41 protein-coding genes are annotated in these 42646 nt (G+C 58.5%); 25 read left to right on the top strand and 16 right to left on the bottom strand.

Going from position 1 to position 42646, the window contains the following annotated elements; genetic code table 11:
* Positions 1 to 197: ATP-binding protein (locus tag T424_RS0117540; RefSeq protein WP_027487501.1), on the top strand; the 197-nt coding region annotated here is incomplete at its 5' end.
* Positions 198 to 403: 206 nt separating this feature from the next.
* Positions 404 to 745, top strand: coding sequence for an N-formylglutamate amidohydrolase (locus tag T424_RS0117535; RefSeq protein WP_154664975.1), 342 nt, complete (start codon positions 404 to 406; stop codon positions 743 to 745).
* Here T424_RS0117535 and T424_RS0117530 read toward each other — a convergent pair.
* From T424_RS0117530 to T424_RS0117510, 5 genes are all read right to left on the bottom strand, one after another.
* Positions 735 to 1520, bottom strand: coding sequence for an SDR family oxidoreductase (locus T424_RS0117530; RefSeq protein WP_027488888.1), 786 nt, complete (start codon positions 1518 to 1520; stop codon positions 735 to 737). The two genes, T424_RS0117535 and T424_RS0117530, sit on opposite strands and share 11 nt — an antisense overlap.
* A gap of 29 nt (positions 1521 to 1549) precedes the next feature.
* Positions 1550 to 2503 (bottom strand): sugar-binding transcriptional regulator, encoded by a 954-nt coding sequence (locus T424_RS0117525; protein ID WP_027488887.1) that lies wholly within the window; start codon positions 2501 to 2503, stop codon positions 1550 to 1552.
* Between the two features lie 58 nt (positions 2504 to 2561).
* On the bottom strand, positions 2562 to 4031 hold the full coding sequence (locus tag T424_RS0117520; protein WP_027488886.1) for an FGGY family carbohydrate kinase: 1470 nt from the start codon (positions 4029 to 4031) through the stop codon (positions 2562 to 2564).
* Between the two features lie 138 nt (positions 4032 to 4169).
* Positions 4170 to 5126, bottom strand: a complete 957-nt coding sequence (locus T424_RS0117515; protein WP_027488885.1) for a transketolase family protein — start codon at positions 5124 to 5126, stop codon at positions 4170 to 4172.
* A complete protein-coding gene (locus T424_RS0117510) occupies positions 5126 to 5935 on the bottom strand; it encodes a transketolase (protein ID WP_027488884.1) in 810 nt (269 codons plus the stop codon). Before T424_RS0117510 ends, T424_RS0117515 begins: the two co-directional genes overlap by 1 nt.
* A 231-nt stretch (positions 5936 to 6166) precedes the next feature.
* On the opposite strand from T424_RS0117510, the gene T424_RS0117505 reads away from it, so the two are divergent.
* The 4 genes from T424_RS0117505 to T424_RS0117490 all read left to right on the top strand — a co-directional run bounded on the left by T424_RS0117505 (position 6167) and on the right by T424_RS0117490 (position 10802).
* Positions 6167 to 7147 (top strand): ABC transporter permease, encoded by a 981-nt coding sequence (locus tag T424_RS0117505; RefSeq protein WP_027488883.1) that lies wholly within the window; start codon positions 6167 to 6169, stop codon positions 7145 to 7147.
* A gap of 125 nt (positions 7148 to 7272) precedes the next feature.
* Positions 7273 to 8199 carry a sugar ABC transporter substrate-binding protein gene (locus T424_RS0117500; RefSeq protein ID WP_027488882.1) on the top strand — a complete coding sequence of 309 codons (927 nt, stop codon included), beginning with the start codon at positions 7273 to 7275 and terminating at the stop codon, positions 8197 to 8199.
* Positions 8200 to 8520: 321 nt separating this feature from the next.
* Positions 8521 to 9999, top strand: coding sequence for a sugar ABC transporter ATP-binding protein (locus tag T424_RS0117495; RefSeq protein ID WP_027488881.1), 1479 nt, complete (start codon positions 8521 to 8523; stop codon positions 9997 to 9999).
* A gap of 14 nt (positions 10000 to 10013) precedes the next feature.
* Complete coding sequence (locus T424_RS0117490; protein WP_027488880.1) at positions 10014 to 10802, top strand: SDR family oxidoreductase; 789 nt, start codon at positions 10014 to 10016, stop codon at positions 10800 to 10802.
* 89 nt (positions 10803 to 10891) lie between these two features.
* On the opposite strand, the gene acnA is transcribed toward T424_RS0117490, so the two are convergent.
* The gene (gene acnA, locus T424_RS0117485; RefSeq protein WP_154664974.1) at positions 10892 to 13477 is read right to left on the bottom strand and encodes an aconitate hydratase AcnA; all 2586 of its coding nucleotides are present in this window, start codon (positions 13475 to 13477) and stop codon (positions 10892 to 10894) included.
* Between the two features lie 184 nt (positions 13478 to 13661).
* Between acnA and T424_RS0117480 the strand changes: the two genes are divergently transcribed.
* From T424_RS0117480 to T424_RS0117415, 14 genes are all read left to right on the top strand, one after another.
* Positions 13662 to 14588 carry a GntR family transcriptional regulator gene (locus tag T424_RS0117480; RefSeq protein ID WP_027488878.1) on the top strand — a complete coding sequence of 309 codons (927 nt, stop codon included), beginning with the start codon at positions 13662 to 13664 and terminating at the stop codon, positions 14586 to 14588.
* An 87-nt stretch (positions 14589 to 14675) separates the two neighbouring features.
* A complete protein-coding gene (locus tag T424_RS0117475; protein WP_027488877.1) occupies positions 14676 to 15770 on the top strand; it encodes an isocitrate/isopropylmalate dehydrogenase family protein in 1095 nt (364 codons plus the stop codon).
* A 118-nt stretch (positions 15771 to 15888) separates the two neighbouring features.
* Complete coding sequence (locus T424_RS0117470; protein ID WP_027488876.1) at positions 15889 to 16995, top strand: ABC transporter substrate-binding protein; 1107 nt, start codon at positions 15889 to 15891, stop codon at positions 16993 to 16995.
* A gap of 64 nt (positions 16996 to 17059) precedes the next feature.
* Positions 17060 to 18820 (top strand): ABC transporter permease, encoded by a 1761-nt coding sequence (locus T424_RS0117465; RefSeq protein WP_027488875.1) that lies wholly within the window; start codon positions 17060 to 17062, stop codon positions 18818 to 18820.
* Positions 18813 to 19889 carry an ABC transporter ATP-binding protein gene (locus T424_RS0117460; protein WP_027488874.1) on the top strand — a complete coding sequence of 359 codons (1077 nt, stop codon included), beginning with the start codon at positions 18813 to 18815 and terminating at the stop codon, positions 19887 to 19889. The genes T424_RS0117465 and T424_RS0117460 overlap by 8 nt, the downstream gene beginning before the upstream one ends.
* 168 nt (positions 19890 to 20057) lie before the next feature.
* On the top strand, positions 20058 to 20717 hold the full coding sequence (locus tag T424_RS0117455) for an arylsulfatase (protein ID WP_027488873.1): 660 nt from the start codon (positions 20058 to 20060) through the stop codon (positions 20715 to 20717).
* A 139-nt stretch (positions 20718 to 20856) separates the two neighbouring features.
* The gene (locus T424_RS0117450) at positions 20857 to 21804 is read left to right on the top strand and encodes an amidohydrolase family protein (protein ID WP_154664973.1); all 948 of its coding nucleotides are present in this window, start codon (positions 20857 to 20859) and stop codon (positions 21802 to 21804) included.
* A 31-nt stretch (positions 21805 to 21835) separates the two neighbouring features.
* Positions 21836 to 23107, top strand: a complete 1272-nt coding sequence (otnK, locus tag T424_RS0117445; RefSeq protein WP_027488871.1) for a 3-oxo-tetronate kinase — start codon at positions 21836 to 21838, stop codon at positions 23105 to 23107.
* The gene (gene otnC, locus T424_RS0117440; protein WP_027488870.1) at positions 23104 to 23742 is read left to right on the top strand and encodes a 3-oxo-tetronate 4-phosphate decarboxylase; all 639 of its coding nucleotides are present in this window, start codon (positions 23104 to 23106) and stop codon (positions 23740 to 23742) included. The genes otnK and otnC overlap by 4 nt, the downstream gene beginning before the upstream one ends.
* A 7-nt stretch (positions 23743 to 23749) precedes the next feature.
* Positions 23750 to 24259 (top strand): ribonuclease E activity regulator RraA, encoded by a 510-nt coding sequence (gene rraA, locus T424_RS21405; protein WP_051559181.1) that lies wholly within the window; start codon positions 23750 to 23752, stop codon positions 24257 to 24259.
* 307 nt (positions 24260 to 24566) lie between these two features.
* Complete coding sequence (locus tag T424_RS0117430; protein WP_027488869.1) at positions 24567 to 25967, top strand: NAD-dependent succinate-semialdehyde dehydrogenase; 1401 nt, start codon at positions 24567 to 24569, stop codon at positions 25965 to 25967.
* 10 nt (positions 25968 to 25977) lie between these two features.
* Positions 25978 to 26391, top strand: coding sequence for a cupin domain-containing protein (locus T424_RS0117425; RefSeq protein WP_027488868.1), 414 nt, complete (start codon positions 25978 to 25980; stop codon positions 26389 to 26391).
* Positions 26392 to 26674: 283 nt separating this feature from the next.
* Positions 26675 to 28996 carry a molybdopterin guanine dinucleotide-containing S/N-oxide reductase gene (locus T424_RS0117420; RefSeq protein ID WP_269076448.1) on the top strand — a complete coding sequence of 774 codons (2322 nt, stop codon included), beginning with the start codon at positions 26675 to 26677 and terminating at the stop codon, positions 28994 to 28996.
* A gap of 102 nt (positions 28997 to 29098) precedes the next feature.
* The gene (locus T424_RS0117415) at positions 29099 to 30286 is read left to right on the top strand and encodes a mandelate racemase/muconate lactonizing enzyme family protein (RefSeq protein WP_027488866.1); all 1188 of its coding nucleotides are present in this window, start codon (positions 29099 to 29101) and stop codon (positions 30284 to 30286) included.
* 10 nt (positions 30287 to 30296) lie between these two features.
* On the opposite strand, the gene T424_RS21400 is transcribed toward T424_RS0117415, so the two are convergent.
* The gene (locus tag T424_RS21400) at positions 30297 to 31022 is read right to left on the bottom strand and encodes a pirin family protein (protein WP_084268569.1); all 726 of its coding nucleotides are present in this window, start codon (positions 31020 to 31022) and stop codon (positions 30297 to 30299) included.
* A gap of 74 nt (positions 31023 to 31096) precedes the next feature.
* Positions 31097 to 31507: a DoxX family protein gene (locus T424_RS0117405; RefSeq protein ID WP_037068200.1), complete on the bottom strand. Its 411-nt coding sequence runs from the start codon at positions 31505 to 31507 to the stop codon at positions 31097 to 31099.
* A gap of 48 nt (positions 31508 to 31555) precedes the next feature.
* Between T424_RS0117405 and T424_RS22285 the strand changes: the two genes are divergently transcribed.
* The gene (locus T424_RS22285; RefSeq protein WP_084268568.1) at positions 31556 to 31984 is read left to right on the top strand and encodes a winged helix-turn-helix transcriptional regulator; all 429 of its coding nucleotides are present in this window, start codon (positions 31556 to 31558) and stop codon (positions 31982 to 31984) included.
* 76 nt (positions 31985 to 32060) lie between these two features.
* On the opposite strand, the gene T424_RS0117390 is transcribed toward T424_RS22285, so the two are convergent.
* The 6 genes from T424_RS0117390 to T424_RS0117365 form a co-directional block, all read right to left on the bottom strand.
* Positions 32061 to 32741 carry a cupin domain-containing protein gene (locus T424_RS0117390; protein ID WP_027488863.1) on the bottom strand — a complete coding sequence of 227 codons (681 nt, stop codon included), beginning with the start codon at positions 32739 to 32741 and terminating at the stop codon, positions 32061 to 32063.
* Positions 32728 to 33768: an alcohol dehydrogenase catalytic domain-containing protein gene (locus T424_RS0117385; protein WP_027488862.1), complete on the bottom strand. Its 1041-nt coding sequence runs from the start codon at positions 33766 to 33768 to the stop codon at positions 32728 to 32730. The genes T424_RS0117390 and T424_RS0117385 overlap by 14 nt, the downstream gene beginning before the upstream one ends.
* A gap of 132 nt (positions 33769 to 33900) precedes the next feature.
* Entirely contained in the window at positions 33901 to 35025 is a 1125-nt protein-coding gene (locus T424_RS0117380) for a flavin monoamine oxidase family protein (protein ID WP_407921406.1), read from the bottom strand.
* Between the two features lie 46 nt (positions 35026 to 35071).
* Positions 35072 to 36391: a tetratricopeptide repeat protein gene (locus T424_RS0117375; RefSeq protein WP_027488860.1), complete on the bottom strand. Its 1320-nt coding sequence runs from the start codon at positions 36389 to 36391 to the stop codon at positions 35072 to 35074.
* Between the two features lie 204 nt (positions 36392 to 36595).
* The gene (locus T424_RS0117370; RefSeq protein ID WP_430778826.1) at positions 36596 to 36943 is read right to left on the bottom strand and encodes a carboxymuconolactone decarboxylase family protein; all 348 of its coding nucleotides are present in this window, start codon (positions 36941 to 36943) and stop codon (positions 36596 to 36598) included.
* Positions 36944 to 37213: 270 nt separating this feature from the next.
* Positions 37214 to 37981, bottom strand: coding sequence for an SDR family NAD(P)-dependent oxidoreductase (locus T424_RS0117365; protein WP_084268567.1), 768 nt, complete (start codon positions 37979 to 37981; stop codon positions 37214 to 37216).
* A 116-nt stretch (positions 37982 to 38097) separates the two neighbouring features.
* Between T424_RS0117365 and T424_RS21395 the strand changes: the two genes are divergently transcribed.
* From T424_RS21395 to tnpC, 4 genes are all read left to right on the top strand, one after another.
* A complete protein-coding gene (locus T424_RS21395; RefSeq protein WP_330217737.1) occupies positions 38098 to 38622 on the top strand; it encodes a TetR/AcrR family transcriptional regulator in 525 nt (174 codons plus the stop codon).
* 594 nt (positions 38623 to 39216) lie between these two features.
* Positions 39217 to 39648, top strand: a complete 432-nt coding sequence (tnpA, locus tag T424_RS0117355) for an IS66-like element accessory protein TnpA (protein WP_027488857.1) — start codon at positions 39217 to 39219, stop codon at positions 39646 to 39648.
* 26 nt (positions 39649 to 39674) lie between these two features.
* A complete protein-coding gene (gene tnpB / locus T424_RS0117350) occupies positions 39675 to 40001 on the top strand; it encodes an IS66 family insertion sequence element accessory protein TnpB (protein WP_407921405.1) in 327 nt (108 codons plus the stop codon).
* Positions 40002 to 40072: 71 nt separating this feature from the next.
* Positions 40073 to 41605, top strand: a complete 1533-nt coding sequence (gene tnpC / locus T424_RS0117345) for an IS66 family transposase (protein WP_027488855.1) — start codon at positions 40073 to 40075, stop codon at positions 41603 to 41605.
* 289 nt (positions 41606 to 41894) lie between these two features.
* Here the strand turns inward: tnpC and T424_RS0117340 are convergent, their stop codons facing one another.
* Complete coding sequence (locus tag T424_RS0117340) at positions 41895 to 42257, bottom strand: DUF6984 family protein (protein ID WP_154664972.1); 363 nt, start codon at positions 42255 to 42257, stop codon at positions 41895 to 41897.
* Positions 42258 to 42349: 92 nt separating this feature from the next.
* Positions 42350 to 42646: transposase domain-containing protein (locus T424_RS0117335; protein WP_027488853.1), on the bottom strand; the 297-nt coding region annotated here is incomplete at its 5' end.

The raw sequence follows: 42646 nt of genomic DNA, 5'->3' as shown, positions 1-42646 counted from the left end.
TCCTCTTCCATCTCATCAGCAGGCTCTATGAGCGGACATCGATCATCGTCACGACAAACCTGGCCTTCGGCGAGTGGCCAGCCGTATTCGGCGATGCCAAAATGACCGCCGCTCTGCTCGACAGGCTCACCCACCATTGCGAGATCGTGGAAACCGGGAACGAATCCTGGCGCTTTAAAAACCGCTCTCAAAGCTAAAGCCGAAAAGACAAACAACCCGCGCCCGCAGGCCCCTGCGCTAAATGGAGAGCTCCGGGCCTACGCGCGCTGACCCGATGCAACCAGAGGCAGGGGTCCCTTTTGGGAGCCGATAAGGGGTCCCGTTACGACGCCGATTGACAAGCCGTTGCTGACCGCACGCAGCAAAGTCTTTTTGAGGTAAAATTAAACCGTGTGAAAGACTCTTGAAAAGCGACAATGTAGATTCGATGCGCCCAACACAAAGTAACCTTGCGCCCTGCATTGTAGTTGCGCCGCACGCAACAGAAGACTGCCCTATTTTAGAACTTAAAGCGGTACTTGAGACAGGTACCCATTTTGCACTTGATATCGGCATCAAGGAAGTTGCGCTGAGCTTTGCAATTGATGCCGGCATAACCGTCATTCTTGGCGACGTGGGGCGGCTGGCAATCGACCTCAATCGAGATCTCGATGAAGCTTTTGCCTCGAGCCGGCCATGGGCCGTTCCATTCGTACTGGATACTCAGTCCAAGAAACAGCAGAGAGCCATGTCGATCACGACATAATAAGTCCGCCGTCCACATTTATCGTCTGACCGGTGATGTAGGTGGCGTCTTCGGATGCTAAAAACGTGACCAGCGCGGCCACTTCGGCAGGTGTTCCGGCGCGACGCATGGGGATGTTTTGCACCCACTCGGCCATCAATTCTCCGGGTTTGTAGTCGCCCAGCATTTCACCCCAGACGCGGTCATTATAGTCCCACATCTCGGTGTGGATGATGCCCGGGCAGATGGCGTTGACGGTGATGCCCTCGGCCGCCAGCTCTTTGGCCAGGCTTTGGGTCAGGCCGATCACGCCGAATTTCGAGGCCGCGTAATGAGGGGTATAGATGAAGCCCTGACGTGCCTGGCCGGACGCCGTATTGACGAGGCGTCCCTTTGTTCCGCTCTGACGGAAGCGGCGGATGGCCTCCTGGCAGCAAAGGAATGCTCCCGTCGTGTTAACCTCCATGTTAAGGTTCCATTGGTCTTCAGTCAAATCCTCGACCTTCGAGATGGTAATGACGCCAGCGTTCTGAACAGAAACGGAGAGTGCCCCGATTGCCGCTTCCGCAGCTTCGTAGGCGTCGCGGACTGCTGCGGCGTCACGGATATCGAGCGTAACGCCGAATGTTTCAGCGCCGGTTTCCTCGGCCAGCCTGGCGGCGATGTCTGCTGTGTTCTTTTCCACTGCGGCGATAGCGACTTTTGCGCCCTCTTCAGCAAAACGGCGGGCAATGCCATAGCCAATGCCTTTATTGCCGCCGCTGACGAATACCGACTGTCCCTCGAAACGCTTCATATTTCCTCCTGATGGAACCCTGGAATTTGTTAGGAGCCGACCAGACGTTCGGCGGTGAATTTGTCGGTGACGAGAACGTCGATCACCCCGGTTCTGAGGGCGCCGGCAATGGCTTCCGTCTTCTTGGCGCCACCGGCCAGGGCGATGACGCGGTCCACGTTGGAAAGATTTTCGAGCGGCAGGCCGATAACCCGGTCATCGAGCGGCGTTTTGACCGGACGCCCGTCCCCGTCGAAGAACCGCAGTGAAATATCGCCAACGGCGCCCGCCTGTGCGAGATCGGCCAGCTCCTTTGCGGAAAATATGTTGCCGGAGCGGGCAAGAAGTTCCGACGGCTCGACCGCGCCGACGCCAACGACGGCGAGGGTAATGGAGCCAAAAAGATCGATCGTTTCCCGTACGAATGGATCGGACAACATCAGGAGCTTTGCTTCGCGGGAGGTCGCGACACCGGGTACGGCAAGTAGCTTCGGTTCTGCCTCAGTCAGTCGCGCAAGCCGTGTGGTGATCTGCGTGGCGTGTGTCTGTACCGATGGATCGCCCATCCCTCCAAGGGTTTGTACGATGTATTTCGCCTTTGCGCCTTTCAGCGGATGGATATTCTCCACCATCTTGAAAATGGTCTCGCTCCAGCTGGATACGCCAATGATCTCGTTTTGGGAAAGCGTGACCTCCAGAAAGTGGGCGGCTGCCTCGCCGATCCTTGCCATGATAGCGCCGTCGCGATCCTCGCTACAGTCCACGACGATGGCTTCCGGAAGATCGAAGCGCTCGCGCAGGCGGTTCTCAAGTTCGCTAAAGGTACCTGCGGGCGGTATAATGCTGGTCCGCACGATCCCCTCGGCTTCCGCGCGCTTCAACATGCGGGAAACCGTTGCCTGCGACAGGTGCAAATGTTCGGCAATTTCGGCTTGTCGCCTGTGCTCGCTGTAATACATCTGTGCGACACGCGAGATAAGTCGGAGTTCGTTGATCCTACCCATTTATCCTCCTGGAGCGTTGCCGGTCACGACGGGCACTCCTTTGTCCAAGTGTGAATGTTTATTCAGTCTTAGCGGAAGGAATTTTCAAGGTCGAGCGGGCAATGGCATCCTCCCAGGTCGCCAGTTTCTCACTTCTGTTCGATGGTGCGGGTATGATTTTCGTGCCACTGGCATTAAGCTTGGCAATGGTTCGAAGGTCGGACCAAATTCCAAGCGCAAGCCCGGCGAGATAGGCTGCGCCCAATGCCGACGCTTCCGGCGCGTCGCGCTGGATGACGGTATGTTGCAGCATGTCGGCCACGCATTGCATCAGAAACCGGTTCTGGCTCGGGCCGCCATCGACAAAAAGACGGCCGAAGCCGGTTGGCGATTGCGCGCCCATGGCGGCGAAGACATCATGGACCTGAAAGGCAATCGAATCGACGACGGCCCGTGCCATCTGGGCGCGGGTGGTTGAGAAATTGATCTGGGAGAACAGGGCGCGACTGTCCGAGTCCCAGTAAGGCGCGCCAAGGCCGACGAATGCGGGGGCGAAGCCGGGGCCTCCCGGCGTGGCGGTGGCGGCGAGTTCCACGAGGGTCGCGATGTCCGGCAATCCAAGGATTTCCACCATCCATGGAAGCGAGGAAGCAGACACGAGAATATTGCCCTCGAAGGCGAAGGTCGGCTTGCCGCCAAGCCGCCATGCGACGGTCGTGGTAATGCCCTGCTGTGGCGCGATGAATTCCGGCAAGGTGGTCATGACGGAAGACCCGGTACCGAACGTTACCTTGCCGTCGCCGGGGTTGAAGGCGCCGTGGCCAAAAAGGGCCGCGTGACTATCGCCGATTGCCGCCAGGATTGGCGTACCGTCCTTGATACCAGGCAGGTTTTTCGTCACGCCAAAGTCGCCGCTACTGTCTCGGACCTGCGGCAAGGCATGGATGTCGATGCCGAACAACTCGCAAAGCTCGTCGCTCCATTGCTGGCGATTGAGGTCGAGTGCCTGGCTGCGTGCGGCATTCGATGCATCGCAAGCATGAACCTGGCCACCTGTAAAGCAATGAATAAGCCAGCTATCGATGGTTCCCAGCCTTACGCTTCGCCCCTTGGGCGCCCGATCCAGAAGCCAGCGCATTTTTGCGCCGGGAAACATCGGGTCTATGGGAAGACCCGTGAGCGCTATGACACGGTCAGAATGGCCCTTTTCGATCAAGTCGGCGCATTCGCTCGCCGTGCGACGGCACTGCCAACTCAGAACCGGCCCAAGCGGCTCTCCTGTTTGGGAATCCCAGATGGTAACGGATTCGCGCTGGTTCGAAATTGCGATGGCTTCCACCGAGACACCGCCGGGAGCAGCTGCAAGGCAGGCATTGATGGCTTCGCAAACGGATACCCAGATCCGGGTGGGGTCTTGTTCCACCCAGCCGGGGTGTGGATAGGAAATGCCAACCGGCGATGAGCCTCTGGCAAGAATGGCTCCCGCCTCCGAAACCAGAATGGCCTTAGAATTTGTCGTGCCCTGATCGACTGACAAAATGGCGCGTATCATTGTGTTCTCTTCCCGGCAGGCCTTGAGGGTAAGCGATAGGATAACACTACCGATCGGACTGATTGATCTGCGAAGCTCTCATGAAGACGGTGCCGCCCACGTTTCCGGTGGGAAACATGAGCGGCTGGGAGGAAACTATTTTCTCTCGATCAGCGCTTGCGCGGCATCGGCAATGGCGTTTGGTGCCATGCCGAATTCATCCAGCAGCCACTCGGCAGAGCCGGTATGGGCAAAAACGCCGGGAACGCCGAGGCGTTTCATGGGAACCGGAGCGCATTCGACAACCACTTCGGCAATGGCGGAGCCGAGGCCGCCATAGATGGAATGCTCTTCCGCCGTCAGGATCGCGCCGGTTTCTCTGGCGGCCGTAATGATGGCCGTCTCATCGATGGGGCGCACGGTCGCCATGTTCAGCACGCGGGCACTGATACCGCGCTTTGCGAGAATGTCGGCCGCTTTGACCATGCGATGTGTAAGGGTGCCGTTCGCGATCAAGGTCAGATCTGAACCATCGCGCAGGAGATTGGCCTTGCCTACTTCAAAAACATGGCCTTCGGGAAGAAGATCCGGTACGCCGACGCGCGAAAGACGCAGGAAACACGGTCCGGCATAGTCCGCGGCCCATTTAACCGCTGCCGCGGTTTCGATACGGTCGCATGGGGCGACGACCGGCAGGTTTGGCAGTACGCGGGTCCAGGCAAAATCCTCGATGGAGTGATGCGTTGGTCCAAGTTCGCCGTAAGCCATGCCGGATGAAATGCCGATGAGCTTCACGTTTGCATTGGAGTAGGCAAGATCGGCCTTGATCTGCTCAAGGGCGCGACCTGTGAGAAAGCAGGACGCGCCGCATACGAACGGCAGCTGGCCGCCATTGGCAAGTCCGGCACCGACGCCGACCATGTTCTGTTCGGCAATTCCGACATTGACGAGGCGTTCGGGAAATTTCGATTTGAAGCCGCCGAGCTTGGATGAGCCAACCGAGTCATTGCAGACAGCCACGACGCGCCGGTCGTTTGCTGCCAGCGCCTCGATGGTTTCGGCAAAGGCATCACGGCAATCATAAAGATTGGCGGAAGATACGGTCCCGTTCATCAGAGTGCCTCCGAAAGTTCTTTGACGGCTATGTCATATTGTTCTTTGCTCGGAACCTTATGGTGCCAGTCTACCCTGTCCTGCATGAAGGAGATGCCGTGGCCCTTATTGGTATGGGCAACGACGCAATGTGGCCGCTGGCTGCGATGTTCGAGCGCGGTAACGACCTCGGCCATTTCGTTGCCGTTAATTTCCGTGACATCCCAGCCAAAGGCTTCCAGCTTCGGGCGAAGCGGGGCGATGTCATTGGTTTCCGAAAGAGCCGCGCCCTGCTGGAAACGATTATGGTCGATGATGAGCGTGAGATTATCGAGGCGGAACTGCGCAGCAGCCATGATGGCCTCCCAGTTGGAGCCCTCCTGCATCTCGCCGTCGCCTGTCATGACATAGGTCCGGTAATCGGCGCCCGATAGTTTGGCGGCTTTCGCCATTCCAACTGCAACGGGCAAGCCGTGGCCGAGCGGGCCTGTATTTGTCTCGACACCCGGCACCTTGTTACAGTTCGGGTGGCCGTTGAGACGCGAATTGGGCTGGAGGAAGGTGGAAATTTCCTCTTCCGGAATGAAACCGCGCTTGGCCAGCGTTACATAGAGCGCGCAGGCGGTGTGACCCTTGGAAAGCACGAAGCGGTCTCGCGCAGGGTTTTTCGGATCGTCTGGCCAGATACGCAACACGCGGAAATAAAGTGCGGTCATGATGTCGATGGCAGACATTTCCCCGCCCACATGACCAGCGCCAGCTTCGAAAACGGCCTGCACGTCGCGCAGGCGGATCTGACGCGCGACCTGCTCAAGTTCTTCGGGCTCCATGGGGTCCTCATCAAGATGCATGAATGAATAAATATGCGTGTGGTTTTATAATTGCAGAATGGGCTTCGGTGTCAAGTCCGAAACAGCCAATTCCTGGGTTTTCCTGAACCGTTCGGTTCGAAAATCCGGCTATTGACAAGCTGTTCGGACTTGAATTATGCATTTTACACCGATACTGAATAAATATGCTAATCGGTTTAAGCGATCAGGCCTGCACAATGGGGAGGAACCATGGCGGTGTTGGAGCACAAGGACGCGACCGTCCAAACCAGAAGTCCGCTCGCCTGGTTGAGTGGTGCGACAGGGCCTCTCGTGGGTCTGCTTCTGTTGTGTCTGTTTCTTTCCTTTGCCAGCGATAACTTTCTGTCGCTGCGCAACGGCCTGAATATTCTCGATCAGATCACCGTTCTTGGAATTATGGCCGTTGGCATGACCTTCGTCATTTTGCTTGGTGGCATTGATCTCTCGGTCGGATCGGTATTGGCGCTGTCCATGATGATCATGGGCTGGACGGCCAATGTCGCCGGGATGCCCATGGCTTCGGCGATCCTGTTGGCGCTTCTGGCATCCGGCCTTTGCGGTCTTGTTGTGGGTATCCTGATCACGGCTTTTCGCGTCCCGGCCTTTATCGCCACCCTTGCAATGATGTCGGTGGCGCGCGGCATAGCGAACATGATCACCGACGGCCAACAGATCGTCGGCTTTCCGGACTGGTTCATGATGCTTGCCATCGACCGGCATTTCGGAATTTTGACGGCCACCGTGCTGCTGATGCTGGTTGTGGTTGCCGTTTCCTGGGTGTTCCTGCGCTATCGCGCCGAGGGTCGCAGGGTCTATGCGGTCGGCGGAAATGCTGAAGTGGCGCGTCTTGCAGGCATCAATGTGCCGCTGGTCACGATCTGTGTTTACGTCATCTGCGCGGTTCTGGCTGGTCTTGCCGGTATCGTTCTTGCTGCTCGCCTGGATTCGGTCCAGCCGTCGAGCGGTTTTGGGTACGAACTCGATACGATTGCGGCGGTCGTCATTGGTGGCACCTCCCTTTCCGGTGGCGCTGGCGGCATTGGCGGAACCCTGATCGGGGTTCTCATCATCGGCGTGCTTCGCAACGGGCTAAACCTTCTCAATGTCTCGCCCTTCCTGCAACAGGTTATCATCGGCGTGGTCATCGTGCTTGCCGTGGGCGCAGAGACGCTGCGTCGCAGAAGAGGCTGATTTTCAGGTTCCGGCGGAGGAGCTCCGCCCAGACAGACCATCTCCCTCTCAAGGGAGGGAGGGGATAAGCGGCATAGGGAGGAGGCTCAGTGTCCCGAAGCCATAACCAAACGGAGGAAAACAACATGAAGCTTTCTCGCATTTTGCTGGCATCGGCCGCATTCGCTCTCTCGCTCAACGCTGCCAGCGCCGCTGAAGTCAAGAAGATCGGTCTTGCTGTCGCCAACCTTCAGGCGAACTTTTTCAATCAGATCAAGCAATCGGTTGAGGCGGAAGCCAAGGCGCGCGGCATTACGGTTGTGACTGTCGATGCCAAGGGCGATGGCCCCACGCAGGTCAACCAAATCCAGGACCTCCTGACGCAGAATATCGACGCGCTGATCTATATTCCGGCAGGTGCTGCTGCTGCGACCGTTCCGGTCAAGCTTGCAAAGGCCGTGAAGGTTCCGGTGATCAATATTGACCGTAACGCCGATGGCGCGCCGGGCGATACCTTCCTTGCCACGGACTCCGTTACCTCCGCCAAGGCCGTCTGCGATCACATCATCAAAGAAGCTGGCGGTAAGGGCAAAATGGTCATCATTCATGGCCAGAAGGGCACGACGCCGGAAGTGGACCGCACCAAGGGCTGCATGGAATCGGTCAAGGCCAACCCGGATGTGAAGATCGTTGCCGAACAATGGTCCAACATGTGGAGTCAGGACGAAGGCTTCCAGATCATGCAGAACATGCTTCAGGCCAACCCGGATGTCTCCATTGTCTTCGCGCAGGCGGATGGCCTTGCGCTTGGCGCCGCACAGGCCATCAAGGTTGCAAACCCGTCGCAGAAAATCATCGTCGGTGGATTTGATGGAGACACCGCAGCGCTCGAAGCCCTGAAAAACGGTGTTTTCAACGTCACGGCAACGCAGCAGACGCAGAAGATGGGTCGCACCGCTGTCGAAATGGCCGTGAAGATCGTGGCGGGCGAGAAGGTTCCGCCGGTTCAGCTTCTCGATGCAACGCTGACAACCAAGGATAATGTCGCAGGCTTCATCGCCAACCATCCTTGATCGATTTAGAGCGCTTTTCGATCTGATTGAATCAGATCGGCGCTCTAACGTCTTATTTTTGAAGCATAATCTTATCGATCCTCGTTTCACTCAGGTCGGATTATGCTCTAGAACCCGCCCGGTGAACACTGTTTCACCGGGCGCGCTCCGAGTTTTTGTTTTCGCGCATTTCCGGACGGAAAACGGTGACTGTAGTTTTCTCCGGGCAATGCTATGGGGCGCTTTTTGACCTTGTCGGGTTGAATCGCGTCCGGCATTTTCGAGCCGATGAGGTCTGGCGACCCGGCTCTTCTGCTTGGCAGTATTGGGAGGGTCCCCGTGATGCGTGAGCCGGTTCTTTCGCTGCGTGGCATCAGCAAACGCTATGGTCCGCTTGAGGTCCTGAAGAATGTCGATCTCGATGTCCATGCAGGCGAGGTGGTGGCGCTTTTGGGCGAAAACGGCGCAGGAAAATCCACGCTGTCAGGTATCATCGCGGGGTCGCGCGCGCCTTCGCAGGGCACGATGACATGGCTTGGTCAACCCTATGCGCCCGCCTCGCCGCGTGACGCCATCGACAAGGGCGTGGTCCTGATCCACCAGGAACTGAAGCTTCTACCCGAATTGTCTATTGCCGAAAATGTCTTTATCGGACGCTGGCTGATGAAGAACGGCAAACTGGACCGCGCGGAAATGGTTCGGCGCGCACAGGAGCAATTATCGCGCCTGAACCTTCATATTCCTGCGACCCGAAAAGTGGCAGGACTGTCCACCGCAAACCAGCAGCTTATCGAGATTGCAAAGGCCCTGACATTGAATGCCAGGCTGCTTATTCTCGACGAGCCGACGGCGGCACTCGGCGGAGCCGAGACACAGGCGCTGTTCGAACAGGTGCGCAAATTGCGGGCAGAAGGCGTCGGGATCATCTATATTTCACACCGCATGGAAGAAATCCGTCAAATCACCGACCGCATCGTCGTTTTGCGCGATGGTGTGCGCGTCAACGAGTTTGCCGATAGCGCAACGCCCGTGCGCACCGTCGTGGAAAGCATGGTGGGCCGGTCGCTGGAGCGTATGTTCCCGCCAGTGCCCGAAGCGCAGGATAGGGTGGTGCTAGAGGTAAAAGGCTTGACCGGGGCAAACAATGCGTTTCGCAATGTCAGCTTCGATGTGCGGGCTGGCGAAATTCTCGGGATCGCCGGGTTGATCGGTGCGGGCCGAACGGAACTCGTGCGCGCCATTGCCGGCGCCGACGCGATTGCGGCAGGAGAAATCCTTCTGGATGGCAGGCCACTGATGCTGAAGACGCCCGCGGACGCTATCGATCATGGTATCGTCATGGTGCCTGAGGATCGCAAGATTCAGGGGCTCGTGGTGGACCATGAAATCGCAGAGAATATTCTCTATGCCAACCTCGATCTTCTTGGTACGGGCTGGGTCACGCCTGGCGGGAAACGCCGTTTTGCCAATGCTGCGATATCGAAATTCGGTGTGAAGGGATCCGGTGAGCAGCCTGCATCAGACCTTTCCGGCGGCAATCAGCAAAAAGTCGTCATCGCCAAATGGCTGGCGCGCAATCCGCGTGTCGTTGTGCTGGACGAGCCGACACGCGGCATTGATGTCGGCGCGCGTGCAGGCATTTACGATATTATCGTCGATCTGGCGAAACAGGGCGTGGCAGTGATTGTCGTCAGCTCCGATCTGGAAGAGGTGCTGGGCGTGTCGGGTCGCATCCTCGTTCTTGCCCAGGGAAATCAGGCTGGAATTCTTGACCGTGAAGAAGCAAACGATGTCTCGGTCATGGAACTGGCGACAATCTGAAGAAGGGAGTTCCTATGTCCACCATAACCCTCAACGCGCCGAAACTCTTCGATCTTTCCGGTCGGGTCGCATTTGTCACCGGTGCCGGTTCCGGCATTGGTCAGCGTATTGCCATGGGTCTGGCACAGGTTGGCGCCGATGTCGCGCTGCTCGACCGCCGTACCGATGATGGACTGGCACAGACGGCGGATTTCATTGCCAATCTAGGCCGAAAGTCGGTTGAGGTCGCCGCAGACGTGACAAGCAAACAGGCGCTGGTCGATGCGGTGGCCCGAACAGAAGCGGAGCTTGGTCCGCTTGCGCTTGCGGTCAATGCGGCCGGTATAGCCAATGCAAACCCGGCGGAGGAAATGGAGGAAAGCCAGTTCCAGACCATGATGGACATCAACCTCAAGGGTGTCTTTCTCTCTTGCCAGGCAGAAGCGCAGGCGATGCTGAAGCATGGTGGCGGTGCAATCGTCAACATCGCGTCCATGTCAGGCGTCATCGTCAATCGAGGATTGACGCAGTGCCATTACAATGCCTCCAAGGCTGGCGTGATTCACATGTCCAAATCCATGGCGATGGAATGGGTTGGTCGCGGAATTCGCGTCAACACAATCTCGCCCGGCTATACGGCAACGCCGATGAATACCCGCCCGGAAATGGTGCACCAGACCCGGCTTTTCGAGGAGCAGACGCCGATGCAGCGAATGGCGCATGTAGACGAAATGGTCGGACCGGCAATTTTCCTGCTTTCCGATGCGGCAAGCTTTGTGACGGGTGTCGATCTTCTGGTGGATGGCGGTTTTTGCTGCTGGTAGGCGGCGTCGCGTAAAACCTTTCCGGATCCGGCTTTCCGTTCAGAGTTGTAAAAGACAAGAGCCTGGACAATGTCCGGTGAACATTTTGTTCACCGGACGCGCTCCAGATGGTGGCGCAGGATCAGCGGGATCATGCCGCCGTGATTGAGGATTTCCAGTTCCTGGTCGGTTTCGACGGCGGCTTGTGCATGGATCGCCTGCCGAACTCCGGAAGCGTCAATCAGCGTCAGGGGGATTTTTCCACGCGGCGTGACCTGGTCGGCCTCGATTTCGATTATGTCCGATATGCCGACGCTGAATGGTCCATCTGCGGGAAGGATGATCGGAAGAACGCCCATGCCGATCAGGTTTGTTCGGTGAATTCGTTCGAAGCTTTTTGCAATGACGGCGCGTGCGCCAAGCAATGCCACGCCCTTGGCCGCCCAATCGCGTGATGATCCCGCACCATAACGTTCTCCGGCCACGATGACCACGGAACGCTCTTCCTTTCTGTAACGCTCTGCGACATCGAACAAGGCGCCTTCCTCAAGTGTCGGCGCGTGGATCGTCGATAAGGCGGGGCGTCCGTCAATCAGAAGGTTGGCTGCGGTTTTGTTGTCGAACAGGCCACGGATCATGGCTTCCCAATTGCCGCGCCGTGCGGCATACACGTTGAGATCCTTAGGAGGATTGCCTGCGCCTGTCAAATAGCGACCGGCCAAGCTCTGCGCATTGATCTGACCGGCAGGCGAGATATGATCCGTCGTCATATCGTCGCCAAGAACCAGCAACGGATGTGCTTTATAGCGGCCTAGCCGGCTTGGTGTGGTTGCAGCGGCAAAGGGCGGACGCCGGATATAGGTCGAACTGGCATCCCATGGGTATTTTGACGATGCCGGCGCATCCAGCTCTGCCCAGGCCCTGTTTGCGGCAGCGCGGTGAAAGGCGGCGGCGAAGTCGTCAGGTCTTGAGTAGTCCCTGACGACCGCCTCGATCTCCTCATCGGCCGGGAGGAGATCACGCAGATACACGGTTTTCCCGTCTGCCGTCTCCGCGACCGGTCTATCCATGGGATCGTCACAGATTTTCCCCAGAAGAGCCATGGCGACGACGTGCGGAGGCGATGCCAGAAAGCCGAATTGCAGGCTGGGATGAACCCGGCCGGGAAAGTTACGATTGCCCGATAGGAGTGCCGTAGCGATTGTGCCATTGGCCACGGCTTTTGCCATGTCCGGCTGGAGCGGGCCGGAATTGCCGATGCAGGTCGTGCAGCCGTTGCCGACAATCCCAAATCCGACGGCTTCCAGCTCCTCCAGCAGGCCGCTTCGCCGGAGAAAAAGCTCTGCCGATGGCGATCCGGGTGCCAGCGACGTCTTTACCCAATGCGGCGGGCGCAGGCCCAAAGCGCTGGCCTTGCGTGCAACCAGGCCGGCTGCGGCCAATAGACGTTGGTCAGACGTATTGGTACAGCTCGTCACGGCGGCGATGGCAATGGCGCCGTCCGGGATGCCATTCGTCACTGGTTCGAATTGCCGGCCAGCCGCAGTTTGCAGTGCGCTGGCTGCGGCGTTGAGGGAAAGCTTGTCCTGTGGGCGCCGTGGTCCGGCTAAAGTGGGGCCGACGGTTGCGAGATCGATAGCGATGACCCGTGTGTAGCGCGGCTCGGTTTTCGCGTCGAACCATAGACCCATAGCCCTGGCGACCTCTTCGACCAGGGTGCAATGCAGGCTCGCGCGTCCGGTCTGTCGAAGATAGGCGACCGTCTGCTCATCAATTGGAAAGTAGCCGGTCGATGCACCATATTCCGGCGCCATATTGGCAACCACAGCCCGGTCGCCTGCTCTGAGCGTCGAGACACCGGGTCCGAAAAACTCAACGAACTCCCCCGAAATCCCGTGACGGCGCAGGACATGCGTTACCTCAAGTGCAAGATCGGTTGAAAGCACGCCTGGGGGCAATTTGCCTGTCAGCCGCACGCCAACGACATCCGGAAGGCGGATGGTGACAGGCAGACCGAAGAAAACACTTTCCGCCTCCAGGCCTCCGACACCCCAGGCCAGCACGCCTATTCCATTGATCATCGGCGTGTGGCTATCGGTGCCGATCAACGTATCGGGCGTGGCCCATTTTTCTCCATTCTGTTCCTCGATCTGGATAACTGTCGCCAGTTGCTCGAGATTGATCGTGTGCATGATGCCGGTTCCAGGCGGATGGACCCTGACGCCGGGAAGAACGGTCGTTGCCCATTTCATCAGTCTGTAGCGCTCACTGTTGCGCTCCATCTCCCGATGCATGTTGAAATCCAGGGCATCGGCCATGCCATAGCGGTCAACGCCGACGCTGTGGTCTACCGACACATCGACGGGAAGTACCGGTGTAAGGCCTGCCGGATCGCCCCCAGCCTCAGCGATGGCGTCACGCATGGCGGCAATATCGACAAGGGCAGGTACACAGGTCGTATCGTGCATCAGAACCCGCGAGGGGTGGAAGGCGATCTCGGCATTGCTTGTGCCGTTCTTCAACCAATCCCTCAGGTTTTGTGCGGCTGCGCTTTCAAGATGTGGGGTCTTGCGGACGATGTTTTCAAGGAGGATGCGGTGAACCCATGGCAGCCGCGCCAGGTCTTCGCCGAAGATGCCGACAAGATTGACGGCATTGAGATCACCACTTGACGTATGGATGCGCTGTATGGCCAAGATGGCCTCCTAAAAATGACTTTTATGATTTAAAAAGCCAATATTGATTGACTGTCAACGAAAAAACCGACGCAAATTGGCTTTATCTGTGCTATCGCATCCAAATTGTGAGGCCTTGTTCTTTTCCCCGGCCTGCCGATGCGTTATCCTGCCTCCGTTAAAGGACCGCTTCAGGACAGGTAAAATGCGCTCAAGCCAGTTGGCTCAGACCATCGCGAATGAAATCACGCTGCTCGTCACGTCCGGGGAGCTGGTTGTGGGCAATCATCTGAAAACACAGCAGCTAGCCGACAGGTTCGGCGTTTCGCGCTCGCCCGTGCGGGAGGCGATGGAGATGCTTGCCGCGCAGGGGCTGCTCGAGCAGAAAGAAAATCGCGGTTTCTTTGTCAAGGAGATCACGGAGAGCATCGCCGAACGTGTGCGCGAAGATGCCGAGCCCTTCGAGGTGGCCAACGACTATCAGCGTCTGGCGGAAGATTGGCTTACGGATCGGATTCCGACCGAAGTTACCGAGCAGATGCTGAGAGAGCGCTATGACCTGACCAAGGCGCAGGTCAGCGATGTACTGATGCGGGCTGCGCGGGAAGGCTGGGCGGAGCGAAAGCAGGGCTACGGCTGGCGGTTTCTTCCCGTGGCCAAAACGCCGGAAGCATTCGAGCAGATCTATCGCTTTCGGATGCTGATCGAACCGGCGGCAATGCTGGAGCCGGAGTTCCGGCTTGACCGGAAAATCATCGAGGAACAACGACGCATTCAGCTGCGGATGCTGGATACCGACATCGAGCGACTGCCGGCCGAACGGCTTCTTCACAATGGCGCGCTTTTCCACGAAGAACTCATCAAGATGTCGAACAATCCGTTTTTCCATCTTTCTCTCATGCGGGTGAACCGAATGCGGCGCCTTCTTGAATATCGCTCCCGCGTTGATCGTAGCCGCACTGTTCGTCAATGCCAGGAGCATCTCGAAATCCTTGATCTTCTTGAGCGCGGCGAGGTCGTCGAGGCATCCTATGCGATGCGCCAGCACCTCAGCGGTGCGCTCTCCAAGAAATCGCCCGTGACATGGTCATGGTCGCATCAGGCACACGAAAAAGAAATTCTTACAAAATAGTTATTGTATTTTTGGATTTAAAAAGCCAATAATCTGCCTGTGACATTGCGCGGCGATCCCGCTCGTCGCTTCATGGGAGATTATCAGATGAGAATATTCGTGACGCCGTGTGATGGGATCGGTCCCGAGATCACAGCGGCTACAATGGAGGTCTTGAAGGCCACCGATGCGGCCTTCGGGCTGGGGCTCGAATATCATTTCGAGGACACAGGCTTCACCAGCCTGGAGAAGTTTGGAACCACCTTGCGCGACGAAACGATCGAGCGGGCGCGCAGCTTCGATGGCATCATCCTTGGGCCGCAGTCGCACATGGATTACCCGGCCCGCGACAAGGGCGGTGTGAATGTTTCGGCCGGCTTTCGCGTCAAGCTCGATCTTTATGCAAATGTCCGTCCGGCCCGCTCTCGGCCGTTCCTCAACGATGCCAAGAAGATGGATCTCGTCATCATGCGCGAGGCAACCGAAGGCTTCTACCCGGACCGTAACATGTATGCCGGCACCGGCGAATTCATGCCGACTCCGGATGTTGCGCTTTCCGTGCGCAAGATCACGGCCCATGCGTGTGAGCGCATAGCGCGTCAGGCTTTCCTTCTGGCAATGAAGCGTGACAAGAAGGTCACGGCGGTTCACAAGGCAAACAATTTCATCCTGACGGACGGGTTGTTCATGCAGCAGGTCCGCAAGGTTGCGGCCGAATTTCCCGAAGTTACCCTCAATGACGTAATCATCGATGCGATGGCGGCACATCTGGTGCGCGACCCGTCCCGTTTCGATGTGATCGTGGCGACAAATTTTTATTCGGACATCCTTTCGGACCTTGCCAGCGAACTTTCCGGCAGCCTCGGTCTTGCCGGATCCATCAATGCCAATGCCGAGACCGGTCTCGTCTGCGCCCAGGCACAACATGGCTCGGCACCCGATATTCAAAACAAGAACATTGCCAACCCGACATCGCTTATCCTGTCGGCGGCGATGATGCTGAGCTGGCTTGGTGAGCAGCGTGGTCTGCCGCAATTCGAAGCCGCCGGTGCGGAAATCGAGCGCGCCGTCGATGAGGTGCTTGCCAATCCTTCATCTCGTACCCGCGACCTCGGCGGCAATATCAATACAGATGCCTTTGGTGCGCTTGTTGCCAGGGCCGTGCAAAATCGCGGCGGCGACCGAAAGGTTGTCAATGCCTGATAAAATGCATTTTGGCATTGGGAAAGCCAATAATGCATGATCGGAGGAGGCGAGGACATAAGTCCTCGCTTATATGCCCGGAGGAGAATGGAGCCGGGCGCTTTTGGGGAGATCAGAAATGAACATGCATATTGCAGGGCGGTCTACAGCTTTGGCTGTAACGACGGCGCTTATGACCGCATTGGCAACCGCCGCACTTGCGCAGGAAATTCCTGCCGGCTATCCGGCCGATTACGCCGACCTCATCGCCAAGGCGAAGAAGGAGGGCACGGTCTCGATCTACACATCCACCGATGCCGCCCAGTCGCAGAAACTGCAAGACGGCTTTACCAGGAAATATGGCATCAAGATCGCCTATAACGATCTTGGCACCAACGGCACCTATAATCAGGTGATTTCGGAGGCCGCGGCCCGCCAGACAACCGCCGATGTCGTCTGGAGTTCGGCTATGGACCTGCAAATGACGCTCGTGCAGGAGGGCTATGCGAGCGAATATTCCTCGCCCGAGGCTGCGAGGTTGCCAGCCTGGGCCAACTATAAGAACGCCCTCTTCGCAACGACCGTTGAGCCCATCGGGGTGATCTACAACACCAAGGCGCTTGCAAAGGAAAGGCTGCCGAAAACCTATGCCGACATGATCACCTTTCTGAAGGACAACAAGGCGACACTCCAGGGCAAGGTGGCAACCTTCGATCCTGAAAAGTCAGGCTCCGGTTTCCTTCATCATTCCAACGATGCCCGCAACCGCAAGGATTTCTGGGATCTTGCCAAAGCAATGGGCGCAGATGGCGCCAAGATCTATTCGAGCTCCGGCGGCATGAAGGAGACGGTGGTATCGGGCGAAAACGTCATCGCCATCAATATCATCGGTTCCTATGCGCTGGATTGGGTCAAGGAAAGTCCAAATCTCGGCGTGCATTTCGCGAAGGATTATACGCCGGCCTTTTCGCGTCTGGCGCTGATCACCAAGGATGCGCCGCATTCGAATGCGGCCAGATTGTTCATAGACTACATGCTCTCGAACGAAGGCCAGTCCCTTCTTGCGGCAGGCGGCCTGCCATCGGTGCGCGAGGATGTTACCGCCGGCCTCAACATCAAGACGCTCAATGAACGGGTTGGAGGTGGCCTGAAGCCGATCGCCGTCGATGAAGGCGTTCTGGAATACATGGACCAGATGAAACGGGTCCAGTTCCTCAACGACTGGAAGGCAGCCCTCGGCCGCTGATGCTTCGCTCACCGCGGCGCTGTCCGGGCGTCGCGGCTCCGCTCCTTCATGCGAGAGGCAAGGAATGTCTACCCACGCTCAAGCACCGGCCGCTATCGAGCTTTCGAAAGCCGCAGCCGAAAAGAAATATCCAGCGAAAATGCCGCGCCACGGCAATGCTACACTTTACAGGCGTATCGTCATCAGCCTGCTTGCGATCGCGGTGCTGGCTCCGGTCGGCCTGATCGTCTATCAAAGCTTTCTGACCGCCGCCTTCTTCAGTCCGCGCGCGAAATTCGGTCTCGACGCCTACCGCTATGTTTTCTTCGACAGGAATTTCTATCGTGCGCTCGGCACGACCGCAGTCTTTTCCTTCGGCATGGTTGCGATCGCCGTACCGCTTGGCGGCCTGCTCGCCTTTTTGATCACACGCACCGACATCAAGGGAAAGCGCCTGCTGGAAATCCTTGTTCTGGTGCCGATGTTCATCTCCTCGATCGTGCTGGCCTTTGGCTATACGGTCTCCGTCGGTCCGGCGGGTTTCGTCTCGCTTTTCGTCCGCGACCTGATCGGCGTGGTGCCCTGGAACATCTACAGCCTTCCGGGCATGATACTGATTGCCGGCTTGAGCCACGTACCGCATGTCTATCTTTATGTCTCCTCCGCAATGCGCAATCTGCCGTCCGATCTTGAGGAGGCGGCGCGCACGACCGGGGCTTCGATCTGGCAGGTCTCGCGCGACGTGACGCTGCCAATGGTCCTGCCGGCGCTGATTTTCGCCGCCGCGCTCAATATCCTGCTTGGCTTTGAAACTTTCGGCATTCCCCTGGTGCTTGGCGATCCGAACGGCATCATGGTGCTCACCACCTATATCTACAAGCTTACGACGTTGTTCGGCACGCCGACTTACCAGCTTATGGCCGTTGTTGCGGTGGTCCTCGTCCTGATCACGCTGCCGCTGGTGTGGATGCAGCGCAAGCTGTTGCGCAACTCGCGCAAATATGCGGCAATGGGCGGCAAGGGCGCACGGGTCTCGACGCTCAAGCTCGGACGAAGCGGCCAGATCATTGCCCTTTCGATCATTGGGCTCTGGCTCTTTGTCTCGGTGGTCTTGCCGATCGGCGGTATCACGGCGCGTGCTTTCGTTGATGCCTGGGGGGAGGGCGTCAGCCTTTGGGATCAACTGACATTGTCGAATTTCAGCCGTATGCTGGAGGTGCCGAGCCTTTATAACGGCATCGTCAATACCATCCTTCTTTCGGTTGTCGGCGGCGCGGCCGCGGTTGCAATCTATCTGGCGGTTGGGCTTGCCGGACACCGGAATTGGGGAATGTCGAATGCAGTGCTCGACTATATTGTCCTGTTGCCGCGCGCCCTGCCGGGTCTGGTCGTCGGTCTGGCATTCTTCTGGGTGTTCCTGTTCGTTCCGTTCCTCACGCCATTTCGTCCCACCCTGGTCAGCCTGTTCGTTGCCTATCTCGTCGTCGGCCTTTCCTACGGTTTGCGGCTGTTGCAGGGCACCCTCATTCAGGTCGCTCCCGAGCTGGAGGAGTCGGCGCGCACGACCGGCGCCACCATCGGGCGCACCTGGAAGGATGTGGTCATCCCGATTGTCCGGCCAGGTCTGGCCGGTGCCTGGGCACTGATCATGATTATTTTCCTTCGCGAATATGCAACGGGTGTCTACCTCATGGGCGCCGGCACCGAAGTGATTGGCTCGCTCATGGTTTCGCTTCTGCAAACCGGCGCCATGAACACCATTGCCGCGCTCGCACTCATCAGCATCGTATTGACAGGCGCAGGTCTCGCACTCGCCCTGCGTTTAGGAGCAAAAATCCATGACTGAACTCGTTGTCAGCAATGTCGAGAAATGGCTGGGCGGTCTGCAAATCCTGAAAGGCGCCTCTTTTACCGCACAGCGGGGATCGATCGTCGCGCTTCTGGGCGCGTCGGGGAGTGGCAAGACCACGCTGCTGCGCTGCATTGCCGGGCTGGAACAGCCGGAAGTCGGCCAGATTGTCATCGGCGGCAAAACCGTTCTTGACGGTCAGCAGAAAATTGCGCTTCCACCCGAGCAGCGCAATATTGGGCTGGTTTTCCAGTCTTATGCGCTCTGGCCGCACCGGACCGTCAAGGAGAATGTCGGCTACGGCCTGAAGTTGCGCAATGTCGCTCAGGCCGATATCGAAAAGCGCGTGCAGGCTATCCTTGAGCGGATGGGGCTTGGCCATCTTGCGGATCGTTTTCCCTCGCAGCTTTCCGGCGGGCAGCAACAGCGCGTCGCAATCTGCCGCGCGCTCGTCTACGAGCCGCGCGTTCTGTTGCTTGACGAGCCTCTGTCCAATCTCGACGCCAAGCTGCGTGAGGAGGCGCGCTACTGGATTCGAAAGCTGATCCTCGATCTGGAAATTTGTGCAATCCTCGTCACGCACGACCAGAGCGAGGCGCTGGCGGCTGCCGACAATATCCTTCTTCTACAGGACGGTCGGATCGTACAGCAGGGTGCCCCACAGGAAATCTATTCCAACCCGAACAGTTTTTATTCAGCCGATTTTCTGGGCGCCAATAATATCGTCAAGGCGAAGGTCAAGACCGTGGATGGGTCCCGCGCTGTCATCGGCGGCGAGAATTGGGATTTGGCAGGCACAGTGCTTGAGGCATCGGGCCTTGGCGCCACGAAGGATGCGCGTGCGGTAATCCGCGTCGAGCAGATCAGCGTGAGCGATGAACCCCATCCCGGCGCGATCGAAATGAGCCTCGACGACAGCATCTATCTTGGCGATCGCTGGGAGTATCGTCTGCGTCGAGGGGATTTTGTCGCCAAGGCGCATGGGGCCAGGCAATTGCGATCCGGAACCGTCTGGGCGCGCATTCCACCGGAAAGCGTCTGGGTGTTTTCGGCGGGCCAGAAATAGTCGGCCCTCAAGCGGCGGCTGGCCGTCCTGCATGGCGGCCAGCAGTCTCGCTGGAGCATTGACGTCAGGCCGCATGTCCGGCGGCATTGCTCTTACTTTTTGTGTTGACGCATTTGCAGACGCAGGACCGAACCCAGGTCTTGCCGGAAATGCTCCAGGATTGCCATCATGACAAGACAGCCAAGGATCGCGCTTATTCACGCAACGGCAATTGCAATCGATCCGATCAAAAACGCTTTCGACACCGGCTGGCCGGAGGCCGACCGGGTCAATATTCTGGAAGACAGCCTTTCGCTCGACAGGGCGAAAGACAGTGCCGTTACCGACCGGATGATGGAGCGCATTCTGGCGCTGTCGAAATATGCCCGCATGATTGGTTCCGATGCCGTCCTCTTTACCTGCTCTTCCTTCGGCACGGCAATAGAGCGGGCGGCATCCGTTCTCGATATACCCGTTCTCAAACCCAACGAGGCGATGTTCGAGGAAGCAATCCGCAGTGGCGGACGAACTGCCATGCTTTACACCTTCCCGCCAGCGCGGGAGGGAATGGAGACTGAATTTCGCGAGGAGGCCGCGCGCATAAGCCCTTCCGCCGAAATTGAGAGCTTTCTTGTCGAGGGAGCCATCGACGCGATCCGCGCTGGCGACGAAGCCACCCATAATCGTCTGGTGGCAGAGGCCGCTGCAAAGCTTGAGGATTTCGATGCGATCACGCTTGCGCATTTTTCAACGGCACGGGCGCGGGGCGCGGTGCAGGCGGTCACGCCCATTCCGGTTCTGACCAGTCCTGACGCAGCGGTTGCGAGGCTGCGCCGTCTGCTGACCTAGAGCATTGTCCCGAAAAAAGTGTCGTCACGGTTTTCCGTCCGGAAATGCGTAAAAACAAACATTGAGAGCGTCCCGTGAAACAATGAAGCGGCCTGGCGCAGGCACTTTGAAACTGCGGTCGAATTGGGAGGAAACATTTATGAGCAATGTAGTGCTGACACGCAGGCAAGCGATGCAGGCAACGGCGTTGGGGGCTGTAGCGGGCATGGTTCTCGCTCCCGATATGGGGGCTGCGCAGGAGGTTCCGTTCTCTGCGGGAAATACCGCTCCAAAGTTCAAGCTGCCGCCAAAAGCCTGCGATGCGCATTTTCACATCTATGACAGCAGATTTCCGGCGGCGGCCAATGCGAGCCTCATACCACCGGACGCGAGCGTGAGCGATTACAAGCGGCTCAAGACGCGGCTCGGCTTCGAGAGAAGCATCATGGTCCAGCCTTCGACCTATGGCACCGATAATTCCTGCCTGCTTGAAGCCTTGGGCAAGCTCGGCAGCAGCGCAAAAGGGATCGCGGTGGTCGATACATCCGTAACCGATGCCGAACTCAAGCGCCTGGACGCTGCCGGGGTTTGCGGTATCCGGTTTAACCTGGGACGAGCAGGCGCGACGACCGAGGACATGATCGAACCTTTGTCGAGGCGGGTTGCTGACCTCGGATGGCATATCCAGGTTCATATGAAGGGGGACGACATCGCCAGGCATTCCAGGCTTTTCCAAGGGCTTCCCGTCACCATCGTCTTCGACCATCTCGGACGTATCCCGCAACCTGACGGCACGGCGCATCCGGCCTTCAAGGTCGTCGCCGACCTGCTCGATAAGGGCAAAGCCTACACGAAGCTTTCGAGCATCTATCAGGATACGTCGGTGGGGCCTCCAACCTATGACGATATGGGCCAGGTTGCGAAAGCCTATATCGCGCTGGCGCCAGACCGCGTGCTCTGGGCCACCGATTGGCCGCATCCCTCTCCCGGCAGGTTCGGCAAGCCGGATGATGCCTTGCTGTTGGATCTTTGTGCGCAATGGGCGGGCGACGACAAGACCCGACAGAAGATCTTTGTCGATAATGCCGCCGGGCTCTACGGCTTCTAAGCCGCCGATACGCTGAAAGAGAGGGTTACGAATGCTTCTCGGGGTCATTGCTGACGATTTTACCGGTGCGAGCGACATCGCGAATACGATCGCGAAAGGACTGTGCGGGGAGGGTGGGCTGCGCACCGCCCAGTTCCTCGGCATTCCCGAACAGCCGGCGCCCGGTGGGATCGAGGCGGGCGTTATCGCCCTCAAGTCGCGCTCCATTCCGGCGGCAGAAGCGGTCGAACAGTCGCTGGCCGCGCTTGCCTGGCTTCGGGCGCAAGGCTGCGGCCAGATCATTTTCAAATATTGCTCGACATTCGACTCGACGCAGCAAGGTAATATCGGTCCCGTCGGTGAAGCGCTCGCGAATGCGCTGGGTGTGAAGGGCGTGGTGGCGTGTCCTGCATTTCCCGGTGCCGGGCGAACGCTTTATCAGGGCCATCTTTTCGTGAAGGACAGGCTGCTCAATCAATCCGGGCTTGAGCATCACCCGCTCAATCCGATGACCGATCCCGACCTCAGGGGCTGGCTGCGGCTCCAGACAAATTCCCCGGTCGGGCATGTCGCATGGGCAAGGGTGGCCAAGGGCACGGCCGCAATTGACGCCGACCTCAAGCAGGCTTCCGAGGCTGGCGAAACCATGGTTATCGTGGACGCCGTTTCGGATGACGACCTTATTGTTATCGGCGAGGCGCTCCGGGATGCCCCGTTGATAACAGGTGGCTCAGGCATCGCGATCGGGCTGCCACGCAATTTCATCCGCCGAGGCCTGGCCAAAGGCAGCAAGGCTGTGACGCCTCCGATAGCCGGCCCGGAAGCGATCCTCGCCGGCTCCTGTTCGGGTGCGACGCGGGGGCAGGTGGATCAGCACAAGGCAAGGCATCCCGCCCTGGCTCTCGATGTCGATAGCGTCATGACCGGTGAAACGACATCGCGTGAGGCCGTCGAATTCATCACAACCAATCACGGCAAGAGCCCGCTGGTCTACTCTTCCGGCACGCCAGAAGAAGTCGCAAGACTTCAGGAGCGTTACGGACGCGATAAGGTTGCCCACACCCTCGACCGGCTGTTTGCCGATACCGCCCGTGAACTCGTCGCACGCGGCGTGCGGCGTCTCGTCGTCGCTGGCGGCGAAACCTCGGGCGCGGTTGTTTCAGCACTCGATCTAGGCCCGCTTGCGATTGGCCCCGAGATCGATCCGGGCGTGCCCGTCCTTGTGTCGGGCGGCAGTCGGCCCGTCGCGCTGGCATTGAAGTCGGGCAATTTCGGAGCGCCCGACTTTTTCGAAAAGGCGCTTGGGAGGCTCGAAGGAAAATGAGGGACGAGACCCGCATCCGTGAAGACATTGTTCGGCTGGCGAGGTCGCTCTACGACCGCGGTTATTCCGTGGGATCGGCAGGAAACATCAGTGCCGCCGTGGACGACGGTATCTTGATGACACCGACCAATTCCTGCCTCGGCTTCCTCGATCCGGCCAGAATTTCCAAGCTCGACCGTGACGGCAGGCATGTCTCGGGAGAAAAGCCTTCCAAGGAAGTCTTTCTTCATCGGGCCTTCTACGAAACGCGGCCACAGACGGGCGCGGTTGTGCATCTCCATTCGACGTTTGCAACAGCGTTGTCCTGCCTCGCAGACACAAATCCCGATGATTGCGTGCCACCGCTGACACCCTATGTCGTGATGCGGGTCGGGGAGGTGAAATTGTTACCCTATGTCCGCCCGGGCGACGAAAAAATGGGCGACATGATCAGGGAGCTGAAGGGCAGGTATGCCGCGGTGCTGTTGGCCAATCACGGCCCCGTGGTCAGCGGCAAGGATATTACATCCGCCGTCTATGCTGCCGAAGAGCTGGAGGAAACCGCCAAACTTCTCGTGATGTTACGCAACTGTCAAACCCGGCTTCTGACGACTGAACAGGTGCAGGAGCTCAAGATTGTATTTTCCGGATATTGAGGACACTATGAAGACCGCCGATCTCGTCGATGCTCATGGCGATGCCGTTCGCTTCTGCAATCTACCCTTCATCAAGCTTGGAAAACGAAAGCTTTTCAGCGGACCGATCCACACAGTCAAATGCTTTGAGGATAACGCGCTGCTGAAAGCCGAGCTTCAGAAGCCGGGCCATGGCCGGGTGATGATCGTCGATGGCGGCGGCTCAACCCGTTTTGCGCTTCTGGGAGACCAGATCGCGCTCATTCTGAAAGAAAATGGCTGGGCTGGTATTGTGATCAATGGCTCGGTCCGCGACAGCGCCGAAATCGATCTGATGGATGTCGGCGTGTTCTGCCTTGCCACCACGCCCAGGAAGTCATCGAAGGATGGTGCGGGAAAGGCAGGAATCAAGGTCAGCTTCGGGGGCGTCGATTTCCTTCCGGGTGAATTTGCCTATGCCGATCATGACGGTCTTCTTGTCTCTGATGCGGACTATACAGCGCCGTGCGTTTTATCAAACGCACGAAGGACGCTGTAACACTTTAAATCTGCTGCATAATTTTCACCTTAAATCGATTCCGATTTAAGGAATTATGCAGTAGGGCGCGGGTGACACCTCGATTGGTTGAGGCGATGGCAGTTTCGCCTCGCTTCGCGCCGGTTCATGCCAAGCGGGCTGTTTCAGACGGAAAGCCATCACCTAACACTGTTGGCTGCGCCTTTTGGACCTGCCTGTCACGCCGACCTGAAATTCGTGGTGCTTTCGCGGATTGGGTCGGCTCCTGTCATGCTGTGCGCGGCAAAATTCTGCGAATTTTTTTTCCACACCACCGAACGGAAATCCGATGATAACATCCATAAATCCCGCTGACGGCCTCCCGATTGGCACCTACGATCTGCACGACGACGCCCATATAGAGCGTAAGCTCGCCGCTGCCTCGCTCGCCCAGAAGGAGTGGAGAAAAAAGCCGGTTGAAGAGCGCGTGGGGCTACTGGTCGCCATGGCGAAAGCGCTGCGGTCCGGCAAGGGCAAATATGCCGAAATGATTACCCGCGAAATGGGCAAGCCACTTGCGGAAGCGGAGGCCGAAATTGAGAAATGCGCCTATAACTGCGATTTTTATGCCGAACATGCACCACAATACCTGGCGGACGAGGCCGTAGCGTCGAACGCCACCGAAAGCGTCGTGGCCTTCGATCCACTTGGGGTGGTCCTGGCGATCATGCCGTGGAACTATCCGTTCTGGCAGTTTTTCCGGTTTGCTGCTCCTGCCTTTGCTGCCGGAAACGGCGCGATCCTCAAACATGCCAACAACGTGCCGTCCTGTGCGCTCGCCATCGAGGAGATCATGCGGGAGGCGGGCTGCCCTGTGGGCTTGTTCGCGACCCTCCTGATCGAGCCGTCGAAAGTCGCGGGTATCATTGAGGATCACCGCATTGCCGCCGTAACGCTGACGGGCTCGACCGAAGTCGGTGCGATCGTTGCGTCACAGTCTGGAAAAGCACTCAAGAAGCAGGTGCTCGAACTCGGCGGCTCGGATCCCTTCATCGTGCTTGCGGATGCCGACATCGAGGAAGCAGCAAGGGTGGCGGTCAAGGCGCGCTTCATCAATGTCGGTCAGTCCTGCGTCAACGCCAAGCGCTTCATCGTCGAGGATGCGGTGGCGGACAGGTTCGTCGAGTTGTTCTGCGCCGGTGTTGCTGCGCTCAAGGTGGGGGATCCAATGGAGCGCGACACCAATATCGGGCCGATGGCGCGAAGAAACCTGCTCGATACTCTTCATGACCAGGTTGAACGCACCGTTGCAAGCGGGGCGGCACTGAGGGCGGGCGGGCATCCGATTGAGCGACCGGGCTTTTATTATGCGCCAACGGTGCTCGACCATGTTACGCCAGACATGGCGGCGTTTCGCGAGGAAACATTTGGACCAGTCGCGGGCGTCATCAGAGCGCGGAACGCGGACCACGCAATTCAACTGGCCAATGACAGCGAATTCGGGCTGGGTTCTGCGCTATGGACCCGTAACCTGGACCATGCACGCACGCTCGCACGGCAGATCGAGGCCGGTGCCGTGTTTATCAACGGCATGACCGCGTCCGATCCCCGCTATCCCTTCGGCGGCATAAAGCGCTCGGGTTATGGTCGTGAACTGGGCGTTTACGGAATCCGCGAGTTCGTGAACATCAAAACAATCTGGGTCGGACCGGCAAAGGCCGCCGCCCTGACGCCGAAAACAGCGCAATAGGAAAATACAAATGGCCAAGCCAGCAATCCTGCGACCAAATGAGCTCAAGACCAATGAACGCGGGGGTGGTGCGCGCACCACGCCGCTGGTGACGCGGGCGTGTGGATCCACCAGCATGATCAACGGCATCACCGCTTTTGATCCGGGTGCGGCAATCGGGCTCCACAGGCATAATTGCGAAGAGAGCGTGATGATCCTTGACGGTCAGGCGATCGCCGAAATCGATGGCGTGCAATATCCACTCGGACCCAACGACACCACCTGGATTCCGGCAAACGTCCCTCATCGCTTCATCAATGCCTCTCAGACGGAGCCCATGCGTATCTTCTGGATCTATGCCTCGATCGATGCGACACGGACGATGGTCGCCACCGGAGAGGAACGGCCAATCGATGCGGAACACGGGACGGAGCAGAAACCATGATTGGCAAAGTCCTGAAAGCTCCCCGCTGGCGGACTTTGGATTGCCGCGTCCTTTGAGCACTTTATAAAACGCGCAAAGGACGCTTTCCCGGTGTCTAGGCTTGCATAAATGCAAGCCTAGCCGGCGACTGTTCGGACCGAAGCCGCCGATGGCAGTTAGTCGATATTCATTGGCGTATCATTGAGATACGGCCATGCGGCAATTGCCTATATTGACGAGGGTTGCTGTTTTGGTGTCGCGGCCGCAACTTGCACCGTCATCGGCAAATTCGGGAGATTGGATCGTGGTCGAATCATTGGTTGATCAGGACCTTGGGTCGTCAGAGGCAGGTTTTCATCCCCATACCTCTCATTGGGGTGTCTTCTCGGCGCGGATGACAGGAGATCGGCTGGAAGTCAGGCCGCATCCGGGTGATCCCGACCCGAACGAGATACTCCAGAATTTTCCCGCCGCACTGCGCCACCGCGCCCGTATTGCCCAGCCGATGGTTCGCAAGGGCTGGCTGGAGAACGGTCCCGGACCGGACAGCCGCCGTGGGCGAGACGAATTCGTTCCGGTGTCGTGGGAAACGGCGCTCGACCTGCTCGGCAAGGAACTTTTGCGTATCCGCGACGGGGCTGGTCCCGGGGCGATCTTTGGCGGCTCCTACGGCTGGTCGAGTGCCGGTCGTTTTCATCATGCCCAGAGCCAGATCCACCGCTTTCTCAATGTCGCCTGCGGTGGCTATGTCCGTTCGGTGACGAGTTATTCCTCCGGATCGTCACAGGTTCTCATCCCGCATATCATTGGCGATCATGAAGGGCTTACCAAGAGGAACGTTTCCTGGGAGCAGATCGCGGAGCACACGGAGATCGTCGTGGCCTTCGGCGGTATGGCTCTGAAGAATGCGATGGTGGCTGGCGGCAGTGTCAGCCAGCATGTCGAGCGTCCCGCCATGCAGCGTGCCGCGGCGCGCGGCTGCAATTTCGTGCTGGTCAGTCCCTTGCGATCCGATCTGCCGGAGGAGGCCATGGCGGAATGGGTGTCCTGCACCCCCGGCAGCGATACGGCCCTGATGATGGCGATTGTTCACACGCTGGTCGTTGAAGGCAAACACGATCGGGCCTTCCTGGAACGCTATACGTCCGGCTGGCCGGTCTTCGAGCGTTACCTGCTGGGCGAAACGGACGGCCAGCCAAAGGATGCCGCCTGGGCGGCGCCGCTCACCGGCGTTTCGGCCGGGGACATCGTTGCGCTTGCGGCAAAGCTTGCCGGCAAACGTTCGCTGATCGTTGTTTCGCATTCGTTGCAGCGCGCCGAACATGGCGAACAGCCGGTCTGGATGGGCATGGTGCTTGCCGCCGCCCTGGGCCAAATCGGGTTGCCCGGCGGCGGCTATGCTTATGCGCTCGGCGCGATTGCCTATTACGGACGCCGTTATAATGCCGTTCCAATTCCAACGCTGTCGCAGGGACGCAACGGCATCAGCGACTTCATCCCTGTTGCACGCATTGCCGACATGCTGCTCAATCCTGGCGATTCCTACCGTTTCAACGGCGAAACCCGCCAGTACCCCGAGATCAAGCTTGTTTACTGGGCCGGTGGCAACCCGTTCCATCATCACCAGGATCTCAATCGTCTGCGCAAGGCGTTTGCCCGGCTTGACACGCTTGTTGTCCATGAGCTTGCCTGGACGGCAACCGCCCGCCATGCCGACATCGTCCTGCCTTGTACGATGACGCTTGAACGTGAGGATATTGGCGCCAACTCCAATGATCCCTTGCTGGTGCCGATGCATCCCGTCGCGCGTCCCTATGGTCAGGCCCGAGACGACTATGCGATCTTTGCAGATCTCGCGGAACGGCTCGGTGCACGCGAGGCCTTCACGGAGGGGCGAACAGTGCGGCAGTGGCTGGAGCATCTCTACGGGCAGACCCAGGCGGGACTGGCCGAGAAGGGACTGCCAGCGCCGGATTTCAACGAATTCTGGGAAGGCAATGGATTGCTGATGCCGCAGAAGCCCGACGATGGCGGGTATTTGCGCGCCTTTCGCAACGATCCGGATGCCAATCCCTTGCCGACGCCGAGTGGCAAGCTTCAGATCTACTCCGAGACCATAGCGAGCTTTGGAGAGGCCGATTGTCCCGGCCATCCCACCTGGCTGGGTCCGGTCTATGCTCCCACCGAGGCAACGCCATTCGTGCTGATCTCCAATCAGCCAAAGACCCGGCTGCACAGCCAGCTCGATTTTGGCGGTCACAGCATTGCCTCCAAGCATCGGGGCCGCGAGGTGGCCACCATGCATCCAGAGGATGCGGAAATGCGCGGTATCTCGCAAGGCGATATTATCCGCCTGTCGAACGAACGCGGCGCCTGCCTCGCCAGTGCCGCGCTTTCCGACAGCATCCGGCGTGGCGTGGTCCAGCTTGCGACCGGCGCGTGGTACGATCCGCAGGATCCGAAGGAGGAGATGCCTCTTTGCGTGCACGGCAACCCGAATGTGCTGACCCGCGACATCGGCACATCGGCGCTGGCCCAGGGGTGCACAGGCCAGTTGACCAACATTCAGGTGGAGCGCTTCGAAGGCAACCTGCCGGAAATCCGGGCATTCGATCCGCCGGTGTGATGGCCTTCAGGCTTGACGTTGTCGGTTGCACTTTTGAAAGTGCGCAGGCGGTATGCGAACATATCTCAAAAGACCTGTTGAAAGCGATCTGGAGCGGTGACAATGAAGATAACCAAAGTCGAGACACTGGAAATCGATCTCTCCGGAGAAAACGGTATCGCGCTCTGGCGTCCGATCTTCGCGCGCATTCATACGGATGAGGGCATTACCGGGCTTGGGGAGGCGTCGCTGGCCTTCGGCACGGCATCGGAAGCCGTCGGCCCCATGATCCGCAAGCTGGGTGAACGCTTTGTGCTGGGGCACGATCCCAACGATACCGAAACCATCTGGGAACAGATGCTGCGGCAATCCTTCTGGGCGCAGGGCGGTGGGCCGATCATTTTCGGCGCAATGAGTGCCCTTGATGCGGCGCTCTGGGACATCAAAGGCAAGGCTGCGGGCCAGCCGGTACACCGCCTTCTCGGCGCGAGAACGCCTGAGCCGCTGCGTTGCTATGCCAGTCAGCTGCATTTCGGTTGGGAGGCGCAGCACAAGATGCACGACGATCCGGCCGAATATCGTGCCACGGCGCAAAAAGTGCGGGAGGAAGGTTATGACTGCGTCAAGCTTTGCCCGGTCTATGTCGCGCCGGGCGGCGGCCGGGCACGGCATCGCAGCCTGCTGACACCGGAAAGCAGAAATGTGGCGCGTGCCCGAATGGCTGCTGTCCGGGAGGGCGTCGGGCCGGACGTCGATATTATCCTTGAATTGAACGGGCTGACCTCGACCGCATCTGCCTTGCAGATTGCGGAATTATGCGCCGAATTCGACATTCTTTTCGTTGAGGAACCGACACACTACAATAGCCCCGATGCTCATCTGAAAGTGGCGTCACGCTCGCCTATCCCGATGGCAACCGGCGAGAGACTCTATACGCGGTGGGGTTTCCTGCCCTATCTACAGGCGGGCGCTATCGACATGATCCAGCCCGATATTGGTCTTGTCGGAGGAATTTCCGAGGGCATGAAAATCGCCCATCTCGCCCACGCCTACGACGTCGGCGTACAGACCCATATCTGCGGATCGCCGCTGGCCACGGCGATTGCGCTGCAATTCGAAGCGGCTATTCCGAATTTCGAAATCCATGAACATCATACCTTCGCGCTCAAGTCCTGCAATCGCGATCTGTTCGAGGAGGACTTGCAGCCGGTCAGGGGCCGTCTGGCTGTGCCGACCGCGCCAGGCTTCGGCATGACGCTCAGGAAAGATGCCGAGGCACGCATGGAAATCGCTTCGGTCGCGCTGAAATAGGACTTTTCTGTCAAAGTCTGTGATCTAAACCGGGGGCCGTTTTCAAAAGGTCTATCATGACCACTTCGGTCTCCTCGGTTGCCTCGATCGTTATCTCGGCTTCATCGGTCACGAGGCAGCCATCGCGTGGACCTATCGCAATACCGTTGACGCGAATGGTGCCGCGGGTTGGTACGAGATAGGCGCGACCCTCGGTAATCGGTTGGACAATCCTTTCCTGGACGGCCAACCGGGCAGCGAGCAGACGAACATCTGCCTCGATCTGGAGCGCTGCTGCGTCTTGACGGCTTCCGCTGGCAAGCGCAATAAACCCGCCGCTGCTCGCATCCGGCGGAAGGCTGGACGTTCCCCAATCTGGGGCTTTGCCGGGGGCGCGTGTTTCCAGCCAGATTTGAAAAAGGGTAACGGGATCGTCGTCGCGATTGTACTCGGAATGGCGAATTCCACGCCCGGCACTCATGGCCTGGATTTGCCCGCCGGTAGCCCTTCCCTTGTTTCCGAGATTGTCCTCATGGGTGATGGCGCCATCCCGCACGAAGGTAATGATTTCAACATTTTCATGCGGATGTTCCGGAAAGCCGGAATGCGGTGCGACCTCGTCGTCGTTCCAGGCCATCAGCGGTCCCAGGGTTTCGGAAGGTCCAGGCCCCATGCCGGGTGGTATGAAATGAAATTTCGTTTTCAGCCAGCCGCGTTCAACCGAAAACAGCGAATGCAAGGGTCGATGTTGTATCATGGTCGGTTTCCTGGGAAATTTCGTCGGGAATTGCGTCAAAACAACTGGTTAGCGCAATGGAGAGGAAGCTTTGTTCACCGGACGCGCGAACGGAGGCTTCTGATAAGTGCCTGGATCTGCTCACGTCGCAGCGCGACGACCACGAGGCAAAGAAAAAGCAGAACCAAAGCCGGTGCCGGAGAGGTATGCAGACGTGTGAGGTGCGCAATCGTTGCACCAAGCATGGTTGCCGAGAGCCAGAGCCCGCCCAAGGCGGTCAGGCGCGGCAAAAGCAAGGCGACCGCTCCGATGATTTCTACGCCTGCCGTGATGTACCGAAAAACCTGGCCCAAGCCTATCTGCGCAAAGTTTTCCACCATCATCGGTGCACCGGCAAGTTTGGCAGCCGCCGCGGCAAAAAAGGCGAGTGCCAGCAGAACCTGCAATATCCAGGCAATGATATGTGTTGTTCTGCCGGAGGCAGGATAGTCGGGAATTGATGGCATGACTTGGCTCCAATTTTATGGTATCAATTTGTTACCTGGTTAAAATAGATGACTGGAGCTAGCGTGCAAGAAGGCAAAAATTCCTCACATAGTCAGCCGGACCTGCCTGCTCAATCCCTTCCGGCACATCCGGGTGAGTGCGGAGGTATAAGCGAGGTACTTGCGAGGGTTGGCGACAAATGGAGCGTTCTGGTTGTCATGATGTTGCGAGACGAGCCTCGGCGGTTCAATGCCCTGAAACGCAGTATTGACGGCATTTCGCAGCATATGCTGACGTTGACGCTGCGCGGGCTGGAACGCGATGGCCTCGTGACGCGAACCGTATTTCCAACCACGCCACCGCGTGTCGATTACGCGCTGACACCCTTGGGGCATTCATTGCGTGGGCCGGTCGAAGCCCTCGGGCGATGGGCTATGGAAAATCAGCCCGCCATTCGAGCTGCCCGCCAGGCTTATGATGGCCATTTAGAGCCCTAGCGGCCTTCGTATGTTGTGTAAATGCAAGAAAAGGCCGCGCAAGGCGGCCTGAACCCGTAGCGTGGTTATTTTGCGATCAGGCGGGCATTGCCAGCACGTCCGGGTGTTGCAGCGGCGCGTCCTTGATCCAGAGCAGCGCGCCTTCTGATCCGGTGGTGGCCTTCAGCGCCTCGCCTGCGGGCAGGCGGCCCCAGCTTTGCGCTTTCATCCGTTCGCCACCGGCATCGAGGCTGCCGGAAATGACAAGGAATTCCAAACCACGCTGGTTATCGACCGTGATCGTCGTTTCTGGAAGCCAGCGCTCGATCAAGACACGTTCCTGGCCGTCGTCGAACAGAAGACGGGCGCTTTCAGCACCTGCGCGAGCGGCCACCGCTTCGCCTTCTCCCGGCTGACGGACAATCTGGGTTTCGTCGCCCTTGCGATATTGCCACAGGCGCACGAAGATCGTGCAACCGTCTTTGGCCGCAGGCACATGGGACGTGCCAGGCGGATTGCGGAAGTATGAACCTTCCGGATAGTCACCATGCTCATCCTGGAACGTGCCTTCGAGCACCAGGATCTCTTCGCCGCCAGAGTGTACATGGCGAGGGAACGCGCTTCCGGGGGCATAGCGGACGATTGTCGTGGCGCGCGCAACTTCGCCACCGACGCGGTAAAGCATCCGGCGATCGACACCTGCCGACGGGCTCGGCACCCAATCGAGGCTGGCGGAGTGGACGATAACCGGCTTTGTCAGGTCTTCATTGATCCGCATGGGTTCTTTCTCCTATCGTCAATACGATCCGGAACTTTGCTGCACCGGATTTCATCTTCTCCAAGGCTTCCTCGGCGCGCTCGAGGGGCATGATCTCGATCCGGGGTCTAACCCCGGTCAACACGCTGAAGTCGAGCGCCTTTTCGTTCTCAAACGGCGTTCCGGTCATCGAACCCATCACGCCGCGTTCTGCGCCTACCAGGTATCCCATCGAGACTTGCAGCGGGTCTTTTCCGACACCGAGAATGACGATCTGACCGCCCGGTTGCAGGGCTGGCATGATCTCGGCCACTGCGGCAGCGTTCCCGATCGTGGTAACGATTGCTTTTGCGCCGCCCATCTCCTTCAGAATTTCGGCGGCAGTCTCCTGTCTGGTGTCGATATAACGATGCGCACCCAGCGCCAGGGCGTCCGCGCGAATGTCGTCACCCCGGCCGATCGCCACGACCCGGAAGCCCATTTTCCGCGCATATTGCAAGGCCATGTGACCAAGCCCGCCAATGCCGAGAATGGCGACTGTGTCACCGGCCTCAGCGCCTGATTTTTTCAGCGCATTGAAGGTTGCAATTCCGGCGCACAGGATTGGCGCGGCCTCCACCGACGACAGCTCCTCCGGAATGGAGACGAGGCCCGTTGCCCGTGCAATCATCATTTCGGCATAACCGCCGTCGCAGGAGGATCCCACCACGGGCTGGTTGCGGCAAAGATTGAAGTGACCGCGCCGGCACTCGTTACATTCGTTGCAATGGCCACCAAGCCGTCCAACGCCGACGCGGGTTCCCACAGCCCAGCTGGATGGTGTGTTTGCGCCCAAGGCGATAATCCGTCCGACGACTTCATGGCCGGGAACACGCGGGGGCACAAGTGCCGGATCGGCCCTGTCGATGTCGCTTGCATCGGCACCGCAAATACCGCAGGCCTCGACCGCGATCAGAACCTCACCGGCTCCTGGCTTCGGAACTGGCCTCTCCACCAGTTCCAGCCTTTTGTCGTGGCCAACCTGAATGGCGCGATAGCTGCTCTTCATCGGTTGCTTCCTATACCATGGATCGTTTCGGTAAAGCTGCGTTCACCGAGAGCGATCGAAATCCTTGGCCTTATGCATGTCCGGATTGACAACCGGAAATGCACTTTTCGCGAAATGCTCCAGAGATCGTGCTCAGATCGTTGCGGAAGCATAGGATCCGGTCTGATGCGACCGGGAGATAAGATCAGTGGTGATCCGGGTTGCCGCCTCCACCGCTCCGGCCAGATAACCGGGTTCCGTTATGCTGGTTTCGCTGCCCGCGAGTGAGATGCAATCCGACCATTTTCCGTTCACCCACGGCCGCCGGTCCGGGCTCGGATGGCCGCCAGCCTGGCGGTCGTCCGCCGTCGCGGTCAAGGCATCTTCTGCCCAGTCCTTGAACAAGGTTGCGTGTGGCCGCGCAGCCTCCGGTCCGAACATCCGGGTGAGTTGCTGGACAGAGGCCGTAATAATGGCGTCACGGCCAGCGGCGGCACGTTCTGCGGCGGGTACACCCACAAAGCCGAACAGTGCGGCCTTGCCGGAGGCGGTCGTCGCATCGTGGATTTCCACGAGCGGCCCCACCATGCTCTGGCCTGTTCCCGAAAGACCCTGTTCGCGCCAGAAGGGGCGGTCATAAAGCGCGAAGAATTTTGCGTGCGGCGCCATCCAGGTCGGCGTGTGCCGCCACCGTTCCGCGGTTGCAAAGTCCAGCGCGGGGGAGAAAAGGATCCTGGCCTCGAGGAGACGCGGCGGCAAGGCGAACATCACATGCGATGCCCGCTCTTTAACCGATGAACCGCTGGCATCGAGATACTGCACCACGACACCTTCATCATCGAGCGAGACATGCGTGACCTGCGCGTTAAGCTCGATACTTTCGGCCGGGAGCCCTTCGGCAAGCGCCGAAATCAATGCGGCGGTCCCCCCGGCAAGGCGCATCGAGCGAGGCTCCTGACGCATTCCACGATAGCGTTGCGGCTGGCCCTCGGGCATCCGTTGGAAAATCACATCGCCATCGCTGTTCTGCTCGAAATACTGGAGCCCGAGGATATCGACCAGAGCACCCATCGCTGGCTGCATACCCGGCCAAAACCACGAGGGGCCAAGGTCGAAGCCATCGTCCGAAGGCTGGCCCGTGGTATCGACGGAGAGAATACGGCCCCCCAGACGGTCACGGGCTTCGAGAAGCTTGAAGCCAATGCCCGCTTGATGGAGCAGGCGTGCGGCGGTCAGACCCGCAAGGCCGCCACCAACGATCAGGATGGATTGTGACACGATAGAAATCCTCAACTGAATGAAAGAGTTGTAGCGTGGCTGCGCGTCATGCCGCCAGCCCCGCCTGCCATCTGGTATCGCGCGGTGACGAGCGCCGATGCAGGCGCCTGTCGAGCAGGAGCCGGGCTTTCGCCACGTCTCCGCTGCGCATGTATGAAAGCAGCAGCATGTCTTCGATCATCTCGCGCTGTGCACCGCTTCCGCCGATACGCACGACCTCGCCAGCCATTGGCTCGAGAATCCGGACGCAGTCGGCATAGTTTTCTTCGGCAAACGAAAGTGCTGCCCGGCATATTGCCGGCACGACCGGCCCCGCCGAGAGTGCGCTGGTCTGAACAAGGTTCGCAAGCGCCTGTACGCGCTCCTCCACGGCCGCCTTGTTGCCTACGGCCGCCGCGATCACCGCCATATGCACATCCGCAAAGGCGAAGCCCGGTTTTTGGAAATAGCTATCGGAATAACTGGAGGCTTGCGCCCATAATTGTACGGGAACCGTGTGGCCATAGGCTTGCAGACGCCACAGGAAGGATGCGGTATCGCTGACGATATTGACCGGCATTCCCTTTGACACCGATGGCTGGACATAGTCTGCATAAATCCTGAGCGCATGGGCCGGATCGTCCCGTTCCAGTGCGGCAAGGGCCGAGTGCCAGGCAATATGGCCATGGAGAATGCCGGTGCGGTCATAGCGTGGCAGCCAGCCTGAAATCAGCCTTTCAGCATCCTCGCTTGCACCGCCCTCATACATGGCGTGCGAGAGAGCGTGCGCTGCATTGGCGTTTTCGATCCGCAGTTCATAGCCACGCTCGGTGATTTTGCGGCCATGCGCCACATTGCCGTTTTCGGCATGTGCCCAGCCGAGATAGGTAAGAAACCACCAGTCATTCGCCTCGAAGCTGGCGGCGTGGCGCTCGCAAAGATCCACACGCGCCTGGTCGTGATCCGCCATGCCGGAAAAGGCAAACAGACCGAATGCGCCAAGAGGCAGCGACAGGATCAGAATATCGCGCGGCCATCGGTCTGCGTGCTCAAGTGCACGTTCCAGTGCCTTGGCCGCCTGCCCGTTGATTGCCAGCGAGAGAACCTGAACATGGCTCCGCTCCCGCTCTGTTCCATGGCGTGCGAGCAATTCCTCGGCCTTGCCTATCTTCGACTTGGCGCTTGCAATTTCAGTCCGCACCGCATGAAGCCGGGCTCGCGCAGCGTAAGCAAGCGCAAAATCCGGATCAGCCGCGATCGCCGCATCCAGCGCTTCCGCCGCACCCGGCCATGCCGAGAGCAGAAGATCCACGCCCTGGCGATAATGTTCTGCGGCCAGGTCTGATGAGGTTGACAAGCCCAGTCCACGGTTGTCCAAAGTGCTCATTCGCGATCTCCATTCGAAACGCATTCTTCGTGCATTCGGCGATGATAATAAGCGCGTGTTTGTCTGTATCGCGACAATCAGACAAACAATATCGATCAGGGGCCATGGGGCGGCTCGATCGGCGCCGTGGACCGGTTCTCACAATAGACTTGCCGGGATCGGAGGGCGAGAGCCTATGTCATAATGCTCCGCCCCCGTGTCAGTTCATTTTTCGGGAAGTGCGGCGATCGTGTCGAAAACGCGGGCCGAATAAACGAGGGCAGCACCGGCATTCAAGGCAATTGCCGTGCTCAATGTTTCGGCGATCTCGCCAGGCGTCGCGCCAAGTTCCACCGCCTTTTTTGCGTGAACGGCAATGCAGCCATCGCAACGTGTCGTGACCGCCACGGCAAGAGCGATCAGCTCGTGAAACTTCGGCTCAAGCAGGTTTGTCTTCTTCGGGCTGCTTTCAATCGTGTTGAGGCCGCGAAGGACATCCGGGGAGAGCTTTGCGATGTCGCCGACCCGGCCCATCAAGGCGTCGCGGTAGGCGTTCCAGTCTTGCATATGCATTTGCGTGATCTCTTTGCTTGCGGGGGATAAACGCAGGCCCCATCAGGCCCACGATGAAATCAAAGGCAGCATTTCCGAACACAAAGCCGGGTGGGCTTTGCGGGAAATGCCCTACAGCGCCGTGCGTTTTGTCAAACGCACAAAGAACGCTGTAAACGCTGAAACATGCGGCATGATTTTCACCCTCAATCGATTTCGATTTAAGGAATCATGCAGTAGCCTCCCCAGGGAAACGGGCCTGTGCGGGAGGCCGTCGCACGCGCGGGCGTCTTACTGACGGCCGGCCGTTACGCCACCATCGACAGGCAGGATCGCGCCGGTAATCCAGGACGCCTGCTCGGACGCCAGGAAGAGGATTGCTTCGGCCACATCGCGCGGTTGACCATTGCGGCCGAGCGGGTGGAACGAGTCAAAGGTCGGAAGAACTTCCTTTACCTGGTCGTCGGACATGAAGGTGTTGTAGACGGGCGTCTCGACCACGGCCGGGGCGACTGCATTGATACGGATCTTGTGCGGTGCCAGTTCGATTGCAAGGTTACGGACCATGGCATGAACGCCTGCATTGGCTGCCGAATAGGCGGCCGACGGGGTGGCGCCGATGGCCTGGATCGCCCACATGGAGCCGGTCTGCACGATGGCGCCGCCCTTGTCCTTCATAGCCTTGGCGGCAGCCTGCGCGGTGAAGAACTTGCCCTTGAGGATCGTATCGAGGTACCAGTCGTAGTCTGCCTCGGTCAGGTCGAGGAAGGGCTTGGGATTGAACACGCCTGCATTGTTGACCAATACGTCGAGCTTGCCAAAAGTCGAAACTGCAAGATCAACCAGCGCTGCGCCTGTCTGCGGGCTTGCAATATCGCCAGCAGAGACAACGACGTTCTTGCCGCTCGGGTCGATTTGACGGGCGGCGGCTTCGAGCTTTGCCAGGTCCCGGCCGTTGATGGCAACCTTTGCGCCTTCCGCAACAAAGCGTGCTGCGGTTTCCTTGCCGATGCCAGAACCACCGCCGGTGATGGCGACAACTTTACCTTCAAAACGCATGTTCATCTCCTTTTGTTTATCTACCGCTAGGTAGGTGAACTCATACATAGACGTTGCGCATCGGAATTGCAAGAGCTATCTATCGCTAGATAGAGAAAGGTATCGCTATGAGCAAAATGACGGATGCAATCATGGATGCGGCTGAACGGCGCATCCGGTCAAGCGGCTATGACGGTTTCAGTTTCCGAGACATTGCTGCGGATGTCGGTGTAAAGAGTGCCAGTATTCATTATCATTTTCCAACGAAAGAGAAGCTCGCCGCCGCAGTGGCGCGCCGATACACTGATCGGTTCGTGACGGCGGTGGAGCAAAGGGTCGCGGGCGGTGAGGATATTGTCCGCGCCTCCCGCGAGGTCTTTCGTGACGCCTTATGTAAAGACGGAAAAATGTGCCTGTGTGGCGCGCTTGGGGCAACCGCATCCGATCTTTCCGATGAGGTCCGGTATGAGGTGCAGCGATTCTTCAGACTGGGGCTCGACCGTTTTCAGCAGGCGGGGCTTGCGCCCGTCGATGCGGTTCGGGTGCTCGCGGTCCTGGAGGGCGCAATGCTGACCGCGAACGTGCTGGAGGACCGTTCTCTGTTCGATGCAAGCACGGAGGGACTGAATTTCGATTTCGATGAAGAAAAACAACTGGAATGAAAAATCAGGGCGCGTGCTGTGCGTTGAGGTCGCATGTCAACGTAATGGAGCATTGTCCCGAGAAAGCTGTCGTCACGATTTTGGTCCGGAAATGCGCAAAAACAAAAGCTTAGCGCGTGGCGAGCTTGACATGGCGCGCGCGCTCCAGGGTCAAGCCTCGATCTTTTGAAGTTTTGGCGGAAGAGGTGGACTGGATTAAGAAAATAAAATCAGTCAGATATTCTATCAAACCACTAATCTAACGACTACTGTTTTCTTTCGCTTTTTAATGAAAGTGTCAAACCGTTTTCGCGCATGTCAGGGCGATTGTGGCACCCTGATATTCAGCTTGGGAAGCTTCGAGAACGGGCAATAATTTCAGGCTGTCGTGTCACTGAAAACACCTCAGAAAGCGGCCGTGTCATTTCGAAAATGACACGGCCGCTGCTCATAGATGAGGCTCGGTTTGTCTGAACAGTTTCCGGCGTTTCGCTAAGCGGATTTCCGCCTCGATTATGCCGCCACCATCATCGGTGCCAGGTAAGCGCCGTTTTGACCCCACCTTCCGGATCAGCGTGCGATTGTTGATGTTGTGGCCGAACGAGGCTCCGACATATGACGATTACAGGGTTTACGCATAGCACCAGTGTGGACATGCCGGTGCAACGGTTTGAGGTTTTCACCGGAGCCTGCCGCAGGCGCGACTGGAGCGATGAGGAGAAGGATCGGATCGTCGCCGAGAGCTATAGCGGAGAGATGTCGGTGAGCGCTGTTGCGCGGCGGCATGGTTTGTCTCCCGGTCAATTGTTCACTTGGCGGCGGCAGCCGCGTCAGCAAGCGGAGCCAGCAGTGCCGCCGATGTTTGTGCCTGCGGTCATTGATCGTGCGGTAGAGCCACCTCCGCCATCGCGAACGACGATAGAGAGGCAAGCACCTCCCATTGCGGCAATCGAGCTGGAGGTTGGCGGCGCGATCGTGAGGATCGCATCTGGCACGGACAGCGCAACCATTGCCGCCGTGATCCAGGCGTTGAAGGCTCAATCGTGATTGGTCCGTCTGGTGCGGTAAAGGTCATGCTCGCCACCAAGCCTGTCGACTTCCGCAAAGGAGCGGAAGCATTGGCGGCACTGGTGAAGGCTGAGATGGGTGCCGATCCATTCTCCGGCACGATCTACGTGTTCCGGGCCAAGCGCACGGACCGGATCAAACTGATCTTCTGGGACGGCAGCGGGGTGTGCCTTGTCGCCAAGCGACTTGAGAATGGCGAGTTCCATTGGCCTCGAATGCAGGACGGCGCGATGCATCTGACCGCTGCCCAGTTCTCGGCTTTGTTCGAGGGATTGGACTGGAAACGCGTGGCAGCGCCGAGCCAAACGCGCACGCCTGTTAAGGCCGGATGACGACCGCGACCAATTGAATCAGCCGCATTCAGCCTCTCGTTCCGAGCGGCAAAATATGCTGTTCTCGACCTATGACGATGACGGCAGACGAGCTTCCGGATGACCTGAACGCGCTGAAAGCCATGGTGCTTTCGCGTGAGGCGGAGAATGTCCGCCTGCGTCAGATCATTAAGGAATTGCAGCGCCACCGCTTCGGCCGCCGTGCCGAGACCCTTCCCGAAGACCAGCTTCTGCTGGGGCTTGAAGAGGCCGAGCAGGTCGAGGCCGCCGGGCTGGAAGAGAAGGAGCAGGCGTCGAATGCTCTTCACCAGGCGCGGGTCGCCAAACGGCGCACGAACCGGGGTTCGCTGCCAGCACACCTGCCGCGCATCGAGGTCGTGGTCGATATCGATGACCATGCCTGCCCGTGCTGCCACAATGACCTGCATCGGATCGGCGAGGATGTCAGCGAGAAGCTCGACATTGTGCCCGCCCAGTTCCGCGTGCTGGTGGTGCGCCGCCCAAAGTATGCCTGCCGGGCCTGCGAGGAGGTCGTTGTCCAGGCTCCGGCCCCGGCAAGATTGATCGAAGGTGGCATTCCGACCGAGGCTACCGTCGCCCAGGTGCTGGTCTCCAAATATGCTGACCACTTGCCACTTTATCGCCAGGCGCAAATCTACAAGCGTCAGGGCATCGACCTCGACCGTTCGACGCTCGCCGATTGGGTCGGTCGTGCCGCCTGGCATCTTCGCCCCGTTCATCAGCGGTTGCTTGATCATTTGAAGTCGTCGTCCAAGCTCTTCGCCGACGAGACGACAGCACCCGTGCTCGATCCGGGGCGCGGCAAGACCAAGACCGGACAGCTTTGGGCCTATGCACGAGATGACCGGCCGTGGCAGGGCGATGACCCACCCGGCGTCGCCTATGTCTACGCGCCGGATCGCAAAGGCGAACGGCCGATGGCCCATCTCGACGGCTTCGTCGGCATCCTGCAGGTCGACGGCTACAGTGGATATCGCCCCCTCGCGGCAAAGAATACCGTGTCGCTGGCATTCTGCTGGTCCCATATTCGACGCCGCTTCTATGAGCTGGCTGCCGCTGGCCCGGCACCCATCGCCAGCGAGGCGCTCCGACGCATCGGCGAACTTTACAGGATCGAAGACGAGATACGTGGCCGGACCCCCGAGGAGCGTATCGCCACGCGCCAACAAAAGAGCCGCCCCATCATCGACAGCCTCGCTCCCTGGCTGCGTGAACAACTCGGCTACATAAGCCAGAAGACAAAGCTCGCCGAAGCAATCCGCTATACCTTGTCACGCTGGGACGGCTTGACCCGCTTCATCGACGATGGCCGGATTGAGATCGACTCCAACACCGTCGAACGATCAATCAGGCCTATTGCCCTCAATAGCAAAAACGCGCTATTTGCCGGTTCCGACGCCGGGGCCGAACACTGGGCAACCGTCGCGTCGTTGATCGAGACCGCCAAACTCAACGACGTCGAGCCGCTCGCCTATCTCTCAGACATCCTCATCAAGATCGTCAACGGCCATCCGAATAGCCAGATCGACGACCTGTTGCCGTGGGCCTACGCCGCAAACCACGATCTAAAAGCCGTGGCCTGAAAACACCGCTTACTCTGCAGGCGTTGCGATAATCGAAGTTCTGATTGGCGATGTCGTCGTGCGCGCTCCCGTCGTTGCTGACGAAGCTCATCTGCAGCGCGTGATCCGGGCGGTTCGCTCAGCATGATCCGCAACCAGGAAGAGTAAGACCTCAGGGTCAATCAACTGAGCCTGTGGCGTTGAACGGCCACCTTTAGGGGCGCATTGAAACCGGGGCCGCGTCAGCGTCCCCCTCCAGCCGCGTTGAGCGGCTCATATCTTTAAAGCCCCCGGCTTTGCCGGGGGATACTTATTGTTCCAATGTTATTCCTTGGCCAAATCCAAGAGCCTTCACTTCAGAATAATCCAAGACTCTTCTAATTGGTGTAGAGTCTGCTTTTTCAATCATAAGCTCCGAAATGAGCCCTTCATTCTGAAATAAATCTATTATAATAGGAATTCCATCTTCGTCGTAAAGCGATCCGCTCCCGATTATTTTCTGTTTCACATTGATCCTTTTATTTGTCTTAGGTGTGAGTTTCAGACCGTTTTCAAAAATACTTTCAACCAGACAATCTTCCATTTGAGCCTCGAGCGTGGAAATAAACGGCACGTCGGGCCCGACAAGCTTCCTCAACAGTATTTTCTCTTCGTAAGATAGTTGTCGCGGCATATAGGTGTCCTCTATTTTATCGGGAAATAGGTCCCAACATTTACGCTGTTCCCCCGGCCGTAGTATCGTAAGCATCCGGTGAAGGCCGCGGTTCAGGTCGCCTGAGCACTCAACGTCTTGGGTTTCCAATTCCAGGGAAGCAATTGCTCCAGCCTGCTGATCGGTGTGTCTGCAATGCTGGTGAGGACGTCGGCTAACCAGACCTGTGGATCGATGTCATTGAGCTTGGCGCTCATGATCAGTGTCGCCATGAACGCCGCACGTTCAGCACCACGATCCGATCCGGCGAAGAGCCATGACTTTCTTCCGAGTGCGAAGCCTCTGAGCGCGCGTTCGGCGGCATTATTCGTCAGGCAGATCCGGCCGTCTTCGAGGAATGACGTAAATCC

Origin of the sequence: Allorhizobium undicola ORS 992 = ATCC 700741 (assembly GCF_000621665.1) — a bacterium.
GTDB classification, from domain to species: Bacteria; Pseudomonadota; Alphaproteobacteria; order Rhizobiales; family Rhizobiaceae; genus Allorhizobium; species Allorhizobium undicola.
Note: the sequence above shows the minus strand (reverse complement) of the source record. Positions and strands in the feature narration are given on the sequence as shown.

Bases quoted from the DNA above. Each gene is read 5' to 3' on its own strand.
- T424_RS0117530 (WP_027488888.1), bottom strand. From the start codon at position 1,520: ATGAAGCGTTTCGAGGGACAGTCGGTATTCGTCAGCGGCGGCAATAAA.
- T424_RS0117525 (WP_027488887.1), bottom strand. From the start codon at position 2,503: ATGGGTAGGATCAACGAACTCCGACTTATCTCGCGTGTCGCACAGATG.
- T424_RS0117515 (WP_027488885.1), bottom strand. From the start codon at position 5,126: ATGAACGGGACCGTATCTTCCGCCAATCTTTATGATTGCCGTGATGCC.
- T424_RS0117510 (WP_027488884.1), bottom strand. From the start codon at position 5,935: ATGGAGCCCGAAGAACTTGAGCAGGTCGCGCGTCAGATCCGCCTGCGC.
- T424_RS0117505 (WP_027488883.1), top strand. From the start codon at position 6,167: ATGGCGGTGTTGGAGCACAAGGACGCGACCGTCCAAACCAGAAGTCCG.
- T424_RS0117500 (WP_027488882.1), top strand. From the start codon at position 7,273: ATGAAGCTTTCTCGCATTTTGCTGGCATCGGCCGCATTCGCTCTCTCG.
- T424_RS0117495 (WP_027488881.1), top strand. From the start codon at position 8,521: ATGCGTGAGCCGGTTCTTTCGCTGCGTGGCATCAGCAAACGCTATGGT.
- T424_RS0117490 (WP_027488880.1), top strand. From the start codon at position 10,014: ATGTCCACCATAACCCTCAACGCGCCGAAACTCTTCGATCTTTCCGGT.
- T424_RS0117480 (WP_027488878.1), top strand. From the start codon at position 13,662: ATGCGCTCAAGCCAGTTGGCTCAGACCATCGCGAATGAAATCACGCTG.
- T424_RS0117475 (WP_027488877.1), top strand. From the start codon at position 14,676: ATGAGAATATTCGTGACGCCGTGTGATGGGATCGGTCCCGAGATCACA.
- T424_RS0117470 (WP_027488876.1), top strand. From the start codon at position 15,889: ATGAACATGCATATTGCAGGGCGGTCTACAGCTTTGGCTGTAACGACG.
- T424_RS0117465 (WP_027488875.1), top strand. From the start codon at position 17,060: ATGTCTACCCACGCTCAAGCACCGGCCGCTATCGAGCTTTCGAAAGCC.
- T424_RS0117460 (WP_027488874.1), top strand. From the start codon at position 18,813: ATGACTGAACTCGTTGTCAGCAATGTCGAGAAATGGCTGGGCGGTCTG.
- T424_RS0117455 (WP_027488873.1), top strand. From the start codon at position 20,058: ATGACAAGACAGCCAAGGATCGCGCTTATTCACGCAACGGCAATTGCA.
- T424_RS0117450 (WP_154664973.1), top strand. From the start codon at position 20,857: ATGAGCAATGTAGTGCTGACACGCAGGCAAGCGATGCAGGCAACGGCG.
- otnK (WP_027488871.1), top strand. From the start codon at position 21,836: ATGCTTCTCGGGGTCATTGCTGACGATTTTACCGGTGCGAGCGACATC.
- otnC (WP_027488870.1), top strand. From the start codon at position 23,104: ATGAGGGACGAGACCCGCATCCGTGAAGACATTGTTCGGCTGGCGAGG.
- rraA (WP_051559181.1), top strand. From the start codon at position 23,750: ATGAAGACCGCCGATCTCGTCGATGCTCATGGCGATGCCGTTCGCTTC.
- T424_RS0117430 (WP_027488869.1), top strand. From the start codon at position 24,567: ATGATAACATCCATAAATCCCGCTGACGGCCTCCCGATTGGCACCTAC.
- T424_RS0117425 (WP_027488868.1), top strand. From the start codon at position 25,978: ATGGCCAAGCCAGCAATCCTGCGACCAAATGAGCTCAAGACCAATGAA.
- T424_RS0117415 (WP_027488866.1), top strand. From the start codon at position 29,099: ATGAAGATAACCAAAGTCGAGACACTGGAAATCGATCTCTCCGGAGAA.
- T424_RS21400 (WP_084268569.1), bottom strand. From the start codon at position 31,022: ATGATACAACATCGACCCTTGCATTCGCTGTTTTCGGTTGAACGCGGC.
- T424_RS0117405 (WP_037068200.1), bottom strand. From the start codon at position 31,507: ATGCCATCAATTCCCGACTATCCTGCCTCCGGCAGAACAACACATATC.
- T424_RS22285 (WP_084268568.1), top strand. From the start codon at position 31,556: ATGACTGGAGCTAGCGTGCAAGAAGGCAAAAATTCCTCACATAGTCAG.
- T424_RS0117390 (WP_027488863.1), bottom strand. From the start codon at position 32,741: ATGCGGATCAATGAAGACCTGACAAAGCCGGTTATCGTCCACTCCGCC.
- T424_RS0117385 (WP_027488862.1), bottom strand. From the start codon at position 33,768: ATGAAGAGCAGCTATCGCGCCATTCAGGTTGGCCACGACAAAAGGCTG.
- T424_RS0117375 (WP_027488860.1), bottom strand. From the start codon at position 36,391: ATGAGCACTTTGGACAACCGTGGACTGGGCTTGTCAACCTCATCAGAC.
- T424_RS0117370 (WP_430778826.1), bottom strand. From the start codon at position 36,943: ATGCATATGCAAGACTGGAACGCCTACCGCGACGCCTTGATGGGCCGG.
- T424_RS0117365 (WP_084268567.1), bottom strand. From the start codon at position 37,981: ATGCGTTTTGAAGGTAAAGTTGTCGCCATCACCGGCGGTGGTTCTGGC.
- T424_RS21395 (WP_330217737.1), top strand. From the start codon at position 38,098: ATGACGGATGCAATCATGGATGCGGCTGAACGGCGCATCCGGTCAAGC.
- tnpA (WP_027488857.1), top strand. From the start codon at position 39,217: ATGACGATTACAGGGTTTACGCATAGCACCAGTGTGGACATGCCGGTG.
- tnpB (WP_407921405.1), top strand. From the start codon at position 39,675: ATGCTCGCCACCAAGCCTGTCGACTTCCGCAAAGGAGCGGAAGCATTG.
- tnpC (WP_027488855.1), top strand. From the start codon at position 40,073: ATGACGATGACGGCAGACGAGCTTCCGGATGACCTGAACGCGCTGAAA.
- T424_RS0117340 (WP_154664972.1), bottom strand. From the start codon at position 42,257: ATGCCGCGACAACTATCTTACGAAGAGAAAATACTGTTGAGGAAGCTT.